At 74.0% G+C, this 55,756-nt stretch carries 51 protein-coding genes, 4 tRNA genes and 1 riboswitch; of the genes, 30 read left to right on the top strand and 25 right to left on the bottom strand.

The window, feature by feature from the left end; all coding sequences use genetic code 11:
* Positions 1–62: 62 nt before the first annotated feature.
* The 3 genes from ACFVU7_RS25700 to ACFVU7_RS25690 form a co-directional block, all read right to left on the bottom strand.
* Positions 63–138, bottom strand: a tRNA-Arg gene (locus ACFVU7_RS25700).
* 34 nt (positions 139–172) lie between these two features.
* A tRNA-Arg gene (locus tag ACFVU7_RS25695) sits at positions 173–245 on the bottom strand.
* A gap of 206 nt (positions 246–451) precedes the next feature.
* A tRNA-Ser gene (locus tag ACFVU7_RS25690) sits at positions 452–545 on the bottom strand.
* Positions 546–722: 177 nt separating this feature from the next.
* Between ACFVU7_RS25690 and ACFVU7_RS25685 the strand changes: the two genes are divergently transcribed.
* Entirely contained in the window at positions 723–4,229 is a 3,507-nt protein-coding gene (locus ACFVU7_RS25685) for a PAS domain-containing protein (protein ID WP_388047350.1), read from the top strand.
* A gap of 67 nt (positions 4,230–4,296) precedes the next feature.
* On the opposite strand, the gene ACFVU7_RS25680 is transcribed toward ACFVU7_RS25685, so the two are convergent.
* Both ACFVU7_RS25680 and ACFVU7_RS25675 read right to left on the bottom strand, forming a co-directional pair.
* Positions 4,297–5,958 carry a long-chain fatty acid--CoA ligase gene (locus ACFVU7_RS25680; protein WP_074001832.1) on the bottom strand — a complete coding sequence of 554 codons (1,662 nt, stop codon included), beginning with the start codon at positions 5,956–5,958 and terminating at the stop codon, positions 4,297–4,299.
* A gap of 206 nt (positions 5,959–6,164) precedes the next feature.
* On the bottom strand, positions 6,165–7,037 hold the full coding sequence (locus ACFVU7_RS25675; RefSeq protein ID WP_388047349.1) for a glycoside hydrolase domain-containing protein: 873 nt from the start codon (positions 7,035–7,037) through the stop codon (positions 6,165–6,167).
* A gap of 152 nt (positions 7,038–7,189) precedes the next feature.
* Between ACFVU7_RS25675 and ACFVU7_RS25670 the strand changes: the two genes are divergently transcribed.
* A complete protein-coding gene (locus tag ACFVU7_RS25670) occupies positions 7,190–8,257 on the top strand; it encodes a DMT family transporter (RefSeq protein ID WP_199823150.1) in 1,068 nt (355 codons plus the stop codon).
* A 95-nt stretch (positions 8,258–8,352) separates the two neighbouring features.
* On the opposite strand, the gene ACFVU7_RS25665 is transcribed toward ACFVU7_RS25670, so the two are convergent.
* Together ACFVU7_RS25665 and ACFVU7_RS25660 are read right to left on the bottom strand one after the other, a co-directional pair.
* Entirely contained in the window at positions 8,353–9,153 is an 801-nt protein-coding gene (locus ACFVU7_RS25665) for a pyridoxal 5'-phosphate synthase (protein WP_234348562.1), read from the bottom strand.
* A 544-nt stretch (positions 9,154–9,697) separates the two neighbouring features.
* A complete protein-coding gene (locus ACFVU7_RS25660; RefSeq protein WP_388047347.1) occupies positions 9,698–10,027 on the bottom strand; it encodes a hypothetical protein in 330 nt (109 codons plus the stop codon).
* On the opposite strand from ACFVU7_RS25660, the gene ACFVU7_RS25655 reads away from it, so the two are divergent.
* Positions 10,026–10,208: a hypothetical protein gene (locus ACFVU7_RS25655; RefSeq protein ID WP_143204509.1), complete on the top strand. Its 183-nt coding sequence runs from the start codon at positions 10,026–10,028 to the stop codon at positions 10,206–10,208. The genes ACFVU7_RS25660 and ACFVU7_RS25655 overlap by 2 nt on opposite strands.
* Before the next feature lie 276 nt (positions 10,209–10,484).
* Here the strand turns inward: ACFVU7_RS25655 and ACFVU7_RS25650 are convergent, their stop codons facing one another.
* From ACFVU7_RS25650 to ACFVU7_RS25630, 5 genes are all read right to left on the bottom strand, one after another.
* Positions 10,485–11,849, bottom strand: a complete 1,365-nt coding sequence (locus ACFVU7_RS25650) for an FAD-binding oxidoreductase (protein ID WP_388047345.1) — start codon at positions 11,847–11,849, stop codon at positions 10,485–10,487.
* Between the two features lie 239 nt (positions 11,850–12,088).
* Positions 12,089–13,306 carry an MFS transporter gene (locus ACFVU7_RS25645; RefSeq protein WP_388047343.1) on the bottom strand — a complete coding sequence of 406 codons (1,218 nt, stop codon included), beginning with the start codon at positions 13,304–13,306 and terminating at the stop codon, positions 12,089–12,091.
* Between the two features lie 45 nt (positions 13,307–13,351).
* The gene (locus ACFVU7_RS25640; RefSeq protein ID WP_388047341.1) at positions 13,352–14,179 is read right to left on the bottom strand and encodes a MerR family transcriptional regulator; all 828 of its coding nucleotides are present in this window, start codon (positions 14,177–14,179) and stop codon (positions 13,352–13,354) included.
* Positions 14,180–14,462: 283 nt separating this feature from the next.
* Positions 14,463–15,194 carry a histone deacetylase gene (locus ACFVU7_RS25635; RefSeq protein ID WP_388047340.1) on the bottom strand — a complete coding sequence of 244 codons (732 nt, stop codon included), beginning with the start codon at positions 15,192–15,194 and terminating at the stop codon, positions 14,463–14,465.
* Between the two features lies 1 nt (position 15,195).
* Entirely contained in the window at positions 15,196–15,960 is a 765-nt protein-coding gene (locus ACFVU7_RS25630) for a GntR family transcriptional regulator (protein WP_388047339.1), read from the bottom strand.
* A gap of 855 nt (positions 15,961–16,815) precedes the next feature.
* Here ACFVU7_RS25630 and ACFVU7_RS25625 point away from each other — a divergent pair.
* The 18 genes from ACFVU7_RS25625 (at position 16,816) to ACFVU7_RS25540 (ending at position 29,699) form a co-directional block, all read left to right on the top strand.
* On the top strand, positions 16,816–17,109 hold the full coding sequence (locus ACFVU7_RS25625; protein ID WP_388047337.1) for a hypothetical protein: 294 nt from the start codon (positions 16,816–16,818) through the stop codon (positions 17,107–17,109).
* 94 nt (positions 17,110–17,203) lie between these two features.
* Positions 17,204–18,190: a DUF2637 domain-containing protein gene (locus tag ACFVU7_RS25620; protein WP_388047335.1), complete on the top strand. Its 987-nt coding sequence runs from the start codon at positions 17,204–17,206 to the stop codon at positions 18,188–18,190.
* Positions 18,187–18,516 carry a hypothetical protein gene (locus tag ACFVU7_RS25615; protein WP_388047334.1) on the top strand — a complete coding sequence of 110 codons (330 nt, stop codon included), beginning with the start codon at positions 18,187–18,189 and terminating at the stop codon, positions 18,514–18,516. Before ACFVU7_RS25620 ends, ACFVU7_RS25615 begins: the two co-directional genes overlap by 4 nt.
* Positions 18,517–18,584: 68 nt before the next feature.
* Positions 18,585–18,971 (top strand): ATPase, encoded by a 387-nt coding sequence (locus ACFVU7_RS25610; protein WP_388047332.1) that lies wholly within the window; start codon positions 18,585–18,587, stop codon positions 18,969–18,971.
* A gap of 15 nt (positions 18,972–18,986) precedes the next feature.
* Complete coding sequence (locus ACFVU7_RS25605) at positions 18,987–19,127, top strand: hypothetical protein (RefSeq protein WP_388047331.1); 141 nt, start codon at positions 18,987–18,989, stop codon at positions 19,125–19,127.
* 94 nt (positions 19,128–19,221) lie between these two features.
* Positions 19,222–19,605 carry a hypothetical protein gene (locus ACFVU7_RS25600; protein WP_388047330.1) on the top strand — a complete coding sequence of 128 codons (384 nt, stop codon included), beginning with the start codon at positions 19,222–19,224 and terminating at the stop codon, positions 19,603–19,605.
* 20 nt (positions 19,606–19,625) lie between these two features.
* On the top strand, positions 19,626–20,072 hold the full coding sequence (locus ACFVU7_RS25595; protein WP_388047328.1) for a hypothetical protein: 447 nt from the start codon (positions 19,626–19,628) through the stop codon (positions 20,070–20,072).
* Positions 20,073–20,165: 93 nt separating this feature from the next.
* A complete protein-coding gene (gene traA / locus ACFVU7_RS25590) occupies positions 20,166–20,714 on the top strand; it encodes a plasmid transfer protein TraA (RefSeq protein WP_388047327.1) in 549 nt (182 codons plus the stop codon).
* 14 nt (positions 20,715–20,728) lie between these two features.
* Entirely contained in the window at positions 20,729–22,795 is a 2,067-nt protein-coding gene (traB, locus tag ACFVU7_RS25585; protein WP_388047325.1) for a plasmid transfer protein TraB, read from the top strand.
* Between the two features lie 150 nt (positions 22,796–22,945).
* The gene (locus ACFVU7_RS25580) at positions 22,946–23,155 is read left to right on the top strand and encodes a hypothetical protein (RefSeq protein ID WP_388047323.1); all 210 of its coding nucleotides are present in this window, start codon (positions 22,946–22,948) and stop codon (positions 23,153–23,155) included.
* Positions 23,152–23,433, top strand: a complete 282-nt coding sequence (locus ACFVU7_RS25575; RefSeq protein WP_388047321.1) for a hypothetical protein — start codon at positions 23,152–23,154, stop codon at positions 23,431–23,433. Before ACFVU7_RS25580 ends, ACFVU7_RS25575 begins: the two co-directional genes overlap by 4 nt.
* Positions 23,434–23,445: 12 nt before the next feature.
* Complete coding sequence (locus ACFVU7_RS25570) at positions 23,446–24,441, top strand: DNA cytosine methyltransferase (protein ID WP_388047319.1); 996 nt, start codon at positions 23,446–23,448, stop codon at positions 24,439–24,441.
* A gap of 15 nt (positions 24,442–24,456) precedes the next feature.
* Positions 24,457–24,654: a hypothetical protein gene (locus tag ACFVU7_RS25565; RefSeq protein WP_388047318.1), complete on the top strand. Its 198-nt coding sequence runs from the start codon at positions 24,457–24,459 to the stop codon at positions 24,652–24,654.
* A 26-nt stretch (positions 24,655–24,680) separates the two neighbouring features.
* Positions 24,681–25,106 (top strand): NUDIX domain-containing protein, encoded by a 426-nt coding sequence (locus ACFVU7_RS25560; protein WP_388047317.1) that lies wholly within the window; start codon positions 24,681–24,683, stop codon positions 25,104–25,106.
* An 84-nt stretch (positions 25,107–25,190) separates the two neighbouring features.
* Positions 25,191–26,045: a bifunctional DNA primase/polymerase gene (locus ACFVU7_RS25555; protein ID WP_388047315.1), complete on the top strand. Its 855-nt coding sequence runs from the start codon at positions 25,191–25,193 to the stop codon at positions 26,043–26,045.
* A gap of 2 nt (positions 26,046–26,047) precedes the next feature.
* Positions 26,048–27,523, top strand: a complete 1,476-nt coding sequence (locus ACFVU7_RS25550; RefSeq protein WP_388047313.1) for an ATP-binding protein — start codon at positions 26,048–26,050, stop codon at positions 27,521–27,523.
* Positions 27,524–28,004: 481 nt separating this feature from the next.
* A complete protein-coding gene (locus ACFVU7_RS25545; RefSeq protein WP_388047311.1) occupies positions 28,005–28,199 on the top strand; it encodes a helix-turn-helix transcriptional regulator in 195 nt (64 codons plus the stop codon).
* Between the two features lie 66 nt (positions 28,200–28,265).
* Positions 28,266–29,699, top strand: coding sequence for a tyrosine-type recombinase/integrase (locus ACFVU7_RS25540; RefSeq protein ID WP_388047309.1), 1,434 nt, complete (start codon positions 28,266–28,268; stop codon positions 29,697–29,699).
* 136 nt (positions 29,700–29,835) lie between these two features.
* On the opposite strand, the gene ACFVU7_RS25535 is transcribed toward ACFVU7_RS25540, so the two are convergent.
* Both ACFVU7_RS25535 and ACFVU7_RS25530 read right to left on the bottom strand, forming a co-directional pair.
* Positions 29,836–29,923 (bottom strand) — tRNA-Ser (locus ACFVU7_RS25535).
* Between the two features lie 63 nt (positions 29,924–29,986).
* Positions 29,987–31,798: a S1C family serine protease gene (locus tag ACFVU7_RS25530; RefSeq protein ID WP_387976679.1), complete on the bottom strand. Its 1,812-nt coding sequence runs from the start codon at positions 31,796–31,798 to the stop codon at positions 29,987–29,989.
* A 266-nt stretch (positions 31,799–32,064) separates the two neighbouring features.
* Positions 32,065–32,209, top strand: a riboswitch (TPP riboswitch).
* Between ACFVU7_RS25530 and ACFVU7_RS25525 the strand changes: the two genes are divergently transcribed.
* The 4 genes from ACFVU7_RS25525 (at position 32,202) to ACFVU7_RS25510 (ending at position 36,444) form a co-directional block, all read left to right on the top strand.
* Positions 32,202–33,620 carry a cytosine permease gene (locus tag ACFVU7_RS25525; protein ID WP_079271981.1) on the top strand — a complete coding sequence of 473 codons (1,419 nt, stop codon included), beginning with the start codon at positions 32,202–32,204 and terminating at the stop codon, positions 33,618–33,620. It overlaps the preceding riboswitch by 8 nt.
* Positions 33,621–33,719: 99 nt before the next feature.
* Positions 33,720–34,544 carry a glycerophosphodiester phosphodiesterase gene (locus ACFVU7_RS25520; protein WP_388047307.1) on the top strand — a complete coding sequence of 275 codons (825 nt, stop codon included), beginning with the start codon at positions 33,720–33,722 and terminating at the stop codon, positions 34,542–34,544.
* Positions 34,545–34,971: 427 nt separating this feature from the next.
* Positions 34,972–35,391, top strand: coding sequence for an ATP-binding protein (locus ACFVU7_RS25515; RefSeq protein WP_380744302.1), 420 nt, complete (start codon positions 34,972–34,974; stop codon positions 35,389–35,391).
* Positions 35,392–35,460: 69 nt separating this feature from the next.
* Complete coding sequence (locus ACFVU7_RS25510) at positions 35,461–36,444, top strand: DUF5926 family protein (RefSeq protein ID WP_049655150.1); 984 nt, start codon at positions 35,461–35,463, stop codon at positions 36,442–36,444.
* Positions 36,445–36,719: 275 nt separating this feature from the next.
* Here ACFVU7_RS25510 and ACFVU7_RS25505 read toward each other — a convergent pair whose 3' ends face one another.
* Positions 36,720–37,382, bottom strand: coding sequence for a bifunctional DNA primase/polymerase (locus tag ACFVU7_RS25505; protein ID WP_049655147.1), 663 nt, complete (start codon positions 37,380–37,382; stop codon positions 36,720–36,722).
* A gap of 614 nt (positions 37,383–37,996) precedes the next feature.
* Here ACFVU7_RS25505 and ACFVU7_RS25500 point away from each other — a divergent pair.
* On the top strand, positions 37,997–39,445 hold the full coding sequence (locus tag ACFVU7_RS25500) for a PP2C family protein-serine/threonine phosphatase (RefSeq protein WP_380777135.1): 1,449 nt from the start codon (positions 37,997–37,999) through the stop codon (positions 39,443–39,445).
* Positions 39,446–39,575: 130 nt separating this feature from the next.
* Positions 39,576–41,075, top strand: coding sequence for an aminopeptidase P family protein (locus ACFVU7_RS25495; protein WP_074001837.1), 1,500 nt, complete (start codon positions 39,576–39,578; stop codon positions 41,073–41,075).
* Between the two features lie 97 nt (positions 41,076–41,172).
* Here ACFVU7_RS25495 and ACFVU7_RS25490 read toward each other — a convergent pair whose 3' ends face one another.
* The 3 genes from ACFVU7_RS25490 to ACFVU7_RS25480 form a co-directional block, all read right to left on the bottom strand.
* Complete coding sequence (locus ACFVU7_RS25490) at positions 41,173–42,369, bottom strand: hypothetical protein (protein WP_388047305.1); 1,197 nt, start codon at positions 42,367–42,369, stop codon at positions 41,173–41,175.
* 256 nt (positions 42,370–42,625) lie between these two features.
* Complete coding sequence (locus ACFVU7_RS25485) at positions 42,626–44,074, bottom strand: hypothetical protein (protein ID WP_388047303.1); 1,449 nt, start codon at positions 44,072–44,074, stop codon at positions 42,626–42,628.
* Complete coding sequence (locus tag ACFVU7_RS25480; RefSeq protein ID WP_241852808.1) at positions 44,071–44,748, bottom strand: RNA polymerase sigma factor; 678 nt, start codon at positions 44,746–44,748, stop codon at positions 44,071–44,073. Before ACFVU7_RS25480 ends, ACFVU7_RS25485 begins: the two co-directional genes overlap by 4 nt.
* A 234-nt stretch (positions 44,749–44,982) precedes the next feature.
* Here ACFVU7_RS25480 and ACFVU7_RS25475 point away from each other — a divergent pair, with 234 nt between their 5' ends.
* Entirely contained in the window at positions 44,983–46,038 is a 1,056-nt protein-coding gene (locus ACFVU7_RS25475; protein WP_388047301.1) for a helix-turn-helix domain-containing protein, read from the top strand.
* A 9-nt stretch (positions 46,039–46,047) separates the two neighbouring features.
* Here ACFVU7_RS25475 and ACFVU7_RS25470 read toward each other — a convergent pair whose 3' ends face one another.
* The 7 genes from ACFVU7_RS25470 to ACFVU7_RS25440 form a co-directional block, all read right to left on the bottom strand.
* Positions 46,048–46,893: a MerR family transcriptional regulator gene (locus ACFVU7_RS25470; RefSeq protein ID WP_388047299.1), complete on the bottom strand. Its 846-nt coding sequence runs from the start codon at positions 46,891–46,893 to the stop codon at positions 46,048–46,050.
* Between the two features lie 85 nt (positions 46,894–46,978).
* Positions 46,979–48,229 (bottom strand): hypothetical protein, encoded by a 1,251-nt coding sequence (locus tag ACFVU7_RS25465; RefSeq protein ID WP_375875080.1) that lies wholly within the window; start codon positions 48,227–48,229, stop codon positions 46,979–46,981.
* Positions 48,230–48,454: 225 nt separating this feature from the next.
* A complete protein-coding gene (locus ACFVU7_RS25460; RefSeq protein ID WP_388047297.1) occupies positions 48,455–49,585 on the bottom strand; it encodes an LPXTG cell wall anchor domain-containing protein in 1,131 nt (376 codons plus the stop codon).
* 394 nt (positions 49,586–49,979) lie between these two features.
* Complete coding sequence (locus ACFVU7_RS25455; RefSeq protein WP_049651640.1) at positions 49,980–50,561, bottom strand: NAD(P)H-dependent oxidoreductase; 582 nt, start codon at positions 50,559–50,561, stop codon at positions 49,980–49,982.
* Between the two features lie 156 nt (positions 50,562–50,717).
* A complete protein-coding gene (locus tag ACFVU7_RS25450) occupies positions 50,718–51,602 on the bottom strand; it encodes an NAD(P)-dependent oxidoreductase (RefSeq protein ID WP_117488646.1) in 885 nt (294 codons plus the stop codon).
* A gap of 109 nt (positions 51,603–51,711) precedes the next feature.
* On the bottom strand, positions 51,712–52,143 hold the full coding sequence (locus tag ACFVU7_RS25445) for a hypothetical protein (protein ID WP_049651638.1): 432 nt from the start codon (positions 52,141–52,143) through the stop codon (positions 51,712–51,714).
* Positions 52,144–52,295: 152 nt separating this feature from the next.
* On the bottom strand, positions 52,296–52,856 hold the full coding sequence (locus tag ACFVU7_RS25440; protein ID WP_388047295.1) for a heme-binding protein: 561 nt from the start codon (positions 52,854–52,856) through the stop codon (positions 52,296–52,298).
* Positions 52,857–53,196: 340 nt separating this feature from the next.
* On the opposite strand from ACFVU7_RS25440, the gene ACFVU7_RS25435 reads away from it, so the two are divergent.
* Together ACFVU7_RS25435 and ACFVU7_RS25430 are read left to right on the top strand one after the other, a co-directional pair.
* The gene (locus tag ACFVU7_RS25435; protein WP_380782638.1) at positions 53,197–54,471 is read left to right on the top strand and encodes a sensor histidine kinase; all 1,275 of its coding nucleotides are present in this window, start codon (positions 53,197–53,199) and stop codon (positions 54,469–54,471) included.
* A 63-nt stretch (positions 54,472–54,534) separates the two neighbouring features.
* Entirely contained in the window at positions 54,535–55,182 is a 648-nt protein-coding gene (locus tag ACFVU7_RS25430; protein WP_388047293.1) for a response regulator, read from the top strand.
* Positions 55,183–55,756: the final 574 nt, after the last annotated feature.

The raw sequence follows: 55,756 nt of genomic DNA, 5'->3' as shown, positions 1-55,756 counted from the left end.
TCACTCGCCGGGTACGCCGGGGAAACGGAGAAGCCCCCGGCCGGTGGCCGGGGGCTTCTCGATGGTGCGCTCAGCAGGATTCGAACCTGCAACCTCTTGATCCGTAGTCAAGTGCTCTATCCGTTGAGCTATGAGCGCAAGGAACGGGCGAACCCGATCTTGCGGAGTTGAGTGCGCTCAGCAGGATTCGAACCTGCAACCTCTTGATCCGTAGTCAAGTGCTCTATCCGTTGAGCTATGAGCGCTCGCCCTGGTGAACGTTGCCGCCGGGGCGTTGCGGGGACAACATTACATGACCTGCGGCGTAGGACGAAATCGGTTGTTCCGGGCCCCGCCCGACCCCTCCCGACCTCCTCCCGGCCCCGCCGGGGCCGCGCTCCGGGCCGTCCCGGACCGCAGCCGGGAACGCGAAGAGCCCCCGCCGACGAGATCGTCGACGGGGGCTCCCGACTGGCGGAGGCTGAGGGATTTGAACCCTCGATCAGGAATAACCCCGAAACCGCATTAGCAGTGCGGCGCCATAGACCGGACTAGGCGAAGCCTCCCCACAGGGATCGTACCCGCGCGAGCGGAGCCGTTCCGTGTGTCAGTGATGATGCCACAACCGTGGGGCTCGGCACCAACCGCCGCCAACGTTACTAGGCGGGTCGACTCCGCCGCAAAGAAGAATGAGATACTGCCGTCTCCGGAGGAGCTGCCCCGAGCCGAGGAGACCTGTCGACGTGAGCAGCAGGCCGATCCGAGGCGCTGCTCGCCTCGCCGCCATACTCGACGCCCTGCCCGACGCGTTGCTGCTGGTGAACAGCAACGGCACCGTCGTGGACGCCAACAGCGCGGCGGTCCAGGCGTTGCAGGCGCCGGGCACCTCACTGGTCGGCATGGGCGTGCTGGGTCTGCTGCCCGAGTTCGACCCCAGCCGCATCCCCGGCTCGATGCGACCGGCCACCCGCGACGGCGACGCCCTCGACCGCCCGGTCCGGATGACCGCCCACCGCACCGACGGCACCACCTTCCCGGTCGAGGTCTCCGGCAACGACTTCGCCGACGACGGCGACGGCCGCGGCTACGCGCGCTCCCCGTACGACTCGTACCGCGAGAACTCGCCCTCCTCCTCCGACCTGCTCCTGCTGCTGGTCCGCGACCTCTCCGGCCGGCTGGGCGTCGAGGCCGAGCTGCGCCGCCAGCACAAGCAGACCGAGATGATCCTGCGGGCCGCCGCCGAGGGCGTGCTCGGCGTCGACCTCGAAGGCCGCTGCGTGCTGGTCAACCCGGCCGCCGCGCACATCCTGGAGTACCGGGCGAGCGAGCTGGGCGGGCGCGAGCTGCACCCGCTGATCCAGCACTCCCGGGCCGACGGCACCCCGCTGGCGCTGGAGGAGTCGGCGCTGCTGGACACCCTCACCTCCGGGCGCAAGCACCGGGTGCGCGGCACCGTGCTGTGGCGCAAGGACGGCCGGCCGGTCACCGTCGACCTCACCACCGCCCCGGTCCGGGACGGCGACCAGCTGGTCGGCGCGGTGATGACCTTCACCGACCGCAGCCGCGAACTCGCCCTGGTCGCCCGCAACGAGCACCTCACCGCCGTCCTGGAGAGCGAGCTGGGCAGTGCCCTGAACGCACTGAACGAGCGGCTGGACGCGCTCGCCGCCGACCCGGCCGGCCAGCTCTGGCCGGAGGCCAACTGGACGCTGCGCCGGCTGGCCGCCGAGTGCCGCCGGTACGGGAAGCTGATCGACGGGGTGCTCGACCACCAGCGCTGCGAGGCCGGCGAGAGCGGCGCCGCCGAGGCCAAGGACGGCAAGGACGGCAAGGAGCCCAAGGCCGGCGCCAAGGACGGGCCGAAGGCCGCGTCCCGGGTCCCGGTCGGCCTGGACAAGGTGGTCCGCCGGGCCGTCGAGGAGGCCGGCGAGCTGGTCGGCCCCGGCCGGGTGCGGTTCTCGGTGCACGCCGCCGCGGTCGAGGTGATCGCCGACGAGCGGCGGCTGGCCCAGGCGCTGGCCCACCTGGTCGCCGACGTCAGCGGCGTCGGACTCTCCCTGGACGCCCCCGTCGCCCCCTCCCCCGGTCTGACCGTGCCCGGGCTGAACGGCGCCGCCGCGCCCGCGCTGCCGCCCGCCCCCGAGCCGCCGACCGTCGTACTGGCCGCCGCCCAGCGCGGCGAGGTCGCCCGGGTCGAGATCCGCGGCCCCGGCGTCGGCGGCAGCCCCGTCCACCTGCCGATAGCCCGCGCGGTGGTCGAGCGCCACGGCGGCGTGCTCCAGCCGCACGAGCTGCCCGGCAAGGCCGGCACCACGTACGTCGTCGAGCTGCCGCTGGACCCGGTCGCCGCGAAGGCCGCCGCCGAGCGCGCCGCCGCCGAAGGCCGCTCCGACCGGCCCAAGGAGAGCGACAGCGCCGTCCTGCCGGAGCTCCCGGGCATCCCGCAGCTGCCCAGCAGCGGCGAGGGCGCCGAGCCCGCGGCGGCCGACGAGCAGCCCGCTTCCGAGACTCCCGAGGCCGCCGCGGCCCCCGCCGCGGAGCGGGCGCCCGCCGAGGAGCCGCCCGCCGAGCGGCGCGGCCGCCGCGGCCGCCCGGCCGCCGAGACCCCGGCGTCCGACACCCCCGACGCCCCTGACGTCCCCGGCGTCCCCGGTGCTCCCGGCAACCCCGACATCCCGGCCGACCAGTGGCCGAACGCCCCCGCCCGGGTCGAGCGGGCCGTCCCCGAGCAGTGGAACGGCACCGGCAACGACCCCGCGTACGGCCGCCAGGGCCTGGCCGGGCCGAACGGCGCCCAGAGCGACCCGTGGGGCAAGGACGACGGCCGCTCCGGCCCCGCCTACGCCGTGCCCGTCGAGGGCCACCGGGCGCAGCCGAACCGCCCCGGCGGGCGCGAGCCGCTCGCCCTCGGTCCGGCCCCCGCGCCCGCCGCCCCGGACGGCACCCCGCCCGGCGGCACCCCGACCGCCGAGGCGGCCCAGGAGCAGGCCTCCGGCGAGACCAGGCACCGCCGCCGCCGCGCGCTGCCCTCGGCCGAGGAGTCCTCCGGCGGCTTCGCCCTGCCCGGGGCGGCCGACACCCCGGTCTACCCCGGTCTGGAGCACGCCCTGCCGGTCGGCCCCGCGCCCGCGCCGCCCGAACCGGCCGCCGCCCCGACCGGGCGCCGCCGCCGGCTGGCCGTCCCGCCGGGGCCCGGCCCGGACGCCCTGGTGAACGCCTCCGGCCCGTCCGGACAGGGAGGCCAGGCCGGCCAGGCGCAGCCCTCCCCCGGCACCGCGCTGGCGCCCGCCCGGGCCGCGCTGCCCGCCGCCGAGGAGCCGTCCGGCCCGCGCCCGGTCGGCACCGGACTGGGCGAGCTCGCCCCGCCGCGCCAGCTCGGCCCGGTGCCCGCCGCCGCGCCGCAGCCGCCCCTCCCGGCCGACGCCGCCCGGACCGCGCCGCGCCCGATGGCCGAGCTCCCGCCCGCCGAGGAGCGGCCCGCACCCGAGCAGCCGTCGGCCCCGACCGGCGAGCTGGCCAACACCCGCCGGCTGCTGGTCTGGCCCGAGCCCGACCCGGCCACCAAGCAGGCCCTCCAGGCGCGCGGCTACCTGCCGGTGATCGTCCGCTCCCGCGAGGAGGTGGACGCCCAGGTCCCCGGCTTCCCCGCCGCCCTCTTCGTCGACCCGCTGACCGGCCCGATCACCCGCACCGCGCTCCAGTCACTGCGCACCGCGGCGCTCAACCGCAGGGTCCCGGTGCTGGTCACCGCCGGCCTCGGCCAGGCCACCCGGGACGCCGCGTACGGGGCCGACCCGGCCGTCCTGCTGCGCGCCCTCGCACCGCGCGACGGCGAGCAGCACGCCCCGCGGGTGCTGCTGGTCGAGGGCGACCCGGACATCGCCGCCGCCATGATCAGCAGCCTGGAGCGGCGCGGCATGCACGTCGAGCACGCGGTGGACGAGAACGACGCGGTGGCCCGGGCCAGCAGCGTGCAGCCCAACCTGGTGGTGATGGACCTGCTGCAGATCCGCCGCCGCCGGGTCGGCCTGCTGGACTGGCTGCGCGCCAACGACCGGCTGCACCGCACCCCGCTGGTGGTCTACACCTCGGTGGACCTCGACCCGCGCGAACTGCCCCGGCTGCGCACCGGCGAGACGGTGCTGTTCCTCGCCGAGCGCTCGACCAGCGAGGACGTCCAGTCCCGGATCGTCGACCTGCTCGGGCGGATCGGCGCGATGGGCGAGGCGGGCGTCGCCGCCGCCGGCTGAGGCACGCCGAACACGTGGAAGGGCCGGCCGTCCCCGTTCGTACGGGGGCGGCCGGCCCTTCGCGCGGTCACTCCTTGCCGAGCACCGTGACGTCCAGCTCCTCGGCCGCGTAGCTGGCCCGGATCACCTTCTTGTCGAACTTGCCGACCGAGGTCTTCGGCACCGACTCCACGATCGACCAGCGCTCCGGCAGCTGCCAGGAGGCGATCCGCTCGCCCAGGAAGGCCCGCAGCTCCTTCAGCCCCGCGGTCGCGCCCGGGCGCAGCACCACGGTGGCCAGCGGGCGCTCGCCCCACTTCTCGTCCGGGACGGCGACCACGGCGGCCTCGGCCACGTCGGGGTGGGCCATCAGGGCGTTCTCCAGCTCGACCGAGGAGATCCACTCGCCGCCGGACTTGATGACGTCCTTGGCCCGGTCGGTGAGGGTCAGGTAGCCGTCGGCGGTGATGGTGCCGACATCGCCGGTGCGCAGCCAGCCGTCCTCGGAGAACTTGTCGTCCGGGCGGACCGGGTCCTGGCCGGCGCCGCCGTAGTACGCCCCGGCGATCCACGGGCCGCGCACCTCCAGCTCGCCCGCCGAGACGCCGTCGTGCGGCATCCGCTCGCCGCCCGGGCCGATCAGCCGGGCCTCGACGGAGGCCGGGAAGATGCCCTGGGTGATCCGGTACGGCCACTCCTGCTCGGGGGTGAGGCCGCCCGGCGGCTGGGCGAAGGAGCCGAGCGGGGAGGTCTCGGTCATGCCCCAGGCGTGCAGCACCCGGATGCCGTGGCGCTCCTCGTAGGCCTTCATCAGGGAGGGCGGACAGGCGCTGCCGCCGATGACCACCATGCGCAGGCTGGAGGTGTCGTAGTCGCCGGCGTCGAGCTCGCCCAGCAGGCCGGCCCAGATGGTGGGGACGGCGGCGCTGACGGTCGGGCGGACGGCCGCGATCATCTCGGCCATCGGCTTGGGCTGGAGGAAACGATCCGGCATGAGCAGGTTGGCGCCGGACATGAAGGCCGCGTGCGGGATGCCCCAGGCCTGGACGTGGAACATCGGGACCACTGGCAGCGCGGTGTCGCTCGGGGTGAAGGCGAAGTTGTCGCCGGTGTTGACCTGGAGGCAGTGCAGGTAGACCGAGCGGTGGCTGTAGAGCACGCCCTTCGGGTCCCCGGTGGTGCCGGAGGTGTAGCAGAGGACGGCGGCCTGCCGCTCGTCGATGTCGCGCTGCCACGGGTACTCGGTGGGCCGGCCGGCGATCAGCTCCTCGTAGTCGTGCACGCCGCCCGCGAAGCCGGCCAGCACAGAGCGGTCGCCGGGGCCGCTGACCACGATGTGCCTGAGGGTCGGCGCGAGGTCCGGCAGGACGGCGGCGAGCAGCGGCAGGACGCTGCCGTTGACGATGATCACGCGGTCGGCGGCGTGGTTGACGATGAACGACAGCTGCTGGGACGGCAGCCGCAGGTTCAGCGTGTGCAGCACGGAGCCCGCCGAGGGGACGGCGAGGTACGCCTCCAGGTGCTCGGCGTTGTTCCACATCAGCGTCGCTATGACGCTCTCCTCGGTGCACCCGAGCTCGTCGCGCAGGGCCCAGGCGAGCTGGGCGGCGCGGGCGCCGACCTCGGCGTAGGTCCGGACGACCGGGCCGGTGCCGTCCCAGGTGGTCACGGTCGAACGGCCGTGGACCGTGGACCCGTGCTCCAGGATTCGGGCGACGGTGAGCGGAACGTCCTGCATCGTGCTGAACACGGGTCCTCCTTGACCTGGCGGCACTGGGGGCTGCGCTCGCGGCACCTACCGGGCGGTAATGCGCGCGGACGTGCCCGATTGTGCCGCTCCCACCCCCTGCTGTCAGTATCCCGGCCCCGTTGCGCGGATCACGGATTCGTCCCGGTTCCGCCCCCGGCCCGCTCCCCGCCCTGGGCAGGGAGTGGGCCGGTGATCGGCGGCGGGTCTCAGCGGGCGGTCGGGCCGTCCACGTGGTTGCGGTCCACGGTGAGGGTGGCGCCGCCGAAGGTCTCCTCGACGTTGCCGTGGTACTGGTGGACGCGCTGGTGGAAGGTCCAGAGGTCGGGGGCCAGGGCGCCGGAGCCGTCGGTGTCGGCCTGGCCGTCCCAGCGGGCGTACCAGAGCGCGTCGGGCATCGGGGAGCCGCCGGCCCGGGCGGCGGCGGCGAGGTCCGCGATGCCGGAGTCGAGGCTGGAGTAGAAGCCGGAGCGGTAGCCGGCCGCGTGCAGGCCCGCCGTCCAGCCGAGGGTGAAGTCGACCACGGCCTGGCCGCAGGCCGGGTCGCGCAAGGGATAGGCCTCGATGTCCAGGTAGACCGGGCTGCCCTTGGCGAAGCCGAGCGCGCGCAGGGACCGGGCGGCCTCGTCCGCCTCCTCCCGGCCCTGCTCGACGGCCTTCCCCGGGTCGATCCGCTTGGGCTTGTGGCCCGGATCGGCGCACGGCGCCTGCAGTCCGACGTGCACCGGCAGGAACCGCCAGCCCAGCGCCCGCACCTGGCGCACCCACTCGGCGGTGAGCCGCGGCTGGCCGCAGCCGCGCTGGGAGCCGCTGGTGTAGACGCCGAGCGCCCCGTACGGGGAGGCGTCGCGCCAGGCCTTCAGGGTGTCGAGCGGCGGTGCGGTGCAGGCGTCGAAGGCGGGGCCGCTCCAGGCGTCGCGGGCCCGGGGCGGGCCGGACCGGTCGGGCAGCCTGACGGCCCGGATGCGGGGGGCGGCGCCGGCGGCCGGGGTGACGGCTTCGGCGTTCACGACCGTCCCGTCGGTGGCCAGCAGGAGCACGAGGGCGGCGGCGAGGAGGGCGGCGGAGCGGAGATGGCGCACCCCGCCTTGATACTGACGGTCCGTCGGACGACCGCGGCAGCCACGCCGCGACACCCGCGCGAGTCCACCCTTTCGGACGCACCCGTCCGTATCCGTCCCGATTTTTGTAACGAGCTTGCTGGTTCATCACTCCTTACGGCAAACTCACAAATATGCCCACCTCCCATACCAGCGAAACCCCTGCCGCCTCGTCGTCGGCCGCCGCCGTCGCCGAGGCCCTGGCCATGCCGCCCTCCCCCAAGGGCGAGCCCGCCGGCGAGCGGGGCAGCTGGCGACGAGGTGGGGCGTCCGGCCCCTCGGCGCCACCCGAAGTCCACCCCGGCCGGTCCACCGGCCGGTTCGGCAAGGTCCTGCGGCGCCCGGAGCGGATCCCGGCGCCGCTTCTCTGTCTGACCGCGATGTTCCTGGTGCAGACCGGCATCGCCCTGTCCAAGCCGCTGTTCGGCCCGCTCGGCGTCAGCGGCACGACCTTCCTCCGGCTCGGCTTCGCCGCCGTCATCCTGCTCGCCGTCACCCGGCCGAAGCTGCGCGACAAGCGCCCCCGCGACCTCGCCGCGGCCGCGCTGCTCGGCATGGCCTCGGCCGGGATGACCTTCCTGTTCGCCGGGGCGATCGACCGGCTGCCGATGGGCACCGCCGCGACCATCGAGTTCCTCGGCCCGCTCGCCGTCGCCCTGGTCTTCGCCCGGCGCGCCAGCCACCTGCTCTGGGCGCTGCTCGCGGCCGCGGGCGTGGCGCTGCTGACCCTGCTCGGCGAGGGCGACGGCGGCGGATCGCTCGACCCGGTCGGCCTGCTGTACGCCTTCGGGGCGGCCGCCTGCTACGCCCTGTACATCCTGTTCACCGACAAGGTCGGCGCGGCCTTCCAGGGCTTCCAGGGCCTGGCGGTGTCGATGACGGTCGGCGCGCTGACGCTCGCGCCGTTCGGGCTCGGCCAGGCCTGGCACGGGCTGACCGCGCCCGAGGCCTCGCCGGTGGCGCTGCTCGCCGCGGTGGCCGGGGTGTCGCTGCTGCTGCCGGTGATCCCGTACGCGCTGGAGATGACCGCGCTGCGACGGATGCCGCAGCGGGTGTTCAGCGTGCTGGTCAGCCTGGAGCCGGCGGTCAGCGCGCTGGTCGGGCTGGTGGTGCTGGGCCAGCTGCTGGGCGCGCCGCAGCTGGCCGGGATCGGGTGCGTGGTCGCGGCCAGCGTGGGGGCCACGCTGACCGGGCGACGGTAGCCCGCGCCGGTTTGGCCCCCAGGACACCTCGGTGGCCTGGGGGGCCTGGGTGCCCTGGGGACCCGGCGGCGTTACGGCCTTACGGCGCTACGGCGCTACGGCCAGAGCAGGGTGCGCGACCACTCCGGGGAGCTGACCGGGCCGGTGCGGGTGTAGCGCAGCCGGGTGTGCCGGCGCTGGGCGTCGCCCTGCCAGAACTCCACCTCGTGCGCCCACAGGGTGTAGACCGCGTGCCCGGGCGCGACCGCGTCCGGGTGCGCCTCCAGCCGGCGACGGGCGACCGCCTCCGCCTCGTCGTACTCGGCGACCGAGCCCAGCGGCTCGCTCTGCCGCCCGACCAGCGCACCGACCCGGGCGGCGGGCGAGCGGGTGGCGAACTCGGCGGCGGCGACCAGGTCGGCGGCCCGCTCGACGGTGCCGCGCACCCGGACCTGGCGGCCCAGCTGCGGCCAGTAGACGGTCAGCGCGGCGGCCGGGTGCTCGGCGAGCTGGCGGCCCTTGGGGCTGTCGGCGGCCGCCGAGAAGTTCCAGCCGGTGCCGGCCGCGTCGACGTCGCGCAGCACCAGCACCCGGGCGTCCGGCATGCCGTCCGCGTCGACGGTCGAGAGGGTGAAGGCCTGCGGGTCCAGCACACCGGCGTGCAGCGCGGTGGCGAGCCAGTCCACGAACAGCGGGCCGGGCTCGGCCGGGGCGGCCTGGTGGTCGAAGGACGGCAGCGGGCGGGCCATCGGCGGGCGGCCGAGCAGTAGTTCGGGGACGGACCTGGGCCCGGAGCGGTGCTCGTGGAGCGGCTCGGCCGACGGCTCCGGGCGCGCGTCCGCCGCCGGCTCCGCCCCGGCCTCCGGTGCGGGCCTGGCCTCGTCCGGGCCGGTCAGGCCCTCCTCCTCCGCCGCCATCGCGCACCCTTCCTTCCGATTGCCGCGGTCGCCGCCCCGGCCGGGCCGGTCCATCCGGGCCCGGGCACGTGGGTGCGCTGTCGGAGCGCAACCGTACCGCCGTGGGCCGACGGCTCCGGGCGCGGGCCCTCGGTGGACGGATCCGGGCCGGTCGGCGGGGGATTCCGGGGACGCCTGGCGGGGTGCTCCGACGGCGATGCGCGGCGGGGAGATCCGGCGGGGAGGCCCGGCGGGGACGTCCTGCGGGGACGCCCGGGCCGACGGCCGGGGAACCCGGGACCTGCGCCGGACACACTCGTGGGCGGTGCCGATGGCGGCACCGCCCACGAGACCGGTTTCGCGGTGACCCTTTCCGCAGGCCGGTCGTTGCGCTGTTCCCTCTGGTGGTGATGCGTTGGTGGTTCGGTGTCCGTTCCGGCCGTTCCGTTCCGGTCCGGGCCTGTCGGCGGGTGCTCAGCTCACCCGCGTCCACCCACGTCCGGCGCCCCCGCCTTCCGTGGTGCCCGGTGCCGTCACTCGGCCGTGCGGCCGGTCAGTCGGCCGGTCAGTTGAAGGTCGGGGCGACGACGACGCTGACGTCCTTGTTGCCCTGGCCTCCCTGGACGGTGCCGGTGTTGTCCTTCACCGCGATGGTGTTGTCCTGGTTCGTGGCGCCGGAGCCGGCGGCGGTCTGCTGGGTGGAGACGTAGTTGCCGTCGACCCCGCCGAACACGTTGCCGGTGCCGGTGTCGGAGACCGCCCCGGCGTTGGAGGCGCCCTCGGCGCCCGCGCCGTTGTCGGCGGCGGCAGCCCCGGCACCGGCCAGCAGCAGGCCGGCCGCGAGCGGGCCGGCGAGTAGGAGCCCGGCTGTTCGACGGGGGTGGGTGCGAGCCATGAATGCCTCCGGGAAGCTGCTTGTCGCGCAATGGTCGATCAAGGTGCGCAAGGTTCGTCGACCGGACGAACACCTGCGGGCTGCGACGCCGGAAGACAGACTTCCGCAACAAATCGACAAAGCGCTAGCTCACACGGCGAATTTCGCCCGTTTGCGTGATATCCACCCGGGCCGCGCATGACGGCCGGGAAAACGGAAAACGCGGCGAGATACCCCGTCCGAGCTGGGACTTCACCCGTACGGCCGCTGGTCGATGGTCGATCCGGGGGACGGCGCGGCACCGTCACACGATCCGCTGGGCGCACCACCCTGGCGCGTGCGAACCGCACGCGCGCCCCCGGAAAAGTTCGGTCACCCTCCCATGTCGACTTTCCCGGTCATGAAAAGGCCGTCGGATGCCACACCACGACGGCAGGGGTTCGGACGTGCGGTCCCCGCCGAAATACTTCAGTGAAAATCAGATCATCTTGCCGGGATTCAGAATTCCCAGCGGATCGAAGACCGCCTTCAGCTGCCGCTGCAGGTCCAACGCCACCGGGCCCAACTCACGGGCCAGCCAGTCCCGCTTCAGCAGCCCCACACCGTGCTCCCCGGTGATCGTGCCGCCCAGCTCCAGCCCGAGCGCCATGATCTCGTCGAAGGAGCGCTGGGCCCGGGCCGTCTCCTCCTCGTCCGAGGCGTCGAAGATGACGATCGGGTGGGTGTTGCCGTCCCCGGCGTGACTGACCACCCCGATGGTCAGCCCGTGCCGCTCGGCGATCACCGCGACGCCGTTCAGCATCTCCGCCAGCCGGGAGCGCGGCACCGCCACGTCGTCGATCATCGTGGTGCCCAGCCGGTCCAGCGCGGGCAGCGCCATCCGCCGGGCGGCCAGCAGCAGATCGGACTCCGCCTCGTCCTCGGCCGGCACCACCTCCGTCGCCCCGGCCTCCCGGCACAGCCGCGCGACCCGGGCCAGCTCGGCCACCCGGTCCGGCCCGTCGAAGGCCACCAGCAGCAGCGCCTGGGTGGACTCCGGCAGCCCCATCCGCCCCAACTCGTTGACGGCCCGCACCGAGACCGCGTCCATCAGCTCCATCAGCGACGGGGTCAGACCCCGCGCCATCACCTCGCAGACCGCCGCCCCGGCCGTGTCCGCGCTCGGGAACTCCGCCGCCAGCGCCAGCTGCGGGGCGGGCGCCGGCCGCAGCGACAGAACCGCCCGGACCACCACCCCGAGCGTCCCCTCCGAGCCGACGAACAGCCTGGTCAGGTCGTACCCGGCCACACCCTTCGCCGTCCGGCGGCCGGTGGACAGCAGCCGCCCGTCCGCCAGCACCACGTCCAGCCCGAGCACGTACTCGCTGGTGACCCCGTACTTCACGCAGCAGAGCCCACCGGCCCCGGTGCCGATGTTGCCGCCGATCGTGCAGGACTCCCAGCTGGACGGGTCCGGCGGATACGAGAGGCCCAACTCCTCGACAGCCCTGGACAGTTCGGCGTTCACCACACCGGGCTCGACCACCGCGATCCGGTTCACCGGGTCGATCTCCAGGATCCGGTTCAGCTTCACCAGCGACAGCACGACGCAGCCGTCCACCGCGTTCGCCGCACCCGACAGCCCGGTCCGGGCACCCTGCGGCACCACCGGGACGCGCAGCTCGGTCGCGGCGCGCAGCACGTGCCGCACCTGCTCGACCGTCTCCGGGAACACCACCGCCGCGGGCTGCCCGGCCGCGCAGAAGCCCGCCATGTCGTGGCGGTACGCGGCGGTCACGTCCGGGTCCATCACGACGGCCCCGTCCGGGAGGCCCTGCGCCAGTCGGTCCGTCAGATCACTCATCGCCGCCTCCACTCACCGCCCGACCGCCTCCACCTCCGCACTCTGCCCGGACGGCAGGGGGCGGGCAAGTGGGCCACGGGAAGGGCGGGCGCCGGGACGGGCAGGGGCAGGTGAACGGGCGGGAGGACGAGGCACCGCCCGGACGGCAGGGGGCGGGCGGGCACCGGGGCTGGAGGCAAGGGCCACCGTACGGGGAGGTGCCGGCCGGATCCCGGGGCCGGCGCGGGCGACCGGTCGGCTCAGGCCCGGCGGAGGGTCGGGGTGGCCAGGGCGGTGAGGCCGGCCGCGGCGGTGGCGAGCGCGCAGAGGAGGGTGGGCGGGGCGGCGCCCGCCGCGTCCGCGAGTAGGCCCAGCAGGGCGTTCGAGAGCACCAGGGCCACGCTCTGCACGAGCGTCAGCAGGGCCTGGACCCGCGAGAGATGGGTCGGCGGCGCGCCGGTCAGCACCAGCGGGCCGAGGTGGCAGGCGAAGAGCCCCGAGCCGAGGCCCGCCACCGTACTGCCGGCCACCGCCGCCACCGGCCCCGCGGCCAGGGCCAGCAGCGCGATCCCCGCCGACGCCGTACAGAGCCCGGCGGCCGCCCCCACGCCGGCCCGGGGCAGCGCGCCCCGCCGGGCGACCAGGACGGCCACCGCCAGCACCCCGGCCGCCTGCCCGCCGCTCACCAGTCCCGCCGTCCCGGCCGACCAGCCGTGCGCCCGGGCGAGCAGCGGGCCGAGCAGCGACACCACCGGCAGCAGCGCCCCGGCCGCCGCACCGGTGAGCAGCAGCGCGGCCCGCAGCAGCGGGTCGGCCAGGGCGAGCCGGACGCCGGACGCGGCCTCGCTCAGCAGGCCGGCCCGCGGACCGGACGGCCCGTCCGCCCCGGGGCGGACCCGCAGCAGGACCAGCAGCACGACCCCGAAGCTCACCGCGTCCACGAGTGCCGCGCCAGGCAGCCCGCCGGCCGCGACCAGCAGGCCGCCGAGCGGCGCCCCGAGCAGGACGGCGCCCTGCCCGCCAGCCTGCCGCAGGGCGAGCGCCCGGGGCAGCCGGTCGGCGGGCACCAGCCTGCGCGGCATCGAACCGCTCGCCGGGAGGTGGAAGGCGTCGACCGTCCCGATCACGGCCGCCGCCGCGACCAGGAGCCAGAGCGGTGTGCCCCGCTCGGCCGCGACCAGCGCCAGCGCGGCGGTCGCGGCCAGCATCACCGTGTCCCCGACGAGCATCACCCGACGGGCGCCGAACCGGTCCGCGACCGCGCCGCCCAGCAGGACCAGCGCGGTGCGCGGCACCGTGACCGCCGTCAGGACCAGCCCGGCCGCGCCGCCGCCGTGCGCGGAGGCGGCCCAGCCGAGGGCGAAGTACAGCGCGGCGTCGCCCAGCAGTCCGGCCTGGACCCCGGCCAGCCAGAGCAGGTACGTCCGGGGCAGCGCGGCCCGCGAACCGACGGCGGCGGTGGCAGCGGCAGTGGTCATGCCGGGTGACGCTAGGACCCTCGACCGGGTCGAGGGCAAGCCCGGCTACCCGCGGACCACCGGCTCCTGGAGCTCGGTGACCCATCCCGCCGGATTCTCCGGACACTCCAGGTACAGCTCCCGGGCGTAGCCGGCCGAGCGGTAGCCGTTCTCCTCGATGAAGCGGGCCAGCTCCTGGCCCGCGCCCAGGACCTCGTCCATCGGGCCGCGGTGCACGATCGTCGCCGCCTCCCCGATCGGCGGCAGGTCGACCACCTCGAAGTCGTGCGCGCCCGTCCGCACCGACGGGCCGACCGGGACGGCGGCCCCGACCAGCACCGAGCCGTTGCCCTCCGGGGCGTCCTGGTAGTGGGCGACGGACGGGCCGGCCGCCTCGATCCCGGCCCCGGCCAGCCGCCGGCACAGCTCGGCGAACAGCGGCCCGATCACCGGCCCGATGTCCTCCGGCTCGTAACTCGCGGCCACACCGGTCAGTTGGGCCACCCGGACGGACGGCACCGGCTTCACCACGACATCCCGCACGGACATGGTCCCCTCGCTCTCGATCGTCCGGAGCCTCGCCTCCACCCGGGCCAGCCGCAGCTCGTCGGCCGCGATCGCCGCGGCGAGCTGGGCCCGCCGCAGCCGCAGCATCCCGCGCAGCTCGGCCGCGTCCACCCGCTCGTCCAGGACGGCCCGCACCTGCTGCAGGGTGAACCCGAGCTCCTTGAGCGCGATCACCCGGTTGAGCCGGGCCAGTTGGGACGCCTCGTAGAAGCGGTAGCCGCTGACCGGGTCCACCCGGGCGGGCCGCAGCAGCCCGATCGCGTCGTAGTGGCGCAGCATCCGCACCGACACCCGGCCGTGGCTGGCGAAGTCTCCGATGTTCAACATGGTGCGACCACTCCACCCCCTGCCACCGTGTCAGGGTCAACCCCCGCCCCGCCCGTGGCCCGGGAAACACCGAGGGCGGGTGCCGAGTGGTCTCGGCACCCGCCCTGAGCAGGTGGTTCTCCTACCGGCGGAGAGCGTGGGATTCGAACCCACGGTACGGGGTCACCGCACGACAGTTTTCAAGAGAGGAGCCGAGGCTCTGACCTTAACCCCTCTGAGCTGGGGATTAGGTCAACGATTCACGACTAACGACCATGGTGGCCCCGAACTGGCCCCGGCGCACTCATGCCGGGGCGCCGCCTCGGGCATTGATGCCCCATGAGTCCGGCGCACCGTTCTTGGGTCCGGTGCTCAAGGCATCCGTGATCGCTTCCGTGGTCCAGGCGCCGGCCACACCGGGCCGGGTCTCCAGGTACGCGGCCGTCTCCTCCGTGGACCAGCCATGCGCTTCGTGCAGCCCAGATGCGAAGTTCCGGAGGTAGGCGGCAGACGGGCGAGTTACCTCGACGTCCGCCCGGCGCCACGGGGCGGTGAACGTCAGCACCGGGTAGCCGTCGATCTGCCCAGGACACACCAGCGTCTCGTAGCGGCCGAGACCGAGGCTGGCGCTCCCCAGCTTCAGAGCCGACGCGAGGTCGAGGTCTTGCCCGGGTTGCTCGTGCATCTCCTGCGCTGCGATGTCGGAGAACTGCGCGGCGGTGATCAGGTAGGCCCGGGCTGGCATTTCCCCGGCGTCCGTCTGATCGTAGAAGCCCATGCCGCCGGTCCAGACCTTCGACTCCAGGGCGAAGTAGAGCTGTCCGGGCAGCAGCACGGGCAGCGCCGCGCGGGGCGGACGCTGGTCGCGGCACCCGGGGTAAGCCCGTGCGCCGCCCGGCGGACGGCCGCCCGCGATGTAGTACATCAGCCGGTCGAGGTGCATGTTCGAGCCGTAGGCGGCGTACCAGACGAGAGTTGGAATCGACTCGCGGCTGGTCAGGGGTTCCGGGCGGCGGGCGGCGCTCTGAGCTGTCATGTCAGTCCGTCGAGACGTCGTAGCGGATGACGTGCCTGTCGCCGGGGAGCGTCGTGATCATCACCCGAAGGGGTTTTCCGTCCTTGTCGTAGCCGGTTCGGCGGTGGACCGCGACCGGAGTGGCTGCAGGAAGGACGAGTCGCTCACTCTCCTCCCGGGTGGGCATCCGGACCGTGATCTCGTCGCTGTACCGCACCTGGATCAGGCCGGCGCTGGCGAGGACGCCCCCAGGGGCCGACACATCCTCGGGCAGCATTAGCGGAGTGTCCCTGACCAACTCCTCCGGGAAGTAGCTGTCCGCGAGGGCATACGGCTCGTGATCCACGTAGCGGATTCGCTCGCGGACGACCGTCAGCGCCGTCGCCGGGTCAAGCTGGAGCTGTCGGGCCACCTCCTCCGGGGGCCGCCTGATCGACACCCGGATTTCCTGGCGTGGTTCCTGACCATTGGCTGCGATCTGGCTGGCCCACTGGTCGCCGGCGGTGTGGTTCGCCTCATGGACCGATCGGGACTCCATGGTGGTCCAGTTCCACACAGCCGGCTCGTAGCGCTCCCGGACGAAGGTGCCGCGCCCCTGGGCGGACACCAGCAGTCCTTCGTCGGTCAGGCGGCCGAGGGCAAGTCGCACCGTGTTTCGACTGACGTCGTAGGTGGTGGTCAGCTCTTCTTCCGACGGGAGCTTCTCCCCGGGTGCCCACTTCCCCTGGTTGATCTGAAGCCGCAGGTCATCGGCGATGGAGTGGTAGCGCGCGACCTGTTTGGCCATGTCGGATCTCCCTGACTTGGAGGACTTGTTCCAACAAGGTACCTCGAAGCGCTTGACGACGCGAGCGTCCATGCCCCAAGCTCATGCCATCAGCTTGTTGGAACAAGTCAGCCAACAAGACCAGGTGAGATTGCATGCCTGGTGGGGCCTTCTTTGGGCTGCTCTGAGCTGCACAGACGAGCCCGGAGGGCGGCGTGACAGCCGCCTGAAGGAAGCGCTCGTTCCTTGAGAACTGAAGACACGATCGTGCGGGACCGACGCGAGGGCGGCGGTCGCGGTAGGCGTCTAGGTTGAGAAACCGGGGGCGAACCGCCGTGATGAACGAAGCCCTCCCCCTACGCAGTGGCATGCCACCCCTCCGGGGGTGTGGGGAGGCCCAGCGGAGTCCCAACGCACGTGGCGGTATGAAGACCGCCCCCGAGGCGACCGGGTGACGTCGCCGGCGGCAGCGAGCCACGCAGCGCCTCCGATTCGGGGGTGCGCCGCCCTGCTGGTGCTGAGCAGAGAGGAAGCACCGGACCAGGCCCGAGAGACCTGACGCCCGTAGGACGGGCAACCCCAACCACCAGCCCCCACCGGAGCTTCGACCTGAGGAGGGCGCGCCCATGGGCATGCGCCAGAGCTGTATCCGGCCCCGCCGCTGACCAGCGGGCGGGGCCTACCGCTTCCGGTCGCGTTACCAGCGATCACGGTCCCCGGCGCGTGCCGGCCGCCCTTGCGGCGGCGGGTTCGCGTCGGGTTCCGCGGCTGCTCGTGAACGACGAGAAGCCGGGCCCGTAAGACGGGCCGCCGCGCTCCGGCCAAGGAACGCGCGGCGGCCCTCGGGCCTACCCCTATGTGAGGAGAGGCAGACCCATGAAGTCCATCATTGCAGGCCAGATGGCCCTGACGCCGGACGAGTTCGCCGAGTTGGCGCTCGGCCTCGTCGCGGACTCGGAGTTCACCCGGCTGTTCACCGGGGTGCCCGGTGAGAGCGTGGTCGAGCGCGAGGCGCGGATGGACGCGGCGGACGACATCCTGGCGGACCTGCGCCGGGAGGACCCGGTGCTGGCCGCGTACGCCGAGCGGCTGCTGGGCATGGCGCCGGTGCCGCTGCGGCGCCCGGCCGCGATCCGCCGCGCCGCCGCCGGCGAGCGGGTGGCGGCGTGATGACGGGGCTCGTGCTCATGGCGCTCACGCTCGCTCACGACGTGCTCACCGCGCGGGCGCCGATCGCCTGGTGGTGGTCGCGGTGAGGGTGAGGATGAGCCCGGATCAGATCCGGTCGGCGGAGCGGGCGCTGGCCGTGGGCACGTGGACGATCACGCTCGGCGCGGTCCTCTACAGCATGCTCACGGTCACCCCGCTGATGTCCAAGCACAGCCCGGACGGCTGGGAGTGGACGGCGCCGATCCTGCCGCTGGTGGTGGACGCGGCGGTGGTGATCGTGGTCCGCCTGGACAGTACGCTCGCACGCCTCGGTGGCGACGGCGGCCGGTGGCCGGTCGTGCTGCGCTGGATGACCGGCCTCATGACGGTGCTGCTCAACGTGGGTCAGTCGGCCCTGGATCACGACAAGGTCGGGGTGGCCGTCCACGCGGTGGCGCCGCTGCTGCTGATCGTCACGGCGGAGACCTCGCTCGCCTACCGGCGCGCGATCGCCGCCGCGCTGGCCGGCCGAGAGGCCCGTGAGCGCGATGAGCGGGCCGAGCGCGACCGCCGTGCCGAGCAGCGCCGCCAGCAGGACCGCGAAGACCTCCAGGCCCAGCAGGACCGCGCCGATCGGGCCGAGCGTGAGCGCCGTGAGCACGACGCGCGGATGGCCGAGCAGCAGCGTGAGCACGAGCTGCGGATGGCCGACGACGCGCGCCGGGAACAGCGGCGCCTGGAAGAAGCCGACCGGGCCGATCGGCAGCGCCGTGAGCGCGCGGTGAGCGAGCGTGAGCGCGGTGAGCGCGAGCGTGAGCAGGCCGCCGCGCAGGATGCCGAGCGGCTGCGGCAGGACCTCCTGTCCGCGCCGGCCGTCACCGAGCGGCTGCCCGAGGGCGAGGCCCGGCTGATCGTCCAGACCGCTGTGGCGCTCGGCATCCCGCAGCGCCGGGCGGCCGAGCTGACCGGCTGGTCGACCGGGTGGGTCGCCACCCGCTACCGGGAGGCCGGTGCGGCCGGTACGGAGCGGCCCGCCCTGCACGCCGTCCCCGCCGGCACCGGAGAGACCGCCCCCCGCGCCACTGAGGAGCAGGCATCGTGACCACCACCCTTGCCACCCGCGCCGACGCCGCGCACGCGCTGCTGATGATGCTCATCGAGCACGAGGCGGGCCCGCGGCCGGAGTTCGGGCTGTACGAGTACATGGTCGGCAGTGGCGAGCAGGGTTGGGGCCTGAGCCTGGTGGTCCGTGACTCGCTGGGCGCCTTCGAGTACTGGCGTCGGGTGCTCGGCCTGCGGGCCGACAGCATCGACTACGACACCTGCCACCGCACCGTGTGGCTGTGCGCCGTCGGCGACTATGCCGGCGTGGAGGTGCAGCTCCACTCGATGGCCGAGATCCCCCCGCCCGGCGACACCGGGCGGTAGCCGCGGACCCGGCCGACCCGCTCACCCCCTGATCCGCTCCGCTGATCCTCAGCAAGGAGACCCCTGTCATGTCCGTGACCGAAATCCAGGTGGTCAGCTTCGGCTACCTGCACGGCGACCCGCCCGAGGCGCACCTGACCATCGACCTGCGCCGCCACTTCCGCGACCCGCACGTCGACCCGGACCTGCGCCAGCAGACCGCCCACGACCTGCCGGTGCGCCGGGCCGTGCTCGCCACCCCGGGCATCCGCGAGCTGATCGCCGCCGCCGCTCTGCTGACCGACGCCTACGACGCCGGGCCCACCGAGGCGCCGCTGACCGTCGCCGTCGGCTGCGCGGGCGGCCGGCACCGCGCCGCCACCGTCGCCATGGCCCTCGCCACGCGCCTGACCAAAACCGGCACGACCGTCCGCCTCACCCACCGCGACCTCGACAAGCCCGTCATCGACCGCTGAATCAAGGAGCCCGACATGAAGACCTGCGACTACTGCGGCAAGGCCAAGCCGGACGTCGAGGACGTCGTGGACCCGTACGTCCAGGACGTCTGCGGCGAGGAGGTGGTGCGCCCGCTCTGCGACGGCTGCTACCGGCTGCTCTGCGAGGAGATCTGACCGGCACTCATCCCGTCGGCGGCGCCCCCCGGCTTCGTGCCGGGGCGCCGTCCGGCCCCCTGCCTGCCCCGACCGCCCAGCGAGGAGTCATCCCGTGACCACCGACACCGACACCGACACCCACGGCATCGCCGCCGCCCAGATCGACGCGGCCGGCGCGCTGATGTCCCTGCTCACCGCCCACGCGACGCTGCCGGCCCCGGTGGCCAGGCTGGAGTACCTGCGGGTGCCCGGCACCCACGACTTCGCGTGGGGGCTGGACATCTCCCTGCACTACGGCGTCGACCAGTTCGAGCAGTGGCGTCAGGCCCTGGGCATCGACCCGGCCGGCGTCGGCCTCGACACCACCGAGTCCGGCGCCTTCGGCTGGCTCAGCGTCACCACCACCCACGCCGGTGTCCCGCTCAAGGTGACCGGCTACCTCGTCCCCCGCTTCAAGGTCGGGCCCCGCACCGACGGCACGCCCCTTCCCGCCTGAACCCACCCGGGAGACAGCCTGTGACCAGCGTCCGCGCCGCCCGCTTCGCCACCGCCGCCGTCCTGCTCCGCGCCGCCGGTGACGTGGCGGACCACTGGATCCAGACCGACCATCAGGCCACGACCAAGGGCCACCACGACCACACCGGGCAGTCCAGCGCGGCCGGCCGCCGCGCCTGCGCCGCCCACGTCGCCACCTACACCGCCACCCAGGCCGCCGCCCTGCTCGCCGGGTCCCGCCTGCTCGGGGTGCGCCTGCGGCCCGGCCCCGTCGCCGCCGCCCTCGCCATCAGCGCCGCCACCCACTACGTCGCCGACCGGCGCGAGCCCCTGCGCCGCCTGGCCGACGCCACCGGCAAGGCGGCCTTCGTCCGCCTCGCCGACCACGGCATCAACGGCGCCTACGCCCTCGACCAGGCCTGGCACCACGCCGCCGAGACCCTCGCGGCCCTGGTCGCCTCCGCCTGACCGGTACTGACGATTGCCCGTCCCCGCCCGGCCCTTCGTGGCCGGGAGGGGGTTGGGGAGTCGGGACAGCCCCGGCCCACAGGGAGGCCTGCGATGACCATGAACACCACGTCGCCGAACAGCGGTGGGAACAACGCCGGCGGCACCAACAGCAACAACCGCAACGGCTTCGGCTCCGGGGCGACGTTCGCCCCCGGGCTCAACATCAACATCAACAAGAACACCACCGCCGGCACCGGCGGCGGGATCGGCGCCCCGCAGATGGGCGCCGCCGCCAACCCCGGCACCGGCGCGGCCCGCACCTCGCCCCTGGCCCTGCCGGAGCCCGCGTTCTACTCCACCGCCGACGTCCGCTCCTACTGCGAGGCCCTGCGCGCGTTCGGCGCCTACGCCGCCATCGAGGTGGATGTGGCCGCCGAGATCCTCAAGGCCGCCCTGGAGCAGGCCCCCGGCGCCCCGGGCGACCACCTGTTCCAGCGCAAGCGCCGGGCCCGCGCCGTCGCCCAGAAGCTCTCCAAGGCCGCCGACGCCCTGACCGACACCGCCCGGGACGCCGCCGCCGCGTACGCCGCCTTCGAGCGCGAGTACGCCGACGTCATGGCCCCCCGCCCGGCCCAGCAGCACCGTCCGTTCCAGTTCTGAGAGGAGCAAGGCCCATGTCGAAGAAGGACGGCACCGACCCGGAGGTCCAGCACCGGGAGACCCTGGAAGGCGCCAGCACCGGCAAGGGCGTCGCCGCGTGGCTCGCCCACCGGGCCAAGCCCTACACCCCGCCGTGGATCGCGGTGGCCGCGACGGGCGTGGCCGGGAGCCTGGCGTGGGTGCCCGCCCACGACTCCGCCGGGTACGCGGTCGGCCTGACCCTCGGCTCGGTCGGCCTCACCGCCGCGACCGCGTGGGCGGGCAAGACCACCTCCCCGCAGCGGCGCCTGCACTCCGCCGTGACCGTCGCCGGCGCGAGCGGCTGGTTCACCAGCGTCGCGCTCGGCGGCTGGAGCGACTTCACCTTCGGCGCGTACTGGCTCGGCGGCAGCATCCTCGCCCTGTCCTGGAACGTGCGCCAGATACTGCGCCGGAACCCCGACGCCGTCCAGGCCGCCGGCGACAGCGCGGACAGCTCGCTGCTGGAGAAGGTCAAGCTCGCCGGAGCCAAGATCCGGCGCGCCGAGGTGGAGCCGAACCGCGTCACCGCCGAACTCACTCTGCCCGCCGGGGAGTTGACCAACGACGACGTGGCGAAGGCGCTGCCGCACCTCGCCTCCGGGCTCGACGTGTCGAAGACCGCCGTGCGGTACCTGCCCGACCCCGACTCCGCCCGGCGCGGCGAACTGGTCGTGGTGCCCCGGGACATGCTCTCCGAGGTGGTCGAGTGGGAGATGCCGACCGGCGTCGGCGGGTCGATCGCCGATCCGCTGGTCATCGGCCGCTACGACGACGGCTCCCCGCTCATGCTCTGGCTGCCCGGCGACCCGCAGACCGGCCGCAACTCGACGCACCTGCTGATCTGCGGCATCTCCGGCTCCGGCAAGGGCGACGGCGCGCTCAACATCCTCGCCGAGATCATGGGCCGCAGGGACGTCATCATCTGGCTGTCCGACCCGAAGGCCTTCCAGGACTTCGGCCCGCTGCGGCCCGGTCTGGACTGGGCCGTGGAGGGCGGGGCCCCCACCGAGACCATGGTCACCGCCCTCCAGGCCGCCATCCCCGCCCGCACGCGCTGGCTCGGCGCCCACGGCTACCGCCAGTGGACGCCGGCCGCCGCCGAGCAGCAGACCGACCCCGGGCACTCCTGCCAGAAGGGCCGGGCCTGCGGCTGCGAGGGTATGCCGTTCCTGGTCGCCTGGTTCGAGGAAGCTGCGAACACCCTGCGTTTCATGGGCGACAGCGCGTTCACCGGCGCCGCCCAGGAAGCCCGCTCCGCCGGCATCTCCCTGGTCGTCAGCCTCCAGCGGCCCAGCCACGACCAGCTCTCCACCAGCACCCGGGCCAGCCTGCCGTCCGTGCTGACCTTCGGCCTGGACGCCAAGGACGAGGGCATGGCCCTGCCCGGCCCGGTCATCGACGCCGGCGCCCACCCCGGCGCCTGGGGCAACCGTCGCCCCGGCTACTGCTACCTCGTCACCCCCGGCGTCGACGAGGCGCGGTACTCCAGCCCCGGCCGCACGCTGCGGTTCACCGGCAAGGCCGCCCGCGTCATGGAGCAGGTGGCCGAGTGGGCCCTGCGCAACGGCGCCAAGGCCGACCCCGTCACCGCGAAGGCCGCCGCCTCCACCACCGGCAAGGCCTACACCGACCGCCACACCCAGGACTCCACCGACGGGAACGGGGACAGCGTGTACGCGGACGGCGACGACAGCGGTGAGGAGAGCGGCGGCGCCGGCGTCGAGCGGCGGGTGGACCCGGAGGACGAGGGCCTGGACCCGCAGGCCGAACTCCCCCCGCCCTCCGAGACGCTCGCCGACCTCTCCTTCGGCGGCGGGCCGGGCGTTCCGACCTTCACGCCCGAGGAAGCCCGTGCCGCGATGGACGCCATCGTCTCCGAGCTCGAACAGGCGGGGACGATGGTGATCGGCCCCAAGGACGTCATGGAGCACGCCGCCCGGTTCGGCCGGACCCGGCAGTGGGTGAGCGGGGAGTTCCGCCGCCTGATCGAGGACGGCCGCCTGGTCCCCGTCGCGCAGAAGGGCCGCTACCGGATCGTGCCCGCCCCAGCGCTGGTCTGACAGTCCCTGACATCTGACAGTCCCTGACACCAATTCCCCTAGGCAGACGCGGGTGTCAGGGGCCCCTGACAGCGGCCCTGACACCGCCTGACACCCGGCCCTGACACCCGCGCCGCCCGCCGCCCCCAGATCCGGAAGGGAGGCACTGCCATGCCCCCGCACACCATCCGCCCGCTCGCCGCCACCCACCTGCGCGAGGCCCTCCAGGCCGCCGCCGACCGCGAGCCCGCCACCGCGCTCGCCGCCCTCATGCACATCGACCCCGACTCCTGGCAGGCCATCGAACACCGCCTCCAGGCGCTCGGCACCGACCTGATCGACGTCCTCGCCCACACCGCCGGCACGGGAGGCCCCCGATGAGCACCACCAGCGACCTGATCACCGCCGCCGTCCTCATCGGCCCCGGCGCGCTCCTCAGCCTCCCGATCGTGGCCTCCCAGCGCGGCGCCCACGCCGACTCCGCCACCGTCCGCCGCGCCCTCGCCGCCTCCGCCGCCGACCGCGCCGCCCGCACGACCGTCACCGGCGAGGCGGCCCCGCCCGACGGCGGCGAAGGCGCCCCCGCGCCGGCCGCGACCGCCCCGGTTCGGCTCGCCACCGTCCACCGGCTCCCCGCCGCCGCCCGCCGCGTCGCCTGAGGAAGGACCCGCGTGTACAGCGACTACGACCACTCCCACCTGGCGCTGGCCGTCGACCTGTTCGCCGGTGTCGGCGGACTCGACCTCCCCGCACGGGAGTTGGGCCTGGCGGCGATCGGGATCGAGCAGAGCCCGGACGCCTGCGCCACCCGCCGCGCGGCCGGCCTGCAGACGATCGAGGGCGACGTGCGCCACTACGGGCCCGCCGACTTCCCCCACCCCACGGTCCTGCTCGGCGGCCCGCCCTGCCAGCCGTTCAGCGCGGCGGGCACCGGCGCCGGGCGCCGGGCCCTCGGCGACATCGTCGCCCTCGCGCATCGGCTGTCTGAGCGGCAGCCCGTCGCCCGGCACGGCCGCACCGACGTGGGCGACCTGATCCGCCTCGTCCTCGAACCCCTGCGCTGGGTGCTGGAAGCCCAGGACGGCGGGCGGCCGTTCGAGGCGATCGTGCTGGAGCAGGTCCCCGCCGTGCTGCCGGTCTGGCAGACCTACGCCGCGATCCTGCGCGCCGAGGGCTACAGCGCGGTGGCGGGCGTCGTGCGGGCCGAGGAGTACGGCGTCCCGCAGACCCGCAAACGGGCCGTCCTCATCGCTCGCCGCACCGGCACCGCCGCCCTGCCGGCGCCCAGCCACCGGCCCTACGCCAAGGGCACTCCCCGCACGGCCGGCGACCCGGCCCTGCTGCCCTGGACCGCGATGGGCGATGTCCTGCCTGATCGCGGCCCGTTCACGGTCGTGTCCAACTACGGCACCGGTGGCGACCCGGCCAAGCGCGGTCGTCGCACCAGCGCCGAGCCGTCCGCCACCGTCACCGGGAAGATCTCCCGCGTCCGGGTGCTCGCCGATGACGGCGCCGAGTCCCGCTTCACCTGGGCCGAAGCGGGCACCTTGCAGTCCTTCCCGCCGGACCATCCGTGGTCCGGCCGCGACATCGGCCAGCAGATCGGCAACGCGGTCCCGCCCCGCCTCGGCGCCGCCCTGCTCACCGCCGCCATCCACCGCGCCTGACGAAAGGTCCTGGCTGTGTACGACTACGACCTCGACGACCACGGCTACGACGAGTACGGCCCCGAGGACCCCGAGAACTGGGTGCCCGGCCAGTGCGACCACTGCTCCGGCGGCGACCCCATCGAGACCCCGATCGGGACCCTGTACTGCGCCTGCCAGATCGGGCAGGGCGCCGCCCCCGAGAACTGCGCCTGCGGCCTCAACCAGGACTGACTTTACTCAGAGAAGCAGGGGACCCCATGACCGAGACCTTCGAGACCCTGCGGTACACCGCCGACGTCGTGTGCGTCTGGAACGGCTGCGTGCTCCTGATCGAGCGAGGCTGGCCGCCGCACAAGGGCCAGCTCGCCCTGCCTGGGGGGCACGTCGACCCCGGCGAGACGTCCCGCGCCGCCGCCGCGCGCGAACTGCTGGAGGAGACCGGCATCCGCGTGGCCGCCGAGGACCTGACACTGATCGGCATCTACGACGACCCCGAGCGGGACCCGCGCGGCAGGTACATCAGCGTCGCCTACCGAATCGAGGTGACCGACGACCCCTGCGCCCAGGCCGGGGACGACGCCACAGCCGTGGTGTGGATGCCGCTGGCGGACCTGCCCGACCTCGCCTTCGACCACACCGCGATCGTGACCGACGCCCAACTCCGGCGACCCACCACACCCTGATGCCGCCCGGAGCGGCCGGCCATCCCGGCAAGGTACCCGGCCGCTCCGGTTCCCCCGCCCCATCGAGACGAGGAGAACCCCAGCATGACCCAACCAACCGAGATCTGGGGAGAGCACCTGCTCGCCGCGCTGGCCCTGGCGGCCGACGGCGTGCCCGTGCTGCCGCTGCGGCCCGGGAAGCTGCCGTTCGGCAACTGCCGGACCTGCGTGGCCAATCGGTGCAGCGGCCGACCGAGCATGAAGACCCCGGGCCCGTGCACCTGCCCGGCCCCCTGCCACGGCTGGGCCGCCGCCACCACCGACCCCGCCGTCCTCCGCTCGCCGGAGTGGGCGCGGGCGTGGCGCGAGGCGGCGGCGGTGGCCTACCACCCCGGCGGCGCGGGCCTGACCGTCGTCGACCTCGACAACGCCGCCGCCATCGCGTGGGCACGCGAGACCCTGCCCGCCACCCGGATCGTGGCCACCACCAGGGGCGAGCACTGGCTCTACCAGGGCGCCATGACCTCCGCCAACGCCGTGCGGGACGGGGTGGACGTCAAATCGTCCATGGCGTACGCCCGTTGGCTCGGCCCCGGCACCGGCACCATGACGGCCCTGCCGGACGTGGTCCGCGACCTGGTCGCGAAGAAGCCCGCGGCTGTCCGCCCGGCCGTCGTCACGATGCCCGCGCCGACCGGGGGCGGGACGTGCCCCCACCGGACCCCGGCCTTCCTGGCCCGTGGCATCGCCATGGCCGAGCAGCGCATCGCCGAGGCGGCCAGCGCGGTGCACGCCACGGTGTTCGCGACGTTCCTCGCCGTGCTCTCGACGCATGGGCGCTGCGGGTGCCTGACCGGGGCCCACACGGAAAGGCTGTTCGCCGCCGCGCAGGCCAAGGGCGAATCCCCCCGCCACTGCGCCGACGCCTGGGCCAACGCCTGCTCCCGGCTGGGACTGTGACCGTGGCCGACGATGAGAAGACCCCCGGCCGCGAGGTCATCGCCGACTACGCGCAGGCGCACTTCCGGTACTTCCGCACCGCCGACGGCACCGTCTACGCGCACCGCACCGGCCACCCCGTCGCCCGCCCGATCCGCTCCCAGGGCACTACCGGCAGCCACCGCCAGGAACTCATGGTCGGCCTCTACAGGGCCGGGTTCGGCGTCTTCAACGGCAGCGCCCTCAAGGAAGCGCTGGATTTGATCGAGGCGCTGGCCCTGTCCGAGGACGTCCGACTCGTCCACATCCGCGTGGCCCCCGGCCACGACGGGGCCACGTGGCTGGACCTGGGCCGCGACGATGGCCGGTCCGTGCGCATCCACCCCGCCGGCTGGGACATCGCCGTCCCCGACCCGCAGGAGGTCTGCTGGCGGCGCACCCAGCTCACCGGGGAGTTGCCCCTGCCCGTCAAGGACACCGATGGCAAGGGCATCGACGCGCTGCTGAGGCTGACGAACTTCGCCGACGCCAAGACCGAGTGCCTGGCCATCGCCTGGCTCATCGGGTGCTTGGGGCCGAGCGTGCCCGTGCCCGCCCCGTTCCTCACCGGCCCGCAGGGCGCCGGCAAGTCCACCGGCGGCAGGATGCTCGTGCGGCTGATCGAGGGCATGAGCGGTGACCTGCGCCGGGCCCCGAAGAGCGAGGAGGACCTCATCTCGGCGGTCGCGGCCGGATGGGTCACCGCCCTCGACAACTTGTCCCACATGGGCCCGGAGCTGTCCGACGCCATGTGCTGCATCGTCACTGGGGCCGAGTCGGTCAAGAGGGCGCTGTTCACCGACGGGGACGTCCACCGCTCCGCCTACCGCCGGCCCCTGCTCCTGACCGGCATCGACGTCGGCGTCATCCGCCCCGACCTCGCCGAACGCCTCCTGCCCCTGCACCTGGAGCGGCCGCGCGTCCGCCGCACCGAAGCGGAGCTGTGGGCCGAGTACGAGGACGTCCTGCCCGTCGTCCTCGGGTCCCTGCTCGACCTCGCGGTGCAGGTCCGCGCCGCCGAGGCCGAGACCCCCACCGATCTGAGGATGGCCGACTTCGCCCACCTGTGCGCGCAGCTCGACGCCGCGACCGGTCTCGGCGCGCTGCCCGCCTACCGGGCCAGCCTGGACGACCTGAACGACGACGTCATCGAAGGCGATCTCCTCGCCCAGACCGTCCTCCAGCACGCCGACACCATCGAGCTGGGCGGGGCGCAGCGCAGGACCTCCACCGAGTGGCTTCACTGCCTCAGCAGTCGCTGCAACGGCGACGGCATGCGCCCGCTGCCCAAGGGCTGGCCGACCACCGGGAAGGTGCTCTCCGACCGGCTCAAGCGCCTCCAGCCCACCCTGGCAGCCCGGGGCGTCCTCATCGACAGCGGCCGTACGAAAGAGGGCCGCTACCTCGAAATGGCCCGCCCCGCCCCCACGCCCCCGCACGAGCAGCAACAGCTGCTCTGACCCGCGCCACCGTCAACCCGGACAAGCAAGAAGAGCACCCGGACGCCGGTGCTCTTCTTGCTGTTCGGCGAAGCCGCCAAAAGGTCGCGCCGCGCAGCGGCTCCTTCTTCACGCCCTGAGGCGCACCAACCACCAACAGGCACCCCCTTTTTTTTCCTAAGTAGGAAGACGCTGCGTCACCTGCGTCACCCGGGCCGAAAACCAGCCCCCGACCTGCGCCGATACCGGTGACGCAGACGACGGCCGCTGCGTCATCCTGCGTCACCTGCGTCATCGCTGCGTCACCCGATGACGCAGCGATGACGCAGACCCCGGGGGCTGCGTCACCCAAAGCCCCAGGTCAGAGACCTAGATGACGCTGATGACGCGGTGACGCAGAAATCCGCACCTAGGACACACGCGCACTGCGAGAAGCCCCCTCGTCCCGCTGTCGTCAGTCTCAACGCCCCTGCCCCGCCTGCCGAACCTCGGAGGAACCGGCATGCCCGTGAAGGACCCGAAGCTCAAGCTCGCCGCCGTCCTCGAAGAGATCGACATGTCCCGCTCCGCCTACTACCGGATGGTCGCCCTGGGGAAGGGCCCCAAGACCATGAAGCTCCCCAACGGACAGCTCCGCATCCGACGGAGCGCCCTCGACGCCTGGTGGGCCGCACAGGAGTGCTCTGCCGCCGCCTGACTGGCCACCGTTCCCGACCCGGGCCCTCGGCTGCTGCCGAGGGCCCCTCCCTATCCAAGGAGCAGAGTGCTCACCTTCGATGTTCGGATCAACGAGATCCGTCACCGTCCCGGGCGCAGGAAGCCGTTCGAGCTGCGCTGGACCGTGGGGCCTCAGCGGCATTCCAAGAGCTACGCGACCAAGACCCTAGCCAAGGGCCGTGAGGCCGAACTTCGAACCGCCATGAAGAACGGCGAGCAGTTCGACGTGGAGTCCGGCCTGCCGGCCTCCGAGCTGCGGACCCAGCAGCAAGGCACCTGGTACGAGCACGCCCGGAAGTATGCCGAAGTGAAATGGGCCCGTTCCTCGGCCAAGAGCCGGGGGGCGCGCGCCGATGCGCTCGCCACCATTACCCCAGCATTGGTGACGGACCGAAAGGGAGCGCCTGCGCCTCCCGTACTCCGGCGGGCCTTGACCGGTTGGGCTTTCAATTTCTCTGAGCGGACTCCCGAGCCGCCCGGACCGATCGCGGCCGCACTCGAATGGATCGAGCGGAAGTCGGTTTCAATGGCGCGATTGGAAGAGGACGCCGACCTGATGCGGTCCGGGCTCACCGCGCTCACCTTGAAGCTGGACGGCAAGGAGGCGGCCGCGAACACCGTTCGTCGGAAGCGGATGGTGTTGAACAACTGTCTCCGCTACGGCGTCGAGCGACGTCAACTCGCCACAAACCCACTGCAGTTCATCGACTGGGCGCCGCCCGAGACCGATGACGAGGTCGACTGGCGGTACGTTCCGAACCCTCAACAGGCGAAGGGCCTGCTCGCTGCCGCCCCGGCCGTAGGCCTGCGGGGCCGCCACCTGGCCGCCTTCTTCGGCTGCATGTACTACGCCGGGATGCGGCCAGCCGAGGTGACAGACCTGCGAAAGCGTGACTGCACCCTGCCCGAATCCGGCTGGGGCTGCCTGGTGCTGGCGGGTAGTTCACCAGGCGTCGGCTCCACCTGGACCGACGACGGGAAGACCCACGACGAGCGCGGTCTCAAGAGGCGGGCCCGGAAGGCCACTCGCGATGTGCCCATCCCTCCCGTACTGGTCGCCATGCTCCGAGAGCACCTGCAGACGTACAGCACCGGTACCGGCGGGCGTCTGTTCCGCGCGTCCGAGGGTGGCCCGGTTTTGAGCAAGGAGTACGCGGCGGTCTGGAAGAAGATCCGTGACGCCTGGCTGCGGAACGAAGAACAGGCGCGGGCGCACGAGCCGCACGACATCGACTCCCTCCCGCCGCAGGTGGACGAGAAGCTGGCCGAGGTCCCGTACGCCATGCGGAAGGCCGGCATCACTCTCTGGCTGGTGTCGGGTGTCGACCCCACCGAGGTGGCCCGTCGAGCAGGGCATAGCGTCGCAGTGCTCTACCGGTTCTACGCCAAGGTGCTGGACGGCAAGCGCGACCAGGCCAACGAGATGATCGAGCGGGCGCTCAACGAGGCAGCCACAGAGACCGATCCCCCGGCCGAGTAGCCGGGTCTGGCCCCGGCCTGGCCCCGACACAGTGGTCAGGACCGGCACACGGGTGGGACACCCTGGCACAAGAATCGAAAAGGGCGGGTATCGGCTTGTTGCCGATACCCGCCCTGAGCTGGGTGTTCCTCACCAGCGGAGAGCGTGGGATTCGAACCCACGGTACGGGGTCACCGCACGACAGTTTTCAAGACTGTTCCCTTAGGCCGCTCGGGCAGCTCTCCAGGCGGAGGTCAGCCTAACGGGTCCGGCGGGGTTCAGCGCACACGTTTCGGTGCGGGCGGGGGTTACGGCTGGTCGCCCTCGCGCTGGCCGAGAGTGACCTTGGTGTTGAGGGTCTGGCCGTTGCGGGTGTACTCGACGTCGACGGTCTCGCCGGGCTTGTGCGTCCAGATCCGGCTGACCAGGGCGGGGCCGTTGTCGATCGGGACGCCGCCGAGCTTGGTGATGACGTCGCCCGGCTTGAGGCCGGCCTTGTCGGCCGCGCCGCCGGGGGTGACGGCGGGCTGGCCCTGGATGTCCTTGGTCTGGATCTGCGCGCCGTCGCCCTTGTAGTCGTCGTTGCGCAGCACGTCGAGCTTGGCGTAGACCGGCTTGCCGGTCTTGATCAGGGTGTCCGCGACCCACTTGGCCTGATTGATCGGGATGGCGAAGCCCAGGCCGATGCTGCCGGCCCGGCCGTTGGCGGAGGCGTTGGACTGGATCGCCGAGTTGATGCCGATCACCGCGCCGCCGGAGTCGAGCAGCGGGCCGCCGGAGTTGCCGGGGTTGATGGAGGCGTCGGTCTGCAGGGCGTTCATGTACGAGGCCTGCGAGCCGGTGTCGTCGCCGGAGGCCACCGGGCGGTCCTTGGCGCTGATGATGCCGCTGGTGACGGTGGACTCCAGGCCGTACGGCGCACCGATCGCGACGGTGGCGTCGCCGACGTTGACCTTGTCGGAGTCGGCCAGCGGCAGCGGGGCCAGCTTGCTCTTGGGCGGGTTGTCGATCTTGACCACGGCGACGTCGTAGCCCTCGGCGTGGCCGAGCACCGAGGCGCTGTAGGAGCTGCCGTCGGCGAACTTGACGGTCAGTTTGCCGCCACTGAGGGTCGGCGCGACGACGTGGTTGTTGGTGAGGATGTGGCCCTCGGTGTCGAAGACGAAGCCGGTGCCGGTGCCCGACTCGCCGTTGCCCTGCGCCTTGATGGTGACGACGCTGGGCAGCGCCTTCTGCGCGATGGCGGCGATCGAGCCGGGGACGGGCTCGTTCTTCTGGGTGTCGCTGGCCTGGACGGTGGTGCTGCGGTGGTCGTTCGCGGAGCTCCTGCGGTCGGAACTGTCGGAGACGGACACGCCGAGCGCGCCGCCGGCCACACCGGCGACCAGCGCGACGGCCGCGATCAGGGCGACCAGGCCGCCGCGCTTCTTGCGCGGGCCGCCGGGGCCGCCCGGACCGCCGGGGTACTCCGCCGGGTAGCCGAGCGGGCCGGCCGGGCCGCCGGGGTAGCCGGCGCCGCCGGAGGTGGAGTCGTGGGTGGGGCCCCAGCCGCCGAGCGGCTGGCCGGCCCCGAAGGGGTGGTGGCCGTGCGCGGCGGGCGCGGCCGGAGCGGCGCCGTACCCCTCGTGCGCGCCGGCGGCGGGGACGCCGTGGGTCGGGGTGGCGTACGGGTTGCCGGCCGGCGGCAGGGCCGGGGCGGCGGGTGCGGCGGCCACCGGGGCGGGCGGAACGGGCGGCAGGACCGGCGGCGGCGCGTCGATGTAGCCGGTGGCCGGGTCGACGGCCGGCTCCTCGACGGCGAGTACGGCGGGCTCGGCGGGTGCGGCGGGTGCCACGGGCTCGGCGGGTGCCTCCGGTGCGGGCACCTTGGTGAAGGCGACGGTGGGCTTGTGCCCACCCCCCGCCGGGACCTCCTCGGCCGGAACGGCGTCGGCGGACGGCGCCGCCTCGGCGGCGGCGGCCTCGACCGCGCCCGCCTCCGGCTCGGGCACCCGCCGGAACGCCATGGTCGGGTTGTGCCCGCCCTGAGCGGGGCCCGCGGCAGCGGACTCGGCCGCCCCCGGCCCGGCGGGCTGCTCCCCCTGCGGCCCGGTGGGCCCAACCTCGCGCTCGGTGCTCACGGACGACCTCCATAGCTGGCAGAACCAAGGACCATAGTTTTTCGCACTGTCGATTCGTTTGCCGTAAGGACCCCTCTGAAGAACTCATAAGAATCCTTAGCCGGCACCGACACCGGCACTGGCGTCAGCACCCACAGCGGCACCGACACCGGCTCCGGCACCCGTACCGACGGCCGGGGCTCCCCTCCCCGTCGGGCGTCCGCGATGCGGACCGCCCCGCCCTCGGCCTTGGGCGTCGGCACCCGCGCCGGTTAGCCTGGCGCTCCAAACTGACACGCGGGAGCTTGGACCCACCAGGCTGAGAGTGCGCATGTCGACCGTACGCCACACGAGTGACGGACGTTCGAGGGGGCGCTGACCGCCGGAACCTGTCCGGGTAATGCCGGCGTAGGGAGTATCGGCCATGCCGCCTGCTTCGCCATCCTCTTCTTCGGGTACGAACGCCTCCGACTCCGGCGCGAACGCCCCCGCGCCGGGCGCGACCGCCCTCCTGGAACGCGCCGAGCACGTAGAAGCGCCCCTGGTCCTGGACACCGAACCGCCGCGCACGCTGCGCTTCCGGGACCACTTCGCGCTCTGGATGAACCTGGGCGTCAGCCTGATCGGCTTCTCCACCGCCGCCACCGTGCTCGGCGCCCCCGGCAGCGAGCTGTCGCTGGCCGCCGCGGTGACCGCGATCACGATCGGTACGGCGGTCGGCACCGCGATGCTCGCCGTGGCCGCGCTGATCGGCGCCCGCACCGGCGCCCCCGCGATGGCGAACCTGCGCGGGCTGTTCGGCACCCGGCTTTCGTACCTGCCGACGGTGCTCAACATCGTGCAGTGCATCGGCTGGGGCGTCTTCGAGCTGCTGACCATCTCGGCGGGCGCGCAGACCGTCGCGCACACCACCGGCTACCGCTGGCTGTTCGTCCTGCTCGCGGGCGCGCTGACCACCGCGCTGACCATCTGGCCGCTGGGCTCGATCGCGGTGCTGCGCCGCTTCGTGGCCGGGGCGGTCGCGGTGGCGATGGTGTACTTCACCGTCCAGCTGGGCCGCCAGGGCGTGCCGGACCCGGGCGCGGGCAACTGGCACGGCTTCCTCGGCGCCACCGACGCGATGATCGCGGTGTCGGTCTCCTTCGTCCCGCTGGCCGCCGACTACACCCGGCACTCGCGCACCCCGCGCTCGGCGTTCTGGGGCAGCTTCTCCGGCTACACGGTCGCCCAGGTCTGGTGCTACGTGCTCGGCCTGATGGCGCTGCTGCAGTCGGACGGCGACCCGAACCGGATCTTCGACTCCTTCCTCGGGGTCTGGGCCGGCTGGCTGTTCCTGCTGGTGCTGGTGCTGCGCGAGACCGACCAGTCCTTCGCCAACGTGTACTCGACCGCGATGTCGGTGCAGAACCTGCTGCCGAAGGTGGACCGCCGGGTGCTCTCCGGCGCGATCGGCGTGCTGATCACCGTGCTGGCGCTGCAGATCGACGAGTTCACCGACACCTACTACGGCTTCCTCGGCCTGATCGGCTCGGTGTTCGTGCCGCTGCTGGCGGTGCTCGTGGTGGACTACTTCCTCGGCGCCGGCCGGCGCGGCTGGAACCTCTCCGCCGACGCGCCGTCCCGCTGGCTGATGCTGCTGCCGTGGGCCCTGGGCTTCGCGGTCTACCAGTTCATCGCGCCGACCAAGGTCGCGGGCTGGTGGACGGACTTCTGGACCTCCGCCCAGGAGGCGCTGCACTTCACCCCGCAGGAGTGGACCTCGGCCTCGCTGTTCGCCTTCCTGGTGCCGGCCCTGGCCACCTGGGCGCTCACCCCGCTCGGCCGCCGCGCCGTCCGGGGCTGACGGAGCGGGGCCCGAGCGGGCCCCGCAGGTGCGCAGACGGCCCCACAGGTTGGGGCCGTCTTTGTCCGCGCTTCACCTCCGCCGCCTATCGTTGGGCCTGTGACCAGCCCAGACCTGTCCTCGGCGGCGGCGCGCACCGTGCCGCCCGTCCAGGTGATCGCCCACCGCGGTTCCTCCCACGCCCTGCCCGAGCACACCCTCGCGGCCTACCGGCGCGCGCTCGACGAGGGCGCGGACGCGCTGGAGTGCGACGTCCGGGTCACCGCCGACGGCGCGCTGGTCTGCGTGCACGACCGCCGGATCGGCCGGGTCTCCAACGGCCGGGGCACCGTTTCGGCCATGACCCTCGCCGAGCTGGAGGCGTACGACTTCGGCGCCTGGAAGACCGGCCGCCCCAGCACCGACCCGGAGCTGCGCGGTGTGCTGCGGCTGGAGCGGCTGCTGGAGCTGGTGGTGGAGTGCGGCCGCCCGGTGGACCTGGCGATCGAGACCAAGCACCCGGTGCGCTTCCGCGGCCGGGTGGAGGCCGAGCTGCTGCGGACCCTGGAGCGGTTCAAGATCGGCGCGACCCGGGAGGGCGACCGCCCGTCCGCCCGGATCATGAGCTTCTCCTCCGTCGCGCTGAACCGGGTGGCCGCCGCCGCGCCGCGGTACCGGCGGGTCTTCCTGTTCGAGCGGACCCTGCCGCTGCTCGGCCGGCTGCGCGAGGGCTCGCCGCTGCCGGGCGGGGCACGGATCGCCGGCCCGGGCATCGAGCTGGTGCGGGCCCGCCCGCAGCTGGTGACCCGGCTGCGCGAGCTCGGCCACGAGGTGCACGTGTGGACGGTGGACGAGCTGGCCGACGTCGAGCTCTGCCTGGAGCTCGGGGTGTCCGCGATCATCACCAACCGGCCCGCGGAGGTACTGGCGCAGCTCGGCCGGTGATCCACCGGTGATCCGTCGGCGCACCGAAGGCCGTACTCCTCCGAACCCCTCCGATCCGATCACTCTGGTCGGCAGTCAAACCTTCCTCGCGCGAAATTGCCGGAATTCTTGCATCCGGGCGACGGAGGGTGAGCGCGGAATGACCTGATGTCGACCGTCGGTCGCCGCACTCGAAATGGGCTCGCGGGATCGTCCGGTGCTCGTTTCCGACGCATTACCAAGGGGCATCTCTCCCTCGGCATACGCTGAAGGAGGTCCGGGGGTGGCGTTGATGGTGGCGCGTGAAGTGCCGACTTCATCGACCATGGCAGTGCCGCACGGCCCAGCGAGTGTCGGGGTCGCACGGCGCCGACTGCGTCGAGATCTGGGTGACCGGCAGGTACCCGAACCGGTCATCGATGATGCTGTTCTGATCCTTTCCGAGCTGTTGAGCAACGCCTGTCGGTACGCCCGTCCGCTCGGCCCGCTGCCGGCCCTGGGCCGCAGCGCCCGGGCCGAGGTGCTCGGGCAGGTGCTGGTCGGCGTCCCCTCCGGGGCGACCGCCGCGCAGGGCGCCCGGGAGCCCGCCGAGGGTCCGGCCGAGCCGGCCGGCGGGGTGCTGGTCCGCTGGCAGATGCACGCCGACGGGGTGCTCACCCTGGAGGTCACGGACGGCGGGGCGGCCACCCGGCCGCTGCCCGCGAGTCCCTCGCTGACCTCGCGCGGCGGCCGCGGCCTGAGCATCGTCGACCAGCTGGCCAGCGACTGGGGCGTGCGCGACGCCCCCGGCGAGGTCACGGTCTGGGCGGCGCTGCCCGCCCGGGCCCGGCACGCCCGGCGCACCGGGGGCGATGCCCGTAGCGCGTGAGCCGGGCTCGGGGAATGTGTCGTTAGGCTTCCCGGGACACAGGACCACCGTTCCCGGGAGAGCCGCAGCATGGGCAAGAAGGCCGCCAAGAAGGCGCCGCAGCGCCAGTCCACCACCGCCGTCACGGGCGAGATCCCCGTGGTCGGGGCCCGCGAGGACTGCCCCTGCGGCTCGGGCCGCCGGTACAAGGCGTGTCACGGCCGGGAGGCCTCGCACGCGGTGCAGGAGCTGGTGCACCGCCCGTTCGAGGGCCTGCCGGGCGAGGCCGACTGGGTGGCCCTGCGCGAGCTGGTGCCCGCCGCCACGGTGCCGCTGACGCTGGCCGCCGGGGTGGCCGACGGCGCGACCGGTGACGTCCCGTCGGTGACCCTGGCCACCGTGCTGCCGCTGGCCTGGCCGGCCCTGCGCCGCCAGGACGGCTCGATCCTGCTCGGCCTGCAGACCCAGTCCGCCTCCGGCGACCTCAGCCGCGACCTCGCGGACGCCCTGGAGCTGGCCCTGGCCACCGAGCCGGGCAGCCCGGTGCCGGCCCGCCGGACCGTCCCGGGCGGGCGCCGCCTGCAGGACCTGCTGGACACCACCGCCGCGTTCACGCCCGCCGTGCACACCGGCTTCGAGTTCTGGCTGGAGGACGCCGAGGCCGCCACCGGCGAGGTCGCCGCCTCCCTGGAGCGCGCCAACGCCTCGGCCATCCCGACCGAGAAGCTCGCGAGCGTGGACTCCGCGTACTGGTGCGGCACCCCGGACAAGAACCACCTGCGCTGGGTGATGACCGTGCCCGAGGAGAAGCTGCTGGACGCGCTGGCCCGGCTGAACACGGCCGGCGAGGCCTCGCTCGGCCCGGACACCCGCCTGGTCGGCTCCTTCCGCGCGCACGGCCTGACCGTCCCGGTGTGGGACCTCCCGCTCGCGATGACCGCCGCCGACTGCGAGAAGCCGGCCGCCGAGTTCGCCGAGCGGCTCGCCGCGGTGCTCGCCGACGCGGCCCCGCTGACCGCCGAGGAGCGGCGCACCCGCGCGAACCTGGTGAACCGTCAGGTCACCTTGAACTAAAGGGCGCAGGATCCGCGTGATACGCGTCACATTGTCGCGGTGAACGCGCAATTTCCGGGCGTGGAGGGCGTCTTGGAAATTGGCGCGGGCGCGGATCCTTGTTACTGTCTAAAGAGTCCGGCCGCTGGTGCATCCCCCGTCGCCAGCGGCCGGATCTTTTCTTTTTCCGGAGTGCCCCGCTCGGAGCCCCCGGACGGGCCCGGGCCGAGACCCGGGAGAAGCCCGGATCCGGGCCCGGCGGACGGTGTCGACAGCCCGTCCCGCTCCGGTGGCCCTCAGTAGGCCGAACGCCCGCTGTCCAGCCGGACCGTCGCCTCCACCAACTCCCCCAGCAGCGGCCCGACCTGCGGCAGCCAGACCCCGCCGCCGACGCCCGGTCGCGGCGCGAGCACCCAGCGCACCCTCCCCCAGCCTCCGGCCGAGGGGACCCCGACGGCCGCGCCGCCGGGCGGCAGCGGCAGGAAGCCGCCCGCCCCGTGGTAGCGCAACGAGCCCGGCACCCAAGGGAGTTGGGCGAGCATCTCGCCGAGCACGTCCAGCGAGTACGGGGCCACCAGCAGCGCGTAGCGGCCCGGCATCGCCAGCACCGGGCCGAGCGGCAGCCGCAGCGCGCCCAGGTAGACCAGCGCCCGGGCGCCGGCCGCCGCGGGCAGGCTGACCGCCGAGACCGTGGAGCCGGTGGCGGCCAGCACCGGCGCGTCCGGGCTCTGCCGCTCCCACCACCAGCGCACCATCCGGGCGTCCGTGGTGGCGGCCAGCAGCGAGGGGTCGTGCGGGTGCGCGCCGGGGACGGTGCAGTCCAGGTCGCCGCAGGAGCAGCGGCCGTCGCGCAGCACGGCGCCCGGCACCACGGGCCAACGGTGGTCGACGGCGGCCGTCAGGGCCGCGGCCAGCCGGGCGGAACGATCCTCCGACCGGTCTTTCGGGTTCTCACGCATGGCGCTCGTTCCTTTCCCTGACCGCTCGGTTCGCTCCGCTCCGCCGGCGTCCGTCGGGATCCTCCGCGCGGACCCGCCGCGGCACGGACCCGGGCGGCGCGGCGCGGGGCGGGCGGCAGGGCGGACGGCGCGGCACGACGTGGAGCAGGTGTGGAGTACGACGTGAAAGGGCCGCGCAGGGCACAGCCCTTGGAACGAGAATCCCGTACGCGACCGGATGGACGCCGCCCGGGCGCGCTTGGTTCCACCGTACGAGTGAGAGAGTTCCGGCCGACCCGGCTCACGGGCGGCACGGACATACGATCCGGACGGCCGCCCGGGCCGTCCTCCCGGTTCTGCCCGCTCGCGGCCCGCTCCATGCCTCCGGGCCGAGTGGCGCGCGCACCAACCCCGCGCGCCCCCCGACCGGGTCGCGATCGATGTGGAACGGGCCACCGCGTCGTCCTGGATCTGGACATGCCCCGAATGGCCTGTGTAGAAGTGGTGGCATTGCTGTCGATCAATGACGAGTAGTAGCGAATCGAGGCGAAACACGCCCTTTGGCCGTGCTCGCTCCACATTGGCCGTACCTGGGGGTTTCGCATGGCACGTAGCACCGCGTCAGGAGTGACGGCATGAACGAGTCCCACCCGTCGACGGCCCTCCCGACGACGACCGCCGAGCCTGGCGAACCCGGCTGCGCGGGCGGGCTCACCGTCCTCGACCTGCCGGACCTCCCCGGCCCCGTCAACGCCCCGGACGGCACGGCGGACACCCGCACGGCGCCCTCCGCCGCGCTGCAGGACCGTTTGGCCGGACGCCTGTCCGATATCACCAGCCTGCACGAGCACACCGAACGGCTCGCCCGCGCCCGCGGCCTGGCCGCCACCCTGGACACCGTCCTCGCCTCCGGCGCCGCCCTGCTCGGCGCCCGGCGCGGCATGCTGGTCACCCGGCGGCCCGGCGGCGGCCCCGGACAGCCGGTCGGCCACGGCCTCGACCGCGCCAGCCTCGGCGCCCTGGAGACCGTCCCGACCGAGCAGAGCCTGCTGGCCCGGCTGCTGCGCGAACGGGACCGGCCCGCCCAGCTGCACTCCCACGACCTCGCCGAGGACCCGGCCACCGGCGCCCGGCTGCGCGAACTCGCCGTCCACCTCGGCCTCGGCGGCGCCTACGGCCTGCCGCTCGCCACCGAGGAGGACGGCCCGCTCGCCGCCGCCCTCTGGTTCTACGACGAGCCCGCCGAACCGACCGACTGCCAGCGCGAACTGGCCCGCCACTACTGCGAGATCGCCGCCCCGCTGCTCGCCAAGCAGCTGGAGGCGGACCGGATCTCGCGCACCACCGAGGCGCTGCGCCGCGGCCTGCTGCCGGACCGGCTCCCCCGGGCCGCCGGGCTGCGGCTGGCCGCCCGGCTCGTCCCCGCCGGGCTGGAGCGCTCCACCGGCAGCGACTGGTACGACGCGATCCCGCTGCCCGACGGCACCATCGGCCTCACCGTCGGCTCCGTCTCCGGCGACGGCCCCGGCGCGGGCCCCGGCTCCGCCCCCGGCGCGGCCGCCGCGATGGGCCGGGTCCGGGCCGCGCTGCGGGCGTACGCGGTGCTGGAGGGCGAGGACCCGGTCTCCGTCCTGGGGGACCTGGAGCTGCTCCTCAAGACCACCGAGCCGACCCGCACCGCCACCGCCGTCTACGCCTGGATCGAGCCCGAGGAGCGTCGGATCACCCTGGCCGGCGCCGGGCACTGCCCGCCCGTCCTGGTCGGCCGGCACGGCGCCGAGTTCGTGGAGACCTCGCTCTCCGCCCCGCTCGGCATGCTGGCCTGCTGGGAGGCCCCCGGGGTGGAGTTCGTCGCCGAGCGCGGCGACACCCTGCTGCTCTACACCGAGGGCCTGGCCCGCCGCTGCGGCCCGACCCTGCACGCCGGGCAGGCCAACCTGCGCCGGGCCGCCGCCGACGCCCCGCGCGACGTGCGGATCGACCCGGACCGGCTCTGCGCCCACCTGCTGGCCGTCTGCCCGGACCCGGACGCCGGGGGCACGGCCACCGACGACCTGATGCTGCTGGCGGCCCGCTTCGAGTGACGGTTCGGGCCCGGAACGAACGGGCGGCCGGGCGTCCGTACCATGGACGGACGCACGGCCGCCCGCGCGTGTCGCGATCCGACACCTCCCCCAGGGGCGGCGGTACCACCCCCCCAAGGAGGCGTTGCACGTGACCGAGGACCGTACCCCCGCGGTGGCCGAGAACCCCGAGGCCGAGGGCGGCGAGGAGCCTGAGCAGCACAAGGGCCGCAAGAACGGTCTCTACGGCGACATCTCCGACGAGCTGGCCGCCTCGATGAAGTCCGGCTGGGCCGACACCGAGCTGCACGGCCTCGCCCCCGTCGCCCAGGCCCCGTACGCGGCCGAGCGCCGCGCCGCGCTGTCCGCCGCCTACCCGGGCGAGCGCCTGGTCGTCCCGGCCGGCAACCTGCGGGTCCGCTCCAACGACACCGACTACGCGTTCCGCGCCGCCAGCGAGTACGTCCACCTCACCGGCGACCAGACCGAGGACGCGGTGCTGGTCGGCGAGCCGACCGGCGCGACCGGCCACGACTTCGTGCTCTACCTGCTGCCCCGCTCGAACCGCGAGAACGGCGAGTTCTGGCTGGACGGCTACGGCGAGCTGTGGGTCGGCCGCCGGCACAGCCTGGCCGAGCAGGAGCAGCTGCTCGGGCTGCCCGCCCGCGACGTGCGCAAGGCCGCCGAGGAGCTGGCCGCGAAGGCCGCCGACTCCGCCGTGCCGACCCGCATCGTCCGCGGCTACGACGCCGGCCTGGAGGCCGCGCTCGCCGACGCCCTGGACGCCGACAAGGACGCCGGGCTCAAGGAGTTCCTGAGCGGCCTGCGGCTGGTCAAGGACGCGTGGGAGATCGGCGAGCTGCGCGCCGCCTGCGACGCCACCGTCAAGGGCTTCACCGACGTGGTCCGCGAGCTGGGCCAGGCCGTCGCCACCTCGGAGCGCTGGATCGAGGGCACCTTCTGGCGCCGCGCCCGGGTCGAGGGCAACGACGTCGGCTACGGCACCATCGCCGCGGCCGGCCCGCACGCCACCACCCTGCACTGGGTGCGCAACGACGGCGACGTGCGCCCGGGCGAGCTGCTGCTGCTGGACGCGGGCGTGGAGACCAGCACCCTCTACACCGCGGACGTCACCCGCAGCCTGCCGATCAACGGCAGCTTCACCGAGGTCCAGCGCCGGATCTACGACGCGGTGTACGACGCCCAGGAGGCCGGCATCGCCGCGGTGAAGCCCGGCGCCCGGTTCCGCGACTTCCACGAGGCCTCGCAGCGCGTGCTCGCCGAGCGGCTGCTCGCCTGGGGCCTGCTGGACGCCTCGGTGTACGACGTCGAGAAGGTCCTGGAGCTGGGCCTCCAGCGCCGCTGGACCCTGCACGGCACCGGCCACATGCTCGGCCTGGACGTCCACGACTGCGCCCACTCGCGCCGCGAGGAGCACGTCGACGCGCTGCTGGTCCCCGGCATGGTGCTGACCGTCGAGCCCGGCCTGTACTTCCAGCAGGACGACCTGACCGTGCCGGAGGAGTACCGCGGCATCGGCGTCCGGATCGAGGACGACATCCTGGTCACCGCCGACGGCAACGAGAACCTCTCGGCCGGCCTGCCCCGCAGCGCCGAGGACGTCGAGGCCTGGATGGCCTCGCTCGCCTGAGCCTCCGCACGACGGCCGTGACACGGCCACGATGAAGGGCCCGGCCTCCCGAGCAGTGGGAGGCCGGGCCCTTCGGCTCCGGTGCGGGCCGCCGGTGTCAGCGACGGACGGCGGGCCGCAGGGTGGTGGGGGCGCCGTAGTGGCCGTCCGAGGCGCCGCCGACCTCGATCTCCACCGGCTTGGTGGAACCGGTCCGCTTCAGGCCGACCCGAAAGGTGTACTCGGCCGGGTTGCCCGTCATCACGCCGGTCAGCTGGGCCGGCGCCACCCCGATCCGCCCGTTGCAGTCCTCGGTCGCCTCGAAGGACTTCCACTCGCCGCCGACCTTCGCCTCGATCGTGACGTCCTCCCCGGTCAGGCCCTCGCTCGCGGGCACGGACAGGTACACCGCCGGGCGCAGCAGGCCGGGGCCGTCGGGCGAGGAGACCTTGAAGGAGAACTCGGTCGGGGTCCCGCCGACGACCAGCGGGGTCGGCTTGGAGACCGAGTTCACCACCGGGCGGTGCGAGTCGACGACGGACGTGGTCACCACGCCCTTGGTCAGCACCTTGTAGGTGGACGGCACCACGGCGTCCGCCTCGACGTACAGCTTGCCCGGCTGGTTGCCCGCGTCGAGCACCATCCGGTACTCGACCGTCCGGCTCTCGCCGGCGGCCAGCTCGAAGGCCGCGTCGTTGCCCGTACCCGCGTAGTCCATGCCGCCGCCCTGGCTCAGCGCGGGCATGGCCTTCCAGCCGGTGGCGTCCTTGCGCTCCAGGGTGCCCTGCGCCATCGAGAGCACCCGCCGGCACTCCGCGCCCTCGAACTGCTGGGTGGCCACCACCGGCGCCACCGCGCGGGTGCCCGAGGCGTCGTTGTTCTTCCAGGTCACCGAGAAGGAGACCTGGTCGCCCACCTGGATCTTCTGGCCCGCGCGCAGGCCGTCGAAGGTGATCCCGATGCCGCCGGCGGGCTTGGCCGGGGCGGGCGCGGCCGGGGCCTTCGCGGCGGTCTTGGCCTCGGTCTTGGCGGCCACGGGCGCGGCCGGGGCAGCGGCCGGAGCGGCGGCCGGGGCGGCGTTGGTCAGGGCGGGGGTGGTCGGCGCGGCCTCGGTGGTCGGCGCGGCCGGGGCGGGGACGGTCGGGACGGCGCCCGCGCCGGGGGTGGCCGAGGAGGTGGCGGCCGGGGTGGAGGCGGGAGCGGAGGCGGCGACGGACGCCTCGCCGTTCGTCGGGCCGCAGGCCGCGATCCCCACGGCGGTGACGACGGCCAGCGGGACGATCTTCGCAATACGGGCGATAACGGACGCGTTCATGTGACAGTCCCCCCAAGGACATGGTGATGGTGGTGATCGAATGAGCGGGCGCCTACGGTCGCGCCCCGAGGAACCGGCCCGAGCCCCCCGGCTCCGCCGGCTCGCTCTCCCTGCCTCTCACCCTGATAGACGTCCATCCCGCCGGGGGGTTGCAGGCCGGTTCGAAGAATTTTTCCCGGCCCCTCCCCGGAACGCCGAAAGGCGCCGCGACCGGGAGAAACCCGGTCACGGCGCCTCAACTGCCAACGTGGGACGGCTACTTCACGACCGTCACCGGGACGATCAGCTCCTTCAGGGAGGTCAGCGACCCGGAGCCTTCGTACGGCAGCGTCGCCTGGACGGACAGCGGCATCGTGCCGGGCCCGTCCATCGGGTCGAGGGCCATCCGGTACGTCACCCTCTTGGTCTCCCCCGGCGCGAGCGAGAACCAGGCCTGCTGGTCCACCTTCGCGTAGTCCATGCCGCCGCCCATCGAGAGCGGGATCTCCCTCCAGGCGCCGCCGTCCTGGCGCTCCAGCTTGCCCTTGTTCATCATGACCATCTCGCTCGGCGGCGTCCCGGCGTACTCCTTCGTGTAGACCAGCGGCTGGAGCTTGTCGTAGGTCTTCTGGCCGGTGTTCCGGTACGTCACCGTGAAGGTCACCGGGGTGCCGTTGGTGGACACCTTCTGCCCGGCGCCGAGGCCGCCGTCGACCGTGATCGCGATGTCCTTCGCGCCCTTGTCGGACGCGGTCAGGGACGGTGACTTGTGGCCGCTCACGTCCAGGCTGTTGACGATCGTCGTCAGGCCCGACTGGTAGTCGCTCTTGAGCCCGTTCGCCACCACGAAGACCTGGTCCAGGCCCATCCCCCACATCTGGGCGGTGAAGGTGTCCCCGGGCTTGCAGGTGACGTTCCACTGGGTCTTGTCGATCGTCTTGCCGGCCACGGTGGGCTTGGTCCGCACGGGTGCGCCGACCGAGGAGTAGCCGTTGTCCGGGAAGTAGGGCCGGCCCCAGATCGGGCAGTTCGGCTGGTGGCCCCAGCCGCTGTCGGCGACCAGGTCGTCCGTCGTCGGCCAGGCGCCGCCCTCGAGTTCGTCCGGGGAGTTGTAGGCCACGACCAGGACGCCGTACGGCTCGCACCTGGCCGGCGCCCAGCCCTGCTGCGGCTCCGTCGGCGCGCCCGGACTCAGGACGCAGACCCGGTCGGCCGAGACCGGCACGGCCTTCCAGCCCGCCGGGACCTTGAACTTGACGCCCCGCAGGCTGGACGAGCTCGCCGGGCCGCTCGCGGTGCCGGGGGCGGAGGTCGCGGTGGTCGGGACGCCGTCGGCGAGCGGGACCTCCGTCTCGGCCTCGCTGGTGGGCGTGCCCGAATCGGTGGGGGCGGCCGTCTGGCTGGGGTCGCCGGTCGGCTCGGGCGTCGGGCTCGGCGAGGTGGTCAGGGTGGCGGCCGGGGGCGGGACCTCGTCCTGGGCGACCGGCTCGCCGTGGAAGGTGAGCACGCCGAGCGCCATGGCGGCGGCCAGGCCGAGCGGCACGGTGACGGCGTACACCGGGCGCAGCCGGCGGATCCGGTTCTTCGGGGGAGCGGCCGGGCGCAGGCTGGCGGCCGTGACGAGGGAGGCCCGGGCCGTCATCGCCTCGCGGAGCAGCCGTTCCGTCGGTGTCTCGGCCGGCCCGTCGCCGTCGCCGCCGGTGCGGCGGGGGAGCTTGTCGGTCATCGAACCTTCTCCAGGTGCTTTTCCAAGGCGTCCAGAGCGCGGCTGGCGGTGGACTTCACGGCACCCCGGGACAGTCCCAGGGTCTCGGCTATCTGCGCCTCCGACAGGTCGGACCAGTAGCGCAGCACCAGCACCTCACGCTGGCGGGGAGTCAACTCCTGCAGGGCCACCAGCACCCGGCGGTGCTCGTCGTTGAGCACCGCGTGGTCCTCGGCGGACGGGGCGTCGGCCACGTGCGGCGGCACGTACTCGCGGGCGGTCTTGCGGCGGCGCAGCATCGAGCGGGCGCCGTTGACCACCGAGGTGCGCAGGTAGCCGAGCGCGTTGTCGAGGTCGTCCAGCTCCTCGCCGTAGCGCTGGTAGAGCTGGGTGAAGGCGTCCTGGACGACGTCCTCGGCCAGGTCCTGGTGGTCGACCAGCATGACCGCCATCCGGACCAGGCCGAGCCGGTGGGCGTGGTACAGGTCGGTCAGGGTGGGCCGGTCCTCGGCGGGCTTGCGACCGCCGCGCAGCAGCCGGAAGCCGGAACGGCGCTGCTTCGCCTCCTGCTCGGTGGCGGCGCCGGCGAGCGGCTCGCCGGCCTCCTGCGCGCCGAACAGCGCGGCGACGACTCCACGGATGGAGAAGCCCCGCCCCCCTGCCTGCGCGGCGGTCGGCCCGATGGCCATGGACATGCGCGTTTCCGCTTTCCCCCGGGACGGTGACGGCGGCCGCCGTTCCGTCAGGTCACCTGATCAAGATCGTGATCGGGGGGATCATCCCAGCCGCCCTCTGCCGGGTTCCCTCCGCCCCCGTATCAAAGGACGTGTGACGGGGGTGAAGGTTGCAGGCGGGTTCGAAGAAAATTCCGAAGGGGTCGGGACGGCTACACTCACCGGCATTCCGCCACCCGTGAGCAGGGGGTTCGCATGGCCGAGCAGCACGCCGAGGACCGGACCGGTGCCGCCCCGCGGCCGGTGCCCGTCGCCATCGGCCGGCGCCCGGAGCCCGTGCACGACGTCGCGGTGTACGCCTTCCCGGGCATGGCGCCGTTCGAACTCGGCGTGGTGGTCGAGGTGTTCGGGCTGGCGCGGCCCGAGCTGGCCGGACTGCTGGCGGCGCCCTGGTACGGGCTGAAGGTCTGCGCCGACCGGCCCGGGACGCCGCTGGATGCGGTGGGCGGCTTCGCACTGACCGCCCGGCACGGGCTGGACGAGCTGGCCGCGGCCGACACGGTGGTGGTCCCCGGGGTGCCGAACCCGTTCGGCGGCGTCTCCCCCGACCTGGTCGAGGCGCTGCGCACCGCGCACGGGCGCGGCGCCCGGATCGTGTCTATCTGCTCGGGCGCCTTCGCACCGGCCGCCGCCGGACTGCTGGACGGCCGGGGGGCGACCACCCACTGGCGGTACGCCGAGCTGCTCCAGCAGCGGTACCCGGCGGTGCGGGTCGACCCCGACGTACTGTACGTGGACAACGGCGACGTGCTGACCAGCGCGGGCAGCGCGGCCGGCATCGACCTCTGCCTGCACCTGGTCCGCCGGGACCACGGCGCCAAGGTGGCCAACGCGGTGGCCCGCCGCTTCGTGGTGGCGCCGCACCGGGACGGCGGGCAGGCCCAGTTCGTCGAGGCGGCGGTCCGCCCGGTCGAGGAGGAGGACGACGGGATCGCCCTCAGCATGCGGTGGGCGCTGGACCACCTGTCGTCCCCGCTGACCATCTCGCAGCTGGCCCGCGCCGCCCGGATGTCGGACCGCTCGTACCTGCGGCACTTCACCGCCCGCACCGGGACCAGCCCGATGCGCTGGGTCGTCACCCAGCGCATCGCGACCAGTCTGGCGCTGCTGGAGTCGCCGGAGGGGACGGTGGAGGAGATCGCCGCGGCGGTCGGCTTCGAGAGCGCCGCGACCTTCCGCCACCACTTCGGCCGGGTGATGCGCACCTCGCCGACCGCCTACCGGCGCTCCTTCGGGCGCGGGGTGGCCTGAGCCCGCGGTCTACTGCCCCTCGCGCTCCTCCGCGCGCTCCTCCACGGCCTTCTCCGCACGCTTCTCCTCGGTCTTCTCCGCGGACTTCCCCTCGCGCCGGTCCGCGTTGGCGACGATCGCGTCGTGCAGCCACTGGGCCAGGCCCGGCGCGATCTTCTCGTAGGTGTCGGTCCAGCGCGGGTCCGAGACGTACAGGCAGGCCAGGCCGCGGTGGATGGTGTAGGTGCAGTCGTAGAAGTTCTGGCGGATGTGCTGCCGGTGCTCCTCCGCGAGGCCGGTGGCCACCGCGCCGTCGGCGGGCTCGCCGGCGGTGACCGCCCCGGCCAGGCGCTCGTTGAGCGCGGTCATCTCGACCTGGATGCGCTGCCAGTCGGCCTTGGAGTAGCCGCCGGTGCGGCGCTGCGACTCGGCCCAGGCCGCGGTGTCGCCCCAGCGCTGCTCGGCCTCCTGCTCCCAGTCCTCCTGGTAGCCCTCGCCGAAGATCTCGAACTTCTCCTCCGGGGTCAGCTGAATGCCCATTCTCCGTGCCTCCATGGCGTGTTCGACGGCTGAGGCGAGCTCCTGGAGGTGACCGATCCGATCGGTGAGCAACCGGTGCTGCCGCCGGAGGTGCTCGGTCGGGCTGACCGAGTCGTCGTCCAGGATCGCCGCGATCTCGTCCAGGGGGAACCCGAGCTCCCGGTAGAAGAGGACCTGCTGCAGCCGGTCGAGGTCGGCGTCCACGTACCGGCGGTAGCCGGACCGGGTCCGGCCGGCCGGGGACAGCAGGCCGATCTCGTCGTAGTGGTGCAGGGTGCGGACGGTCACCTTGGCGATCTTCGCCACGGCGCCGACCGAGTAGCCCTCACTGGTCATCGGGGTTCCTCCCTGGTGCTGACCACCACCCTCGGCTCTCACGTCGCGTGAGGGTCAAGCCGTGGACGTGGACGGGCCCGTGCCGTCAGACCCCGGCGCCGGCCAGCGCCCGCTCGCGCCGCCGGCCGCCCCGACCGCCCCGGCGGCCGGTGCCACCGCTCCCGCCGTCGCCCGGTGCGCCGGGCCGCTGCCGACGGGACCGCTGGGTGGGCCAGAACAGCACGTACCCGGCGGAGACCACCACGAAGGCGAGCCGGACGAAGCCGCGGGCCGCGTCGGACGGGAGCAACAGCGTGCCGCCGTACAGCGCGGCCAGCGCGATCCAGCTCCACCACGGGACGAGCCGCTTCTGCCCGACGGCGTCCCAGAGCAGGGTGCCGAGCAGGATCGAGGCCGTGTAGTACGTGTAGACGCTCGGGTCGAGCAGGATGCGGGCGTCCGCGCCCAGCAGCACCACGGCCGGCCAGCGGCCGCGCCAGACGGCGACGCAGCCGAGCCCGATGCCGAGCGCGAACTGGGTCGGCCGGTCCCACCAGGGGGTGGCCGGGTCGGTGACCCCGAACCAGCGCAGCGCGGAGGCGGGCTGGTTCGGGATGGTGAACTTGGCGGCCGCCATGGTGTCCAGGTTGCCCAGGTAGAACGGCAGCCAGGCGATCGCCACCAGGGCGCAGAACCAGAGCGCGGTGCGCAGCCAGGCGGGCCGGGGCAGCGCCAGGATCAGCGGGGCGAAGGCGATCGCCCAGGGCTTGGAGTCCACCGCCAGCGCCAGGAAGACCGCGACCTGGACGGGCTTGCCGCGGGCCAGGGCGTGCGCGGCGAGGGTGGTGAAGAACAGCGCGAGGACGTCGTCCAGGTGCGCGAAGCGGACCGAGACCTCGACCCACATCGGGATGAACGCCAGCCCGGCGATCAGCAGCCGCTGCTGCAGCCGCCGGTGGTTGGTCCCGGTGCCGAGGTAGTACAGGGCCGCGGTGCGGCCGACCACGACCAGCATCACCAGGCCCAGCCCGGCGCTCACCGCCTCGGCGATCAGCTCGCCGGTGTGCGGTGCGAACGGGGCGGTGAGCCGGGCCGCGGCCAGGCTGACCGGGCCGATCTGGAGCTCCGGGTGGTGGGCGTAGAGCGACAGGCCGCCGTCGGGCTGGCCGCTGAAGAGCAACTGCTCGCCCTGGCGCAGGTAGTGCCAGGAGAAGCCGCCGCTGGGCTCGACCAGGAGGAACCAGAGCACCGTCCAGGCGGTCAGCAGGACGTGGTGCCTCCGGAGCGGCAGCCCGGCTATCCGCCCGGTCGTCGCCTCGTAGTCGGTGGTGGTCCGTGCCGTGCGTGCTACCCGCACCTGTCCTCTCCCCGCCGTTCCGCCCCCCTCCGGCCGGACATCCTATGTGACGGAGGAGAACCGTCCGGACCGCCCGCGGGACGGCCCGGGTCGGCCCCCGGAACGGCCCGTGCCGCCCGCGGATCCCTCCGAGGGGACGGTGCGGGCGGCACGGGGGTGTTCCGGATCAGTGCGCTTCGGGTCGGCGCGCCTCGGGTCGGCGTGCTTGCGTCAGCGCGCTTCGCCTCAGCCCTGCTGGGCGGACTTGCGGCGGCGCAGCACCACGAGGGTGCCGACACCGGCCACCAGGACGGCGCCGCCGGTGGCCGCGATCGCGGTGGTGTTGCTACCGCCACCGGTCTGGGCCAGGGCCTTGTCGCTGCCGTCCGCGGCGGCCTTGGCCTTGTCGACGGCGGCCGGGGTCAGCGGCGGCGGGGTGATGACCGGGGGCTCCACCGGGAAGTCGATCGGGCCCGAGGTGTCGCCGCTGCTCTCGACCGGGGCCGGGGCGGTGGCCGAGCCGGAGGGCTCACCGGTGGCCGGAGTGGTCGGCTTCTCGGTGGGCTTCTCGGTCGGGGTGTCGGTCGGCTTGCCGGTGGGCGTCTCGGTCGGCTTCTCGGTCGGCGTGACGGTCGCGGTGGCCGACGGCGAGCCGCTCGCGGTCGGGCTGGGCTTGCCCGTCTGGGACTGGGTCGGCGTCGGGCTGGGCTTGCCGGTGTGCGTCGGGGTCGGCTTGCCGCCCGGCGCCTTGATGGTGAAGCCCACGCCGCCGTCGCAGCTGAGGTGGCCGTTGTCGACCGGCTGGTGGGTGGAGTCGTCGAGCTGGGCGGCGAAGACGACCGGGACGACGCCGGCCCGGCCGAGCGGGGAGCCGTCGTTGAAGGACGCCCGGACCTTGATCGGGACGTTCTTGCCGCGGTTCACCCCGAGCAGGTCGTCGGCGACCGGGTTGCCGGCCGAGTCGAGGGTGCCGAGCATCATCAGGACGGAGCTGTTCTTCTCGCCGCTCTGGTCGGGGGCGACCACGGCGGTCTGCCACTCGCCGCCGGGGAGCCGGTACTGGACCTTGAGGTCCTTCGCCTGGAGCGAGCCCGCCTTGTTCTTGAACTTGAGCAGCGGGATGAAGACGAAGTCGTGCTTCGTCCGGTTGTCGATCTTGAAGGTGAACTCGCGGGCGTCGCCGCCGGCGATGAAGGTGCCGGGCACGCCGTTCAGCGAGAGGTCGAGGCTCGCGCGCGACGCCTTGTCGGCCTGCGAGGCGACGGCGGACGGGGTGCCGGTGGCACCGACGGCCATGGCGCCCTGGGCGCCGGCCAGGACGAGCGAGGACGCGAGCGCGGCGGCCCCGGCAAGGGCAAGACTGCGACGTATGGACAAGGGAGACCTCACGGAAGTGTCCGGGCGAGGCCCGGGCGCGAGGGGGCGGCCGAAGAACGCCGCGGACCCCCCGCGAAAGCTGAAAGTGCGACGGAGAGTACCGAACGACGGGACCGGTCCGGAAGGCGGGTGGCACACTGCGGTCCGGGCCCGGGAGAGGGCTGCCCGATTCGTCCAACTCTGGCCGTCCGTACGCCTTTTGCGCTCGGCTGGGACGGCGGCCGGATGACGGGTACACGCCCGGAGGACGGTACCGCACGACCCCCGGCGGCGGGCGGCGCGTGCGCGCGGCACCCGGCCCGCCGGGGGTCGGTCCGTGAGGGGGGTCGGCCGTGCGGAACCGGCCGCGAGGGTTTTGCCCCGAGGGGCCGGCCCGGAAGGCCGGCCCGGAGGATCAGCCCGCGAAGAAGGACTTGGCCGCGATCACCGCGCGCTCGTCCGCCAGCGCCTCGCCCGGGCGGGTGCCGTGGCCCAGCAGCACCCCGCCCCAGCGCATCCCCATGTAGTCGGCGGTCAGCCGGAGGGTGCCGATCAGCGGCTCGGCGTTGTCGTCGTCCTCGGTGGCGAGGGCGGTCACGCCCCAGATGGTGCCGCCGCGCATCCCCTCGCGGAACTCCACGCCGGGCACCCGGAACCAGGCCGACCAGTAGTCGAGGTAGAGCTTGGCGCTGGTCGGCAGCGCGTACCAGTACAGCGGCGCGACGAAGACCAGGTCGGTGGCCGCCAGGGTGGCGTCCAGCAGCGTCCGCTCGTGGCCGGCCGGCTCGGGGTACGTGCCGTCGCCGGTGTGCCGCAGGTCCCGGAAGGGCGGCAGCGGGTGCTCGTCCAGCCGCAGCCACTGCTGCTCGGCACCGGCCGGCAGGCTCGACTCGGCGGCCAGCCGGGCGAGCCGGGCCGAGTTGCCGTCGGGGCGCGCGCTGGCGTCGAGGAACAGGAAACGGCGCGGCGTCTCGGCGCCGGGCGGCTGATCGCCCATCAGGACTCCTCCGTGGTACGTACGGTGCGGACGCAGGAGTGAGCAGCCGTCGGACGCCGGTTTATTCCGCGCCCATGCCAACCGCCGGGCGGCAGCCGGGGATTGGCGGGCGCGGGTCCGGTCCGGCAGCCCGGCCCGGGGGCCGGCGGGCGGAGGTCAGTCGGGCAGCCCGGCCCGGCGGCGGGCGACCTCGGCGACCGCCGCCCAGTCCTTGTCCCCGTCGCCGTGGGCCAGCGCGTCCAGGAAGGCGTCCCGCAGGACGCTGCCGATCGGCAGCGGCACGTTGCGCGCGGCCCCCGCGTCCAGCGCGAGGCCGACGTCCTTGAGGCCGAGCGGCAGCCGGAACCCGGCCGGCTCGTACCGGCGTTCGGCCACCATCGCGCCGTAGCCGGTGTGGATCGGTCCGGGGAAGAGCGTGCCGGTGAGCAGGTCGACCAGGTCGGTCGGCCGGATCCCGTGCGCCTCGGCCAGGCTGCACGCCTCGGCCATCGACTCGATCGCGCAGGCGATCAGGAAGTTGGTGCTGATCTTGACGGTGTTGGCCTGCCGGGGGCTCTCGCCGAAGTGCCAGGTGCGCTCGCCCATCGCGGCGAACAGCGGCTCGGCCCGCTCCAGCAGTTCGGGCGCGCCCGCGACCAGGATGTTCAGCCGCCCCGCCGCCGCGACCGGCGGCCGGCCAAGGACGGGGGCGGCGACGTAGCCGACGCCGTGCTCGGCGTGCAGCGCCTCGGCCCGCTCCGCGAGGGCGAGCGAGACGGTGGCCATGTTGACGTGCAGGGTCGCCCCGGCGCCGGCCAGCAGCGCGGGGTCGAGCAGCAGCCGCTCGACCGCCGCGTCGTTGGCGAGCATGGAGACCACCGTGTCGGCGGCGAACACCTCGGCGAGCGAGCCGGCCGCCTCCGCGCCCTCGGCCACCATGGCGGCCACCGGCTCGGGCGAGCGGTTCCAGACCCGTACGGTGTGGCCGGCCCGCAGCAGGCTGCCGGCCATGCCGCGCCCCATCGCACCCAGCCCCACGAAGCCGATCGTCCGCCCGGTCATCCGCGCACTCCCGTCGCCGCCGCACCGCTCGTATGCGGCCGACTGTACGTCAGAAGAGCTGCGCTACCTGCCGGTCGGCACGGAAGCACACCCGGAGCCGGGCCGGTTCTCAGGCGCAGGCGCGGGCCCGGGACGGCAGCCGGGTGCGGTCGGCGGCCGCGCCGCGCTCCAGCTCGGCGACCACCCGGGTGCGCAGCAGCTCGTACTGGGCCTGGAGCCGGCCGGGGCGGGCCGGGCGGGCGACCGGTCGGCCGCGGCCGACCAGCTCGTCCGGCCCGAACTGCTCGCGGGTGAGGTCGATCTCGAAGCCGGTGGCGAAACGGTTCCACCAGTGGAGGTCCGTCCGCACCCCGTCGACGTACACCTCGCCCATCATGAGCTCGCCGCCGAGCAGGTCGTGCACCACCATCGCCGTCACCCCGCACTGACCACGGGCGGGATTGTCGGGACGCCAGTGGGCCAGATCCTCGGGCGCACAGGTGTCGACGCCCCAGGAGGAGCGGATCGCGCGTTCGATGTCGTTGAGGGTCCACGCCGTCATACCGGGAAGCCTGCCACGCGCCACTGACAGCGGCACCGGCTTTTCGAAGGGTCATCCCGTGTTCTGCGGCTACCCTTCCGGCGTTCACCCGAACGAGACCCCGGCCCGGCGGGCCCGGCCCCGGGCGCGGGGCGGGCCCGCCGGGCCCCCGGTCACTTCGCCAGCTCGGCGACGCCCGCCTGCGCGAACTGCTCGTCCAGGTCGCCGCTGGGCGCGCCCGCGACGCCGACGGCCGCGATCGGGGCGCCCTTCGACTGGATCGGGGCGCCGCCGGCCAGGAACAGGGTGCCCGGGATGTCCTTCAGGTTCGGGGCCTGGGCCAGGCGCTTGGCCAGCTCCGAGGTCGGGGCGTTCCAGGACACCGCGGTGAAGGCCTTGCGCTCGGCCGAGACCGGGGCCTGCGGGCCGGCGCCGTCGCCCTTCAGCAGCACCCGGGTGACGCCGTCGCGGTCGACGACCGCGACCGACACGTGCTGGCCGGCCTTGGTGGCCGCGTCCAGGGCGGCCTGGGCGGCGCGGGTGGCGGCGTCGATGGTCAGGCCGCTGCTCGGGGCCAGGTTCTTGTTCTGGGTGTCGGCCTTCGCCACGGCCGGGACGGCCGGGGTGTCGGTGGACTCGGCGCTGGCCGAGACGGCGCCCACGGTGGCGGCGGCGAGCGCGGCGGCGGCGACGGTGCCGGTCAGCACCCGGGTGCGGACGGAGGTCTTCTTCATGGTCCAGCTCCTCAGCGGATCTGCGGGGTGGGGTCGGGTGAGGTGGGGCGGGGTGGGGGAGTTCGGGGGCCGCCGGGCCGTTGGGGGGATCGCCCGGCGGCGTGCTTCGATCCTCCGGCCGGGGAAGGGGCCGCCGCATCGGCGGTCCGGCGCGGGCGTCCGGGCATGATGGGGGACGGCGGCGTCAACCGATCGGCTGATGCGGCCCCGGGCCGGACGGGTCACCATCGAGGAATCGGTGCGGGTCGGTGCGGATCGGGACGGGCCCGTACGGACCGGCACGGCCGGTACGGGCAGGCGCCGACCGCGCACGCACCACCCGTTCAGCCAGGAGCCACCCGTGCAGCAGCCCCGCCCGACCGCCGGCCGCCCCGCCGCGGACCGCACCGGCGCCGGCGGCGCCCTCGGACACGACGCCGGCGATCCGGACGCGGGCCGGCTCGCACTGCTGCTGGACTCCGCCTTCCTGCTGCTGCTCGCCGCCTCGCTCAGCCGATACCTCACCCACCACTCCGGCACCGCGCAGGCGCCCTGGGTGATCGGGCTGAGCGCGGCCCTCGCGGTCGCCCAGCCGGCCGGGTCCTGGCTCGCCCACCGCCGTCCGACCGCCCCGGACCGGCACCGCCGCTGGGCGCTGGCCCTGGTGGTGGCGCTCTGGGTGGTGCTGGTGCTGCTCGCGCCGAGCTTCGCCTGGTGCGCCGTGCCGCTGATCTACACCGGGCTGCGGGTGCTGCCCGCGAAGGCGGCCATCCCGCTGGTCGGCGCGCTGACCCTGCTGGTGGTGACCGCCGAGGTCCGGCTGCCCGGCGGCGCCGACGCCACCCTCGTCCTGCTGCCGGCCGCGGTGGCCGGACTCGCCACCGGCGTCTTCCTCTTCATGGCCCGGCAGGCCGCCCGGCAGCGCGCGCTGATCGCCGACCTGGTCCGCACCCGGCGCGAACTCGCCGCCACCGAACGGCGGGAGGGCACCCTGGCCGAGCGCGAGCGGCTGGCGATGGAGATCCACGACACCCTGGCACAGGGCCTGTCCAGCCAGCAGATGCTGCTCCAGGCCGCCGAGCGCACCTGGGACACCCACCCGGCGACCGCCCGCACCCACGTCCGCACCGCCGCCTCGGTGGCCGCCCGGAACCTGGCCGAGGCCCGCCGCTTCGTCCACGACCTCGCCCCGGCGGAGCTGTCCGACGGCCGCACCCTCGACCGGGCGCTGCGGGCGCTGGCCGAGCGGGAGTCCGCCGAGAGCGGGCTGCCGGTCCGCTTCCACCTGGACGGCGCGCCCGTGCCGCTGCCCGCCGCCGCGCAGGCCGCGCTGCTGCGGATCGCCCAGGGCGCGCTGGCCAACGTCCGCGAGCACGCCGGGGCGTCGACGGCCGCGATCACGCTGTCCTTCCTCGGTGACCAGGCCGTGCTGGACATCGCCGACGACGGGCAGGGCTTCGACCCGGGCGCGGCCGGGGGCGGTGCGGGTGTCGGCGCCGGGGGCGGGGGCGGCCGTGGGTACGGCCTGCCGGCGATGCGGGCCCGGCTGCGGCAGCTGGGTGGCAGGCTGACCGTGGAGAGCGCGCCCGGCGAGGGCACCGTCGTCTCCGCCGCCATCCCCCTGGACGACCGATGAGCCCGGAACACCGGTCCCCCGAAGCACAGATGAGCCCGGACGAGCGATGACCCTGGAGCACCGATGAGCACGACTCCCGGCCGGACCGCTCCCGTCCGGCTGCTGGTCTGCGACGACCACGCCGTGGTGCGGGCCGGACTGCTGGCGCTGCTCGCGAGCGCCGGCGACATCGAGGTGGTCGGCGAGGCCAGCACCGGGGAGGAGGCCGTCGCGCTGGCCGCCCGGCTGGCCCCGCAGGTCGTCCTGATGGACCTCCAACTCGGCGACGGCATCGACGGAGTGGAGGCCACCCGGCGGATCACCGCCACCCCGGACGGGCCGCACGTCCTGGTGCTCACCACCTACGACACCGACGCCGACATCACCCGGGCGATCGCCGCCGGCGCCACCGGCTACCTGCTGAAGGCCGAGCGGCCCGAGGAGCTGTTCGCCGCCGTGCACGCGGCCGCGCAGGGCCGCACGGTGCTCTCGCCGCCGGTCGCCTCCCGGGTGATGGCGCAGATGCGGGCGCCCTCGCCGCAGCTCACCGAGCGCGAGCTGGACATCCTCGGACAGCTGGCGCAGGGGCTGGGCAACCGGGAGATCGCCCGGGCGCTGTTCATCAGCGAGGCCACGGTGAAGACCCACCTCGGCCGGATCTACGACAAGTTGGGCGTGGACACCCGGTCGGGCGCGGTGGCGGTGGCGAAGGAACGCCGGCTGCTGCGCTGAGCCCGCCCGCTCCGTCCTCCCCCGGCTGCTTCCCCGGCTGCTTCCCCGGCCGCTTCCCCGGCCGCTTCCCTGGCCGCTTCTCCGGCTGCGCTGGGCGCCCGTCCGGTGTCACAGCGTGCTGTCACGATGCTCGGAATGTCGGATTCCACGGCGGCGTCCAGCACTACGTGTCCGCGCCCGGCGTCGGGCGGCTCGGGCGGCGGACACCCCGATGGGACGACAAACCGCTGGTCCCGGGCCTTTCCGACCGCCGCGGAGCACTCCGTCACGATGTGGATGTTTTGTGGATTCCGCTATTGACAAACCAACCACGCGGTTTGTTAGTTTGAGATCAACGACGTCCCCGGAGGTGGGGGCTCGCCGGGCCTGTGCGGACCGCTCTCGCCGGAGGGGGGTGTGGCCAGGGGGGAACGGCGGGTTTGCCGGGGTGTCGGGGGGAGCGGCAACGCCGAAGCCGCGCGACGAGGCGGCGTGGGGGGGGGGCCGGGGGGGGGCGGCCCCCCCCCCCCCCCCCCCCCCCCCCCCCCCGCCGACCCCCCCCCCCCCCCCCCCCCCCCCCCCCCCCCCCCCCCCC

The organism is Kitasatospora sp. NPDC058046, from assembly GCF_042885595.1.
Classification (GTDB): Bacteria; Actinomycetota; Actinomycetes; order Streptomycetales; family Streptomycetaceae; genus Kitasatospora.
Note: the sequence above shows the minus strand (reverse complement) of the source record. Positions and strands in the feature narration are given on the sequence as shown.

Excerpts from the sequence above, each read along its gene's own strand:
- ACFVU7_RS25670 (WP_199823150.1), top strand. The coding sequence starts at position 7,190 with ATGCCCACCTCCCATACCAGCGAAACCCCTGCCGCCTCGTCGTCGGCC.
- ACFVU7_RS25665 (WP_234348562.1), bottom strand. The coding sequence starts at position 9,153 with ATGGCGGCGGAGGAGGAGGGCCTGACCGGCCCGGACGAGGCCAGGCCC.
- ACFVU7_RS25655 (WP_143204509.1), top strand. The coding sequence starts at position 10,026 with ATGAATGCCTCCGGGAAGCTGCTTGTCGCGCAATGGTCGATCAAGGTG.
- ACFVU7_RS25660 (WP_388047347.1), bottom strand. The coding sequence starts at position 10,027 with ATGGCTCGCACCCACCCCCGTCGAACAGCCGGGCTCCTACTCGCCGGC.
- ACFVU7_RS25650 (WP_388047345.1), bottom strand. The coding sequence starts at position 11,849 with ATGAGTGATCTGACGGACCGACTGGCGCAGGGCCTCCCGGACGGGGCC.
- ACFVU7_RS25645 (WP_388047343.1), bottom strand. The coding sequence starts at position 13,306 with ATGACCACTGCCGCTGCCACCGCCGCCGTCGGTTCGCGGGCCGCGCTG.
- ACFVU7_RS25640 (WP_388047341.1), bottom strand. The coding sequence starts at position 14,179 with ATGTTGAACATCGGAGACTTCGCCAGCCACGGCCGGGTGTCGGTGCGG.
- ACFVU7_RS25635 (WP_388047340.1), bottom strand. The coding sequence starts at position 15,194 with ATGACAGCTCAGAGCGCCGCCCGCCGCCCGGAACCCCTGACCAGCCGC.
- ACFVU7_RS25630 (WP_388047339.1), bottom strand. The coding sequence starts at position 15,960 with ATGGCCAAACAGGTCGCGCGCTACCACTCCATCGCCGATGACCTGCGG.
- ACFVU7_RS25625 (WP_388047337.1), top strand. The coding sequence starts at position 16,816 with ATGAAGTCCATCATTGCAGGCCAGATGGCCCTGACGCCGGACGAGTTC.
- ACFVU7_RS25620 (WP_388047335.1), top strand. The coding sequence starts at position 17,204 with ATGAGCCCGGATCAGATCCGGTCGGCGGAGCGGGCGCTGGCCGTGGGC.
- ACFVU7_RS25610 (WP_388047332.1), top strand. The coding sequence starts at position 18,585 with ATGTCCGTGACCGAAATCCAGGTGGTCAGCTTCGGCTACCTGCACGGC.
- ACFVU7_RS25605 (WP_388047331.1), top strand. The coding sequence starts at position 18,987 with ATGAAGACCTGCGACTACTGCGGCAAGGCCAAGCCGGACGTCGAGGAC.
- traA (WP_388047327.1), top strand. The coding sequence starts at position 20,166 with ATGACCATGAACACCACGTCGCCGAACAGCGGTGGGAACAACGCCGGC.
- traB (WP_388047325.1), top strand. The coding sequence starts at position 20,729 with ATGTCGAAGAAGGACGGCACCGACCCGGAGGTCCAGCACCGGGAGACC.
- ACFVU7_RS25580 (WP_388047323.1), top strand. The coding sequence starts at position 22,946 with ATGCCCCCGCACACCATCCGCCCGCTCGCCGCCACCCACCTGCGCGAG.
- ACFVU7_RS25575 (WP_388047321.1), top strand. The coding sequence starts at position 23,152 with ATGAGCACCACCAGCGACCTGATCACCGCCGCCGTCCTCATCGGCCCC.
- ACFVU7_RS25560 (WP_388047317.1), top strand. The coding sequence starts at position 24,681 with ATGACCGAGACCTTCGAGACCCTGCGGTACACCGCCGACGTCGTGTGC.
- ACFVU7_RS25555 (WP_388047315.1), top strand. The coding sequence starts at position 25,191 with ATGACCCAACCAACCGAGATCTGGGGAGAGCACCTGCTCGCCGCGCTG.
- ACFVU7_RS25545 (WP_388047311.1), top strand. The coding sequence starts at position 28,005 with ATGCCCGTGAAGGACCCGAAGCTCAAGCTCGCCGCCGTCCTCGAAGAG.
- ACFVU7_RS25525 (WP_079271981.1), top strand. The coding sequence starts at position 32,202 with ATGCCGCCTGCTTCGCCATCCTCTTCTTCGGGTACGAACGCCTCCGAC.
- ACFVU7_RS25510 (WP_049655150.1), top strand. The coding sequence starts at position 35,461 with ATGGGCAAGAAGGCCGCCAAGAAGGCGCCGCAGCGCCAGTCCACCACC.
- ACFVU7_RS25505 (WP_049655147.1), bottom strand. The coding sequence starts at position 37,382 with ATGCGTGAGAACCCGAAAGACCGGTCGGAGGATCGTTCCGCCCGGCTG.
- ACFVU7_RS25500 (WP_380777135.1), top strand. The coding sequence starts at position 37,997 with ATGAACGAGTCCCACCCGTCGACGGCCCTCCCGACGACGACCGCCGAG.
- ACFVU7_RS25490 (WP_388047305.1), bottom strand. The coding sequence starts at position 42,369 with ATGAACGCGTCCGTTATCGCCCGTATTGCGAAGATCGTCCCGCTGGCC.
- ACFVU7_RS25485 (WP_388047303.1), bottom strand. The coding sequence starts at position 44,074 with ATGACCGACAAGCTCCCCCGCCGCACCGGCGGCGACGGCGACGGGCCG.
- ACFVU7_RS25480 (WP_241852808.1), bottom strand. The coding sequence starts at position 44,748 with ATGTCCATGGCCATCGGGCCGACCGCCGCGCAGGCAGGGGGGCGGGGC.
- ACFVU7_RS25475 (WP_388047301.1), top strand. The coding sequence starts at position 44,983 with ATGGCCGAGCAGCACGCCGAGGACCGGACCGGTGCCGCCCCGCGGCCG.
- ACFVU7_RS25470 (WP_388047299.1), bottom strand. The coding sequence starts at position 46,893 with ATGACCAGTGAGGGCTACTCGGTCGGCGCCGTGGCGAAGATCGCCAAG.
- ACFVU7_RS25455 (WP_049651640.1), bottom strand. The coding sequence starts at position 50,561 with ATGGGCGATCAGCCGCCCGGCGCCGAGACGCCGCGCCGTTTCCTGTTC.
- ACFVU7_RS25450 (WP_117488646.1), bottom strand. The coding sequence starts at position 51,602 with ATGACCGGGCGGACGATCGGCTTCGTGGGGCTGGGTGCGATGGGGCGC.
- ACFVU7_RS25445 (WP_049651638.1), bottom strand. The coding sequence starts at position 52,143 with ATGACGGCGTGGACCCTCAACGACATCGAACGCGCGATCCGCTCCTCC.
- ACFVU7_RS25440 (WP_388047295.1), bottom strand. The coding sequence starts at position 52,856 with ATGAAGAAGACCTCCGTCCGCACCCGGGTGCTGACCGGCACCGTCGCC.
- ACFVU7_RS25430 (WP_388047293.1), top strand. The coding sequence starts at position 54,535 with ATGAGCACGACTCCCGGCCGGACCGCTCCCGTCCGGCTGCTGGTCTGC.